Here is a 57,671-nt window from a genome sequence, read left to right as displayed (position 1 = left end):
TGGCCGTTCAGCTATATAAGATTCCGGTAAGCTCACATATTCAGCAAAAGTTCCGTGTTGAATTTTTGGGCGGCGAGCATAGGCATAAACCTCGTCACCAGGGCTAAAACGACTAACGGAATGGCCGACTTCTTCCACTACACCTGCTACATCCCATCCGGGTATTAAAGGAAACTTTCCGAGGATGGCATCTTTTAGCATTCCTCGAGCTATGGCAGCATCAACAGGATTTACACCGGCTGATCTTACCCGAATTAAAACCTCTCCTTCTTTAGCTTCCGGTTTATCAAGTTCTCCTGTTTTAATGTTTGCCAGATCACCATATTCTTCAATATAAGTGGCTTTCATTTGTTCACTCATGTTATGAAATAATTTATTTTATGATTACTTATTCTGAGTGTACAACAAGTCTGCAAGAGGATGGGTTCGGGGAGATTATTTGATATACCCTATGAGACGGATGTACAGAATTGAGGAAAAAATGTTGTAATCAAAGAGGTTCAATGGTGCTTACATCTTCAGCCGAATACCAGTCCTTTTTCATAAAAAAGAAGGAGCATAGGACAAATATTCCTGCAGCTATGGCTGAGGCATAAAAAGTAGCATCAAGACTGATGAAGGCGTAGACCAAGCCCAACAAGTATGGACCGAGGGCCTGCCCCGTTCTCATTACCACCCAGTTCACGGAGAGAAAAGCCGCTCGATATTCTTTATCGGCGTAGCCGGTAAGTAAGTTTAGAATGCTGGGGATATTTATTCCTTGTGCAGCTCCAAAAACGGCGACGGGCAGGGCAAACCACCAGATGTTTTCAATTTGGGGAATGAATAAGAATATGGAGAGGTAAAGAACAGCGGCCGTTCGGATTAAATTAACTTCAGAAAAACGCTGTGTCAGTTTGCCAAGCTGTGAAGAAGCATAGGCGGTCATAAAAGAAGAGCCCGAAAGGATGATGCCAATCCAAAACGAGTTCTGACTGAATTTTTCATCCAGTAAAATGGTGAAGTAGGTGATATATCCTCCATATAGCATAATAAAGGTGAGAAAAATACCAACAAATAATGGAATCACTTTTTTGGAGACGAGCGAGGAGGCAACACTAGAAAAAATTTCTGAAATGTTAAGTCCGCCGGAGGAACCTGTTTTTTCAAGCGAGGTTAATACAAAAAGTCCGACCGGAATAGCCAACAAGCTCAGGAAAAATGGATAATGCCAACCCAACAGAGCAACCGCTCCACCCACAGCAGGATAAAAAGCTGTTCCTATACTCAACACACTGCCATTATATCCCATAGCAGTAGCACGGTCATTTCCCGAATACAGATCCCCGATCAGGGTTAGATTTAGCGCTCCCAGTGAGGCACTGCCCATCCCCTGTAATGCACGAAAGAAAAGCATGGTTTCGAAGTCGGTAGTAAAAGCACAAGCCGTTCCGGCAATTCCAAAGAGAAATAGAGATGGAACCAATACAATTTTACGGCCATATCGGTCGGCCAAAAGCCCAAGTATAGGGGTTATAAAAATGCCGGGAAGGGTGAAGAAAGTAATTAAGAGGCCAATTCTCTGCGCTGAAACATCCAGGGCATCAGAGATAACGGGAAAAGCTGGAGCGATGGATGAGACTCCCATAACAGCCGTTAAGGTAATTCCAAAAATGATGTAGAGGTTAACATCACTGAGTAGAGAGTTATTAGCTTTTTTAACGGGAGTGCTCAAAATATGGATTTGTTAGCAGTAAGAAGGTTTTAAACCATGCAGATCAAGTCACGCCAATGATACTGATATTTAAAAGGGAGTACCACTTTTAAACACCAAAGATATTTTTTTGAAATGATGATCGGATTTAATGATATTTTCAACGTTAAATTTCAAAGGACGCTGGGCGGTAATTGGATGAGGTCAAGAAAAATTATGATCTGATCTGTAATTAAAGCACTCTCACTATTTTGAAATCGGTTGGGTTGCCAATTGGGAATTTTTACATATGTAAAAGACGTTGTGAATTCTGTAACTTAACACAGTTAACCTAAATAAATGTGAAGTAAACATTGAAAGCTGAAAAACAGATTTTACCGGATATTTCAAATCATCGCTATCGTGTGAGTATTGCACGAACGGACAAAGAAATTGAACAGGCTTTAAAACTCAGGTACGAAGTATTTTATAAAGAACTGGAACGAGAATTTGATTCGTCAAAAACTATAGATGAAGACAAGTACGATGCACAGTGTCATCATTTAATTGTTAAGGAAATTAAAAAAGACAGAGTAATAGGTACCTATCGACTTCAAACCTATGAACAGGCTGTAAGTGGAGAAGGTTTCTATTCGGATAGCCTTTTTAACTTACAAGAATTACCGCAGGAGGTGCTTTCAAAAAGTTTTGAAGTAGGCCGTGCTTGTATTAAAGAAGAACACCGAAGTGGACGAGTGTTATTCTTATTGTGGAAAGGATTTGCCGGATATCTTAAAGCTTTGGATAAAAGATATTTATTGGGAAGTTTAGGTATTCCTGCCAGTAATGATAAAGATGCATTGGCTATTTATAAAGAACTCAAAGATCGGGGAGTCATTCACAGTGAATATCAGGTATCAGGGAAGGAGCCGTACAAAAAAAATGTTGATGATTATGAGATCGCCAAAAAAGAAAATTTTGATGCTCCGGGCCTTCTTCAAAACTATTTAAGTGTCGGTTGCAGTCTCATCAGCAAGCCGGCCTATCATAATGAGTTAGAGTTGCTCTATGTGATGATATTCATGGATACGGAGAAAATTTCTGATCGTACCCGTAAAATGTTTTTCGGTTAAGTCGTTCAGATAAATTAAATTCTTAAGGTATGAGTAAGATCCGCGGATATTTTAAGCTTGTCCTTCTGTTGGTCTATACCCTTACCACATTTGGTATTTATTGGGTTGGATTATTGATTCCTAAATTATTAAGCCGGCCCTATGAACCATGGCGAAATCTTTTTATGCAAACATGGGCAGAGGGTGTGGCTTTTATTTTTAATATGGAAGTTGAGGTGGAGGGAAGACCTCCCGAAGCCCCTTTTTTCTTAGTTTCTAATCACTTAAGCTACCTTGATATAGTTCCGCTCTATTTAAGCCTAAAATGTACTTTTGTGGCCAAAAAGGCTGTTCGGAGCTGGCCTCTTATAGGGTATATGGTTTACGCAGTTGGGGTTATTTTTGTGGATCGAAAACGGAAGACCGATGTAAAAAGGGTAAACGAGCTGCTTTCTACTTCCATGAACGAATACCAGGGATTGATTTTTTTCCCGGAGGCCACTTCATCAGGAGGAGAAGGTATTTTACCTTTTCATGCTTCTTTACTCCAGTTTCCGGCCGATAAAGAACTTCCGGTTCACACCGCATCCATTTCATATGCAACAGCTGAGGGAGATGAACCGGCCCGGGACAGCGTTTGTTTTTTTGGTGCTCGCCACGGGTTTCTCGAGCATTTGATGAAGTCATCCCAAACCCATAAAATTTATTGTAAAATCAAGTTTGGGGAGCGTACCGAGCAATCTTCCGACCGCAAAGAATTGGCAGCCAAACTGAAAGAAAATATTGAAGAGTATTTTGAACCAACTTCCTGAAAATTACTTTTAAAAAACGGACATGATATTTTTTGTAATCTCAACATGTGATTTAGAACATTTCAATTTTTGAGGATAAAGCCATGCGACCACTAATTATTATACTTTTATCATTTTTTTGCTGTATTTCAGTGAGTGCCCAAACCTCGATTTCGGGTGATTGGGAAGGAGCGATCAACATTCAGGGACAACAGCTTAAAGTAATATTTGATATAGAGGGAGAGCCCCAAAATTATTCCGGAACCCTGGATATCCCTCAGCAGGGCGCAATGGAGTTAAATCTGACAAGAGTTGAACAGAAATCAGATTCTGTATTTTTTACTTTTTTTACCGGGCAGGGCAATGGAGAATTTAAAGGGGTATTGGAAACAGATAGCTTAATTACCGGAATGTATCATCAGGGTATGTCCTCTTTTCCTTTTGAAATCAAAAAACAAAAATCAGTAGTTGAACCAGAAGAGGTTTTAGGTGAAGGGCGGGAATTAATTATATCCACGGAAACAGTGAACATCGGAGGCACTTTAGTTACTCCGGAAAATAGTGAGTACTCTCCACTTGTAATTATGATCTCAGGGAGCGGAGCTCAGGACCGTAATTCAAATATATTTGGCTTCAAGGTGTTTGCGGAAATAGCCGAATATCTTGAACAGCAGGGCATATCCAGCTTCAGATATGATGATCGACAGATTGGAGAATCAACGGGCACCTTTTCTGAGGCAACACTTGATATGTTGGCCGGTGATGTCAATAGAATTATTGAATACCTCAACAATCTTGAAGACGAATATTTTTCAGAAATCATTCTTTTAGGGCATAGTCAGGGAGGTGTTGTGGCGGGAAAGGTTGCCGATGAAAATCCCGAGGTAGATCAGTTGATTCTGATGGCATCAACAGGGGTAAGCTTGAAAGAAATTTTGAGTTTCCAGGTTGAGCAGGCATATGGAGAGGAAATTCATTCAGAAGAAGATGTTGAAAAAGAGATATCACTGCGAGAAGAATTAATGATGGCAATTCGGGATGATGGAGATATTGAAGCGGCGAAACAAAATTATGTTGATCACTACTATAGTATGATTGAAGCTTTACCGGCAAGCCAAAAAGCTGGCATCGCCGATATTGATGCTTTTGTGAACCGGCAGGCAGACCAATTGGCGGCCGTTTATGGTTCTCCCCAGACAAAATCGTTATTGTTTTACGACCCTAAAGATGATTTAAGAGAGTTGGACATCCCGGTACTTGTTTTATTTGGAGGAAAGGATACGCAGGTTACAATAGAGCAAAATAGTGCACCTATCGAAAAGGCACTCACGGAAGCAGATACAGAGTTTGAGGTCGAGGCTTTTCCGGAAGCCAATCACCTGTTTCAGAAAGCAGAAAGTGGACAAGTAGCTGAATATTCTATGTTAGAAAAAGAATTTGTTGATGGATTTTTGGATTCTATCGCCGGTTGGGTTTCAAAAAATGTGGACAATTAATGAGTATAAAGGAAGTAAAATTCTACGTTGAATTTATCCTGAATTAACCTCAAACTACTGACCTAATTCAGCAGGAGTTTATTTGATTCAACAAGACCTTCTTACCCGTCAATTATATGCACAGGATGCATCCCTGTATGAGGAACTGCCCCAGGGAGTAGCCTTTCCCAAAAACATCAGCGAAATACAATCGCTCGTTAAAAAAGCCAATCGAGAAAATTTAACGATTACTGCACGCAGCGCAGGCACAAGCTTAGCCGGACAAACCACAGGCGGGGGAGTCATCATGGATGTGTCTCGCCACATGAACCGTATTCTCAGTATTGATTCGGAAAGAAGGGTAGCTCATGTTCAACCGGGAGTCATTAGAGATACTTTGAATCGTGAGGCCGGTAAATTTCAGCTCCTTTTTGGCCCTGATACAGCTACTACCAACCGCTGTATGATTGGAGGAATGATTGGAAATAATTCTTCGGGTTCTTTTTCTATCAAATACAAAACCACGCGCGAGCATACCCTGGAAGTTGAAGCCATTTTAAGTGATGGTTCCAAAGCAATATTTAAGCCACTTACTACCGAAGAACTCGAGAGCAAAAAGAGTCTGGATAATCTCGAAGGACATATTTACCGTACCATGCTGAAGTTGCTTGAACGAAATCGAGCGCTTATTGAAAAGAGCTATCCGCATCCGGATATCATTCGCAGAAATACCGGCTATGCACTTGATAAAATGCTGGAAATGCAGCCCTTTAATCCCGATGGCAGAAAGTTTAATATGTGTGAATTACTTTGTGGTAGTGAAGGCACATTGGCCATGACGGCCTCCGCAAAAGTAAACCTGGTTGCAAAAGATGAACATCAGCTGATAGTAGTTCCCCAGTTCAAAACACTCGAAGAGACGATGAGGGCTGCTGTAGAAATCGTGGAATTTGATCCTGCGGCTGTTGAGCTGGTTGATCATATCATTTTGGATGCCACAAAAGGAAATATTGAACAGCGAAGAAATAGATTTTTCATAGAAGGTGAGCCCGGTTTTATCCTGATCACACAGTTTGAAGGAAACGAGAAAGATGTCCTTCAAGAAAAAGCAGCAAAACTGACCGCCCGTTTAAAAGAAAAGAATTTGGGATATGCTTTTCCCGTGATTAAAGAGTCAGATAAAATGAAACGGGTTTGGGATCTTCGAAAAGCCGGATTAGGTTTGCTAATGGGATTGGGAGAAGATGGCCGCTCGCCTTCCTTTTGTGAAGACACAGCCGTGAGAGTTCAGGACCTTCCCGAGTATGTGAAAGAATTTCGAGCTATCCTGGAAAAACATGATACCAATTGTGTGTTTTATGCGCATGCTTCAGTAGGCGAACTCCATCTTCGTCCACAAATTGATATCAGCACTGAAGCCGGTTTAGCCAAGATGAAAACAATGGCTGAGGAAATAGCTGACCTGGTGAAGAAATATAACGGGTCCCTTTCCGGGGAACATGGTGACGGAAGGGTGCGGGCTCCCTATATCCCAAAAATTTTAGGGGAAGAGATGATTCCCGTCTTGCAGCTGGTTAAAGAAATCTGGGATCCCGAATATATTTTTAATCCAGGAAAAATCGTAAAACCAAAGCCGGTAGATGCTGATCTTCGATTCTCTCCTTCTTATAAAAAACCGGAACCGGAGACTGTTTTCTCATGGAGAAAAGAAGGAGATTTCGGCAGTGCCATGGAGCTCTGCAACGGAGCCGGTGTCTGTAGAAAATTGGCAGAAAGTGGTGGGACGATGTGTCCTTCGTACATGGCAACCAAAGATGAAAAAGACTCAACCCGGGGACGAGCAAATGTATTCCGGCAGGTATTTGCAGGGGATGATCCCAAAGCATATGAATCTGAAGAGTTGAAAGAGGCATTGGATCTATGTTTGAGCTGTAAGGCGTGTAAAAGTGAATGTCCTGCCAATGTCGATATGGGCAAGATGAAGGCGGAGTTTATGTCCGGCTGGCACAAGAAGAAGGGCTCCAAGTTAAAAGAGCGGTTTTTTGCGGAGGCGGGAAAAGTATTTCCACTGGCTTCTCTGACTCCGAACTTGGCAAATAAAGTAGCTGCATCTAAACCGGGAAAATGGTTGTTTGAGAATGTATTTGGGATTGATGCTCGTCGGGATTTACCGGAGTTTGCGCCAGAGACATTTAGAAATCTATTCAGGATGCATAAACAAAATGGAGCTCTATCATCTGCTGATAAAGTGTTGTTGTTTCCGGATCTGTTTACGAATTACAACGAGCCGGAAATAGGGATGGATGCGGTGAAAGTGTTGGAGAAGATGGGGTATGAAGTCATGATCTCAAAAAGCATGGAAACCGGACGCCCACAATTATCGAAAGGGTTTTTGGAGGAAGCGAAAGTGATTACAAAGAAAGTGATTGCTGAACTTAAGGAAACAGTGGAGGCCGGTATTCCGGTTGTTGGCTTAGAACCGTCGGAAATTTTAACTATGAGAGATGAATTTCTTGAACTTTGTGATGAAGATGAGCTGGAGCTTGCCCAAAAGGTTGCCTCCTTATCCTTCACGTTTGAAGAATTTATTGCTAAAAATAAAGATCGGCTTAAGGCCAAGAGCTCAAATCAGAAAGTCTTGCTGCACGGACATTGTCATGCAAAAGCATTAATTGGGAATGAGCCGACGGTGGAAGCCCTTGAAGCTGCCGGATATAAAGTAGAAGTGCTGGAAACGGGCTGTTGTGGAATGGCCGGTAGCTTTGGGTATGAGAAAGACCATTATGAAGTCTCGCAGGATATTGGAGAACTCGTGCTGTTCCCGGCGCTTAGAAAAAATAAAGAGACATTGGTATGTGCTCCGGGATTTTCATGCCGGCACCAGATTAAAGATGGGGTGGATCATAAGAGTTATCATCCTGCTGAATTAATATTTCAACTTATGAAGTAGTGTAAAATTTTTAATGAAACCTGAATAGCTAACATTACCATTCAGTTTGTACTTAAATAGATATGAAAAAAACAATATGGTTCATCGCTCTTATCTCAATATTCCCATGCCTCTGCAATGATGCTAAAGCCCAAGGTAATTTACCGAAATTAGAAAACATTCTATTTGACAATACCTTTTTCTACGCAACAGTAGATGGAGAAAGTAAAGTTGTCAAAATTGATTCTTTGGGATCTATTGTTGCAGAGTTTGAGGCACAAGGAAGAGGGCCGGGAGAATTTTCATCATCATTCATTTCTATAACTTTATCTGATGACATCCTCTACGTTTTGGATAAAAGAGGGTATAAGATTGTTGAAATCAACAAGGATGATTTTTCCTTTAAAACGGAGACGGTATTAGAAGGAAACCCTATGAATCTATTTGGATATAACAATAAGCTTTTGGGATTAAGAATCAAGCCAAAAACAATATCACCAGATGGAGAGAAAAGTTTATTTGATGTATACTATACGGGTGAAGACGTATTTGGTAAAGAAAATGATGAGAGGGGATTATTTTTCCAAATCGAAGAAGAAATAAGGCTGAACCCTTTTTATGATAAAAAAATAGCTAAACGGGCAAATCAAGCTTCAGTGATTTATTACCCAAATAAAAACAACTTTTATGTTTTTTATCGTGACTCCCTTTATTCAATTGAAATACCTGGTATTGAAACTAAATCATTGGGAAAGAAGATTGAGAATGAAATGCCCAATGAAATAGTAGATAATGTGTTAAAATATAAGTTTACGCCTGCTTATAAATTGGTACAATCAATTGTTAAAGGGAACCAACCAAACACGTTTTTAATTCAGATCAAGTCATATAAAAAAGGGAGTGCACTATTAGAATACAATTATGAGCATCAAGAGTTCGAACAGATAGGGAATTTTAGTTTGGGGGAGGTGATAGGAGTGAATAAGGGGTCTATCTTCTATTATTCAAATAATGAAATTTTAAAAGCCCCAATTAATTCAATAGGGAAATGTTCTGATTATAGCTTAGATGTCTATCTCTCATCGATAGAGGATATTTGTGAGTCTTGTGAAAGCGGAATGATGGATTTCTATGAACAAGCGAAGCAAAAACTGATTCCTGTCAATATTTATGTAAAAGAAGATAGCTGGTTCTTTAAGGCTGATGAGGGTGATTACAAGGAAGTATCAGATTTTTTGATAGATCATAAAATGTGGGGCAGAATTCAAATTATTGATGATTGTGACAATTGTTTTGATTCACAGGTTCATTTGAGACTTAAAAAAAGCAGGAAAGTACAACAAAGCATCTCATTACCTTCTGATACTCAAAATGTTGAAGCATTCAATTTTTGCAATTAATGCGTAAGTTTTTTTAAACAAAAAAGATAACCATCCCGGCATATGTTATAGCCGCAAGTGTTCCGGCTAAAATAGCTAAAGGAAACTGAGTTTGTACGTGATCCATTAAGTCACAACCGGTAGCCAGCGAGGAAAGTATGGTGGTATCGGAAATGGGGGAGCACTGATCACCAAATACAGATCCTCCAATTACAGCTGAGAAGCAAAGAGTAAGGAAAAACGGATCCGGTACCACAGCCCAGGCCAATGGAATTGCTACAGGAAATACCACCGCATAAGTTCCCCAGGAAGTTCCCGTTGAAAAGGCAATTAGCATGCAAAGCACCATTAATAGACCCGGCAGCAAGAATGGGGGAATCACGTCTCCAACTAAGTCAACTACATAAGGTGCTGTTCCAACTGCATCAGCAACTTCTTTGAGGGTAACGGCCAGGGCCAAAATTATGGCCCCAATGGTTACGCCTTTACATCCATCAATAAATCCGTCGATGGCTACCTGTAGTTTCATTCCTTTGGCAAGCGCAATTCCAAAGCCAACCAACACAGCCAGGATGAAAGCTTCGGCAATCAGCAGGATAGCATTTTCACCCATGTCCATAAAAAACCGGGTAACTATATAAGGGATGATGGCGACTCCCAACAACGTGCCAATAGGCCCAAAAAAGTCAATTAAACCCGGATTATAATCTTTGGGAATTTCCCTTTTGGTGAGTTCATCTGCAGCCATGGGGGTCGCACCTTCCCGATCAAGTCCCTGACCGGCACGTGCTCTTTTAATCGCTAATCTCATTTTTTTACCAGGCACAAAAGGAAATTTATCCCATGCAAAAAGTAACGTGAGCAGAATCGCGAAAATGGCATAAAAATTATAAGGCAAAGCCGTAAAGAAAAAGGCAATACTTTCCTGGGTGGTTTCAAAAAGGGGAAGGGTGCCAATAATCAATCCGCCTACATAAAAAGGCCAAACATTGAAAGGAATAAGTGTAGCTGCGGGCGATGCCGTGGAATCTACCATGTAAGCCAGTTCTTCATGAGACACTTTGTGTTTGTCGGCAATGGGACGAACGGTAGCTCCGGTAAGCACGGTACTGATGGTTCCTCCCTGGTGAAAGATGAGTCCCATCATCCAGGTGAAGAATTTGGCAGTTTGAGGGCCCCGAACCATTTTCTCACTGGCCCAAATTGCAAACTTTTCAGCTCCTCCGGTTCGGGTCCAGATTCCTATCAAACCACCTAAAGCCCAGAGGTACACAATGATTATCAAAGCAAAACTTTCGGTTCCCACGGAGGGGATCAAAAAATCCTGTACGATATTAATCTTTCCGGAAATAACACCTCCCAAAGCCACCCCGATAAAAAGAGAGCTGACAACTTCACGCGTATAAAAAGCCAAAACAATAGCTACAAGTGGCGGCATAATGGACCAAATGCCATAGTGACCGTCTTGCTCAGGAAAAACTTCATTAACTCCCGCATAAACTCCGGCAATAACTAAAGCGAGTACAACTCCCACTCCAATTCGCCGGCGGGTTTTGGGGTCTTTCCATTTTTGTGTAGTACCTGCAAAGTCGTTACTCATAATGTAATCAATTGGTTAAGGCTTGGCGGTTGGATGGTAGCAATTGAACGCTTTAATGACAAGTTACTGGTGGGAATATAAACTGCGAGATGGTAAAAGCAATAAATCTGAGCTTAGTTAACATTTTTTGTATATTTAAAAGTCTTTGTTACAAAGACAAGATCTTTGAAAATTGAACTATAACGCCAAAAATGAAAGAGGTGTAACCATTGTCTTTTGAAGAATTTGGCCTGAGTCCTGACTTAATAAGTGGACTGGCCGACGTACGAATTGAAAAACCAACACCTCTCCAAAATGAAGTTATCCCATCGGCACTGCAAGGCAAATATATGCTTGTACAACATGAAGCCGATGATGATGGAGTATTTTTGATCCCTGCATTGCAGAAGTTGATAAGTAACGGAGAGGTTTCTGGCACACGAGTTTTAATATTAACACCATCTATTGAGCGAGTTAAGGAAATAGACGAAACGGTTTGGGCTATGGGCTACCATGCACAAATCAGCAGTGCTGCGCTTTCAATGAAAGGAATTCGCACTGAGCAAGAACAAGCGATAAAAGATGGCGCACCGGTTGTGGTAGCTAATCCCGGCCGGCTAATTGAAATACTGGATAATCATGAGCTAACGCTTTCTAACGTGGATCTCGTTATTGTAGACGAGGCTCACGGCATGGAGAACTATAACTTGGTGAGCCGGGTTAAGGACATCATGCAGAATGTGGAAAGTGATCCACAAGTGCTCATTTTTTCTAAATCAAATAACAAAGCCACGCAGCAATTATCGGAGATGTTATTAAAAGATCCGGTTGTTGTTGGTTTTGATGATACTGCTATAGCTGACAATTCTTCTGAAAGTGAGCAAAGCTCAACGGAAGAAAGTAAGGATGAGCAAGAGGAATTTGTGCTCGATCAGGAGGAAGTAGAACGTAAGCTTGCTGAAGCAAGTGTGGACGTGGTGCTGAATCCTGAAGAAAAAGAGGAAGAACCACAACAGCAGAGTCATTCTTCTAACGGTAGCCCCGAAGAAGAACCAACGGTTCCGGAAGATCTTACCCAGGCATATATTTATGTTCCGCCCCGGGCTAAAATTTCAACCTTACTTGCTCACCTGGAAGATACACTGACTGATAAGATCGTAGTGTTTGCTGCTTCTAAACGCACTACAGATCGATTATTCCGCATTATTCGCAAAAAAGGATGGGGTGTGGTAAGCATCAACAAAGGGTTGAAGCAGGAATATTACGATGAGCGCTTCGGGAAATTTGTTTCCGGCGATATGAAAATTTTGTTGGTAGGCGGATTGTCTGCGACTGAAGTAGAGCTGGATGAAGTGAAGCAGGTCATTAATTATGATGTTCCTAATGAAGTAGAAGAGTATAAATACCGTGCTGAATTGATTGGGAGGGGGAAAGCCGCTCGTATGGTTTCATTGGTGTCTAAAATGGATAAAGATGATATTGATGAGATTGTTAAGAAAGTTGGATATGCTCCTACCGAAATTCCTCTTCCCGAAGAAGTGAAAGAGAAGAAAAGCCGCGGTAAAAAATCAGATAAAAAATCTGACAAAGAGAAGAGCAAGCAGGATAGAAAACGACGTAAGCCTAAAAAAGAGAAGAAATCGAATGGATTGCCAAGACCTACTTATGACGGATTAACCGGCGGTAAGAAAGGTAAGAAAGATGGTAAGCGTCCCTCTCCAAGCAGTTCCGATGGGGCTTTTGGGTGGATCAAAAAATTGTTTAACAACTAATTTTGGTTTAATCTGCCAAACAATTCTTGAATCTATAAAGGCATCTCACTTTTGAGATGCCTTTTTTGTTGAACAACCATTTCAATTATCAACGTTCGTCTTTTGAACTTCCTGATCAGCATTTTTTAGTTTTTTATAAGGTGATGAGAATACTTTGTTCAGATTGAGTTGAACGCCGGTGAACTTAAGGTAGCCCACACTCATGATGATTATGAGTAGAATCCCAAGAATGCCAATGACGCCGGCTTCAGGGCCAAAGGCGCCTCCGGTCCACCAGTCGGGCCCGCCCTGCTGTACTTGGATGATTGAACTTCGAATTTCCATCCCGCTTACCCGAAACCCAAAGACTCCTCCCTGGAAGAAATTCCATGAGAAATGAAGTCCTATTGATAAGGCCAATCTGCCTGTGACTACAAAGGGAATGGCGAGCATAACTCCGGCCAGAATAATGTTTGAAACTGCTGTTAAAGTCGCATTGGGATTGCCGGCATGCAAAATTCCAAAAAAAGAAGAACTGATTAAAATGGCAAACACAGTGGCTTTCCGCGCACTAAAGTTATCGAAGGTAAATCCTTCAGTAATATTTGGGATCAAATATCCGCGTGCCATCACTTCTTCGTAAAAACCAACCGACATCATTTGTACTAAAAATATCAGAAGGGGGATAAGCCAGCTTCTCTCTGTATTACGCTCCCATCCAAAACCCGTTATTTCAAGTCCCCCGGTGCCCCAAACTCCCAAAAAAATCAATCCCATGACAAATGCTGCAATTGCAATTCCGGCAATACATTCTTTTGCCCAGGTTGAGTTTAGCTGAAGCCCCGAAAATTGCCAGGGGCGTTTATCCGTGAACCGTATCATCAGGTAGAAAACACCGAAACTTAAAACCGATTGTAAAAGGTAGCTGATTGGTTCAATTGGGATTAGGAGGGGTAAACCTGAAGCAAGAAAGAATAGAATGATAAACAAAAGAACCCTGAACAAGGCTCGCATTCTGTTTTCTTCAGCATTATAAAATAGGTTTTGCATAGAATATTTTTTTTTGATGAGAAGGTAAAAAATCTGCTGTATAAGTTTATTATACAAATAGCTTTCATATAAAAGGAACAATAATAACCTTACATCTCGTTAATACAAGAAAGGAAATAACGGAACGGAGTTACTATGGAAAGATATGTTTTAGAGGCCGATAAATATATAATCGAAGATGCTTTTGGGGTCAGTTCGGATTCGGAGGCCATGTATCAACCAAACTATAATGTGATGCCCGGTCACACGATGCCCATTATTTTACAGGAAGGAGATAATCGAAATTTGGTTAAGTCAATTTGGGGGCTGAAACCGAAAAGTCAAGATGAGGAGTTAGTTGAGATCCCCCAAGAGGATGTTTTGGAGGACGATTTATTGGCAGGATTCGTTAAATCCGGTCCATGTATTATTCCGGCTTCAGGATTTTATAAATGGAAAGAAACGGTGAAAGATCCGTTGCCTTTTTACTTACGTGTACTTACAAACGAAGTGGCAGGATTTGCCGGGATCTATACTGAATATGAAGATGATGAGGGTAAGCCGATTCACGCTTTTGCAGTTTTAACTATGAAAGCCAATGCGTTAGTAGAACCGTTAGATGACCGAATGCCTGTCATTTTACAAGAAAAAGAATATGATGTCTGGCTAAATGGAGACGGTGAGAAGCTGTTGAAGAAAGGATTTTCAGGGGATATGCTGCTCCCTGAAATGTCGGTATTTAGAGTTCCAGAGTTGGTGAATGATCCGTCAAACAATTCAAAAGAACTCATTCAACCTATTCCAAAACTAAGAAACTATGATGGGGCGGAAGAGGATGAGTGAATTAAAAATTCAAAATTTAAAATGGTCTGAATTTAATTTTTAATTCCCTGAGGGAGTGGTGCCGGGCTTTCCTTCGGCAGGATTATCGTAGTAGCGAATGGTTGGGTAGGCGAAGTCAATATCGTCGTGCTCTGCAAAACGTTCGAGAATGTTTTCCCAGAGGTTTTGAGAGATACTCCGCCGGGTTCTGGGATTTGAGAGGTAGCGTATGGTTAGGTTAATTCCACTGTCTTTTACATTGGTGTAAACAATCGGGGTAAGATATCGATACTGAATTAAGTAAGACTTTTCTGCTTTTTTAACCTCTTCCCTCGCTTGTTCTACAAATTCTTTGCACACCTTATCTGCTATATTCTGAAGGATCGTTTTAGCCTTTTTCCAGTCACTTTCAAAAGTGACTAAAACACCCATTTCATTCCAAACAAATTCAAAATCGCTGGTGTAATTGCCGATATCATCGGTAAAAATTTTATGGTTTGGGATGTGTATAACCCGTCCCGTACTTTGATCAGCATCGACCCAGTTCCCGATTTCAAGTAAAGTAAATTTAAAAACCCGGATGTCAATAACATCTCCCTTCACATTTCCCACCTGAATGCGGTCTCCAATATCAAATGGTTTTCTCCATATCAGGAATAACCAACCGGCTAAATCTGTAACCGGGTCCTTTAGTGCAATGGCAATACCGGCTGACAACAATCCAAGGAACGTACCCAATTGCCCAAGCGCCGCAAACCAAACTTGTACCAATACCATCACCGCAATCAGGAAAGTGATGTAGGTAATATTTTTCTTCCACTTATAGACTGCTTTCTTGTTCTCAACATTCTTCTGCAATATGCGGACAGCAAAAATTCGTACGATCCACAGTAAAAATAAAATGATGAGCGTCTCTGTAATTTGTACAGCTATAGTTGGAGAATCAGCTATAAACTGCTCAATACGGTTGATAAGTTCTTCCATCTTACTATTTATTTTTTTGATGGTCAGGTGCTTGGGATAGTATACAAAATTGGGTATCTTTTTGCCCTTTGAAAAGATAAGAATCTAATTACATGCTTTATAATATAATTGTTGGAGTTATTGCTGTCATTTGCTTCCTGCTAATCGTGGTTGTTTTACTGCAACCGGGACAAGGACAGGGAATTTCCGGAATGGGTGGAGCCGGTGCCATCGGTGGTGGCGGTGGACTTGGAGCCCGAAGGACAGCTGATTTACTCTCAAAATCAACCTCAATACTTGCCGCTTTATTTTTATCATTGTGCGTATTGGCGAACTTTGCTATTGAAAGAGAAGGTGCAAGTCGAAGTATTCTGCAGGAAGGAGCACCCGGTTTAGAAACACCGATTGAGAATCCTTCTGAATCGCAGCCTGCTATTCCTCAAACTCAAGGTCAGCAAGATCAAGGTGGTTCTGAAGAAGATTCAGACAGCGACAACTAAGTTTATATAAGAACTTCAAAGTAAGATTGTAAGCTCAGCATCAACCGGTGCTGAGCTTTTTTTGTTGATCACTATTTAGTTATCCCTCAAAGAGCGGAGAGCTTAAATACCGGTCACCACGGTCACAAGTGATACAGACGATGGTCCCCTTCTCTAAATTATCCGCAACCTTAAGTGCTGCTGCTAAAGCTCCGCCACTGCTCATTCCGGCAAATATGCCTTCTTCTTTGGCCATGCGTCGTGCCATTTCGGTGGCCTCATCTTGACTCACATCAACAGTTTGATCTACCCGCTCAGCCTCAAAAATCTTTGGAAGAAACTCCGGTGACCATCTTCGAATTCCCGGAATTGAAGAACCTTCAGTGGGTTGTGTACCAACAATTTGAATATCTGGATTTTTGCTTTTCAAATATCGCGATACCCCCATAATGGTACCGGTAGTTCCCATAGCGGAGACAAAATGTGTGATCTTTCCTTCAGTATCCCGCCAAATTTCTGGTCCGGTAGTTTTTTCGTGCATTTTGTAATTATCAGGGTTGGCGAATTGATTGAGTTGAAAGTATCCGTGTTCCTCTGCCATTTCTTCGGCGAGCTCTCGTGAGTACTCAATGGTTTTATCGGCGGGAGTTAAAATAACTTCAGCTCCATAGGCCTTCATAGATTTGATGCGCTCTTCGTTAGCACTTTCCGGCATAAGCAGTTTGATGTTGAGGCCTTTCATTGCCGCAATCATTGCCAGAGCAATGCCGGTGTTTCCGCTGGTTGCCTCAACCAAGGTATCGCCGGGCTTTATGTTTCCACGCTCCAGGGCACCATTTATCATGCCCAAGGCTGCCCTATCTTTTACGCTGCCACCGGGATTTTGCCCCTCCAGTTTACAGTAGATGGTTACATTTTTATTGGTTGGTATATTCTGTAATTCAATAAGCGGTGTATTGCCGATAAGTTCTTCGATTTTCATGGTTTTTTTATTTTGCCTCGCAATCTCCAAAACAGTATTAGTAAAACGTAGGACGGACAGCTTGTCCGTTTAGCTGCCAGTCGGGCAATCTGCCCGACCTACGGGAGTTATTTTCTGAGATTTGTGGCTTATAAATTGAAATTCTATTTATAGGTGATGGTATCCGTCTCACCTTCGGAGTTCGTCATTTTGGCTTGGTAGTAAATTTTAGAATTTGGTGGGACACTCTTAGTCAGCCAAACATTTCCACCGATAATACTTCCGTTGCCCACTACTGTATCTCCACCTAAAATAGTAGCTCCGGCATATATCACTACATTATCCTCAATCGTTGGATGGCGCTTTTTGCGAGCATCTTCCTTTTTAACGCTTAATCCTCCCAAGGTAACACCCTGGTATATTTTGACATTTGAGCCAATCTTGGTGGTCTCACCGATTACAACTCCGGTACCATGGTCAATACAAAAATGATCCCCAATTTCAGCTCCGGGATGGATGTCAATTCCGGTTTGCCGGTGGGCGTATTCTGAGATGATACGAGGGATTAAATTCACCCCAAGTTTCAATAACTCATGTGCAATTCGATGAGCTGCCATTGCAAAAAAGCCGGGATACGTGCGAATAATTTCGCCTTTACTTTTTGCGGCTGGGTCACCGGCGTAGATGGCTTCAACATCCTGCAGTAGGGCTTTTCTAATAGCAGGAAGTTGTTCAAAAAAAGCATCTTCAAGTCCAATCCGGCTGCTTTGCACACATTCTTCGTTTTGGTCGAGGATATGCCTGAGTTCGGCTTTGCAATTTTCAAGCATTTCCCGGATTCCGGACTCTTCAGATTCTCTTTCACTGGAGAATTCAGGAAAGAGCATACTAACCAAATCCTCAAAAAAGGTAATAACCATTTCCGGCGGAGGACACTTTGAAACCTCCCGGTGTGCTTTGGCCAATTCACCGATAAATAATTTCAGGTTTTTCAATAGACTAAATTTTGAATTTCATTTCCTTATCTAACATCTATGGTAGGTATATCAGTTCATAAAATCGACCTCTAAATATCACTTAATACGTGTTAGGTAAAGAATTTCAATCAGTTGAAAAAAATTGAAAAAGAATTAGAAACAATAGTGGGGGGACCCTCGTAAAGGCTGTCAAAATCAATTCACTTTCATTAAAAATATTATGGCAAAGCAAAAGAGAAAAAAACTGATTTGGATAGTAACCTTACTCATCGTGGTATTAGGCGGAGGTGGGTTTTACTACAGTTACAGTAATAATTCGGAAGAAGGAACAGGCCAAGAGCAGCCACATGTAACTGCAGAAATAGGAACAATAGTTGAGAAGGCGTTGGCAGTGGGCACCATTGAGCCTGAAAATGAAATTGCAGTTAAATCAAAACTCTCCGGTGTGGTAAGTAAGCTATATGCTGAAGCCGGTGATTATGTGAAAAAAGGAGATCCGCTGATTGAAGTAAGTCCTGATCCTACACCCCTTGAGCTGGCAGAAGCCAAAAGAAGCCTTGAGCGAATAGAGATCGAGGAAAAAAATATCAAGAAAGAGCTGAACCGAATGGATCAGCTGATGAAGCAAAACTTAGTGGCAGAGCAGGAATACGATCAGCTTAAAGAACGTCACAGTGATGTATTAGTGCGAAAGCAAATAGCCCAAGAGCGTTTGCAATTGCTCGAATCAGGGCGAATTATGATGGGGGATGTTTTAATTGAATCGGTAATACGAGCTCCCATAGATGGATATATTTTAGAAGAATTAGTAGATGTTGGAGAGCCTGTGGTTCCTTTGACATCTTACCAGGCAGGGACTCCTTTGATGACTATCGCTGCCATGGAAAACCTGCTTTTCAAAGGTACGGTAGATGAAATTGACATTGGAAAAGTTGAATTGGGGATGCCGGTAGATATTAAAATCGGTGCCTTGCCTTCCGACACTATTCGGGGTGAAGTAGCTCATATATCACTAAAAGCACAAGAGCAGGATAATGCCACTGTATTTCCTGTAGAGATTAAAATTACTGACACAAAAGGTGCTGTACTTAGAGCCGGTTACTCAGCCAATGCAGATATCATCATTGAGAAAATGGAAAACACCATCACTATTCCGGAGCGGGTAGTAGAAATGAGAGACGGTAAGGCATTCGTAGATGTACCGGGAACTGAGCCCGGCAGCCGCAAAGAAATGGAAATTAAGATTGGGATGAGTGATGCAATTACCGTGGCCGTTTTAGAAGGACTTCGTGAGGGCGATAAAGTGCTGGAACGATCTGTTAAGACACTTACTGTAAGATAACAGAAGCTATTAGAAAGGACTGAAGATGTCAGTATCGGCTTTATTTAAAGAACTATTTCAAAACCTGAACCAGCAACGGCTGCGAAGTTTCCTTACTATTTTTGGAATTATGTGGGGAACCGCTACCCTGATTTTACTGCTGGCTTTTGGGATGGGATTCCGGGATCAAACGGTTCTTAATATGAGAGGTATGGGAGATCAGTTGGCCATTATGTTCGGAGGCCAAACAACCAAACCCTTTGAAGGCTACGGAATCGGGCGCCCCATTAGATACCGAGAAGCTGATGCCCAGGTACTGGAAGATCAAATCCCGGCTATTGATGTAGCAACCCCTGAATACATGAGAAGCCTTGTTGTTAAGAACGGTGAAAAGCGCCGAAATTCATCAATTGGTGGCGTATATCCAGTATATCAAGAACTAAGAAATACCTTTGAACAAAAGGGAGGAAGATGGCTCAACCAGCGCGACCTCGACGAACGAAGACGGGTAATTTTCTTGGGAAATAACCTGGCTGCAAATCTATTTGGAGAAGAAGATCCGGTGGGAAAAAGAGTAATGGTTTCAAATACGCCTTTCGTTGTAATCGGAGTGATGCAGGAAAAGGTTCAGAATTCATCCTATAACCAACGGGATGAAGACCGGGCCTTTATACCTGCCACTACTTTCTCTGCCATGATGGGTAAGGATATCGTCAATAATATTCTGTACGTCCCCAAGAACCCTGATATTGCTCCCTCAATTCAGGATGAAGTGTATAAAGTGATGGGAAAAAAACATCGCTTTGATCCGGCTGATAAAGATGCCATTGGTATTTGGGATACCAACGAGTTTTGGTCTTTTATCAATATTATGTTTTTAGGTATCAATGGGTTTTTAGGCTTGATAGGCTTCTTTACTCTGGCTGTGGGAGGCATTGGAGTGGCAAACATTATGTTTGTAGTGGTTCAGGAGCGCATGAAAGAAATTGGAATCCGAAGGGCTGCCGGTGCACGCCGACATCATATTATGATTCAGTTTTTCCTGGAAACGTTTATGATTGTAGGAATAGGCGCTGCCGCCGGGTATTTAATTGGCTGGGGTTTAGTTCTGTCTATGCAAAACATTCCCATTAAAGAATTTGTAGGCACTCCGTATTTCTCTCCCGAAGTTGGGCTCATTGCCTTTGCTGTACTTGGTATCGTAGGATTGGCTTCAGGATTTCTGCCGGCCTGGCGTGCTTCTCGACTGGATGTAGTTGAGTGTTTAAGAAAATAACAGAAATTATCTAATTAGAACGTATGTGGCGCACATTATTCACTGAATTTTTCAACGATTTACGCAAGCAAAAGCTGCGTTCATTTCTAACGTTGACTGCCATCGCATGGGGCACATTGTCAGTAGTACTACTGTTAGCATTTGGGCGAGGACTTGGCACCAGCATGATGAAGGGAATGCTTGGAGCGGGGAACCAGGTGATTATGGTATATGGTGGCCAGACAAGTATGAATTATGAAGGGCTTGGAGTAGGTCGCAGAATTTCTTTCACGGAAGAAGATGTGGAATTACTTCAAAAAGCGGTGCCCAGCATTCAGTACTCCAGTCCACAATATGGTCGGTGGGGAGCACAGCTTAAAACGGACGACGTGACGACCAATACCTACATGGAAGGAGTAAACCCCGATTTTGAGATTATGCGTACCATGTATCCCGCAGCAGGTGGACGTTTTATAAACGAGCGGGATGTGGACGAAATGCGGAGGGTGTTATTTTTGGGAGATGAAATAGCCGTGCAACTGTTTGGGCAGGAAAACCCAATAGGCCAACAAGTGATGTTGGACAACACACCATTTACTGTGGTTGGGGTGATGAAGCCCAAAATGCAAACATCTATGAATAACGGTCCGGACGCCAACCGGGCCATCATTCCCTACACTACATTTCGGAATATGTATGGAAATAGAAATATCGGTTCTATGCTCATTCGGCCGGAAGACCCTTCCCTTCAGGAGGATATTAAAGCCGGTATAACAAACATCATGTCTTCAAAATACAATTTTGACCCTGCCGATGAACAAGCCATGCCTATGTGGGACTTCATAGAGCAGGAAGAAATGAACCGAAAAGTTTCTCTCGGTTTGGAAATATTTTTATTCACCGTAGGCTTTTTCACGCTGATGATTGCAGGTGTAGGAGTAGCCAATATTATGTTTGTTGTAGTGAAAGAACGTACTCGTGAAATTGGGCTGAAAATTGCTGTGGGAGCCAGAAGAATTCACATAATCACACAATTTATTTTTGAATCACTGTTCATTTCATTTTTGGGGGGAGGATTGGGAATACTGATTTCCTCAGGTATAGTTTATGGAGTACAGGCGATGAACTTGCAAGGTGGGGCAGCTGACTTTTTAGGGAACCCGGAAATATCACAAGTGGCTGTTGCCGTAACTGTGGGTGTATTGGGCTTGATTGGATTGATAGCAGGAATATTCCCGGCCATAAAAGCAGCTAAAGTAGATCCGGTAGAATCGCTTAGGTATGAATAACTCCTGAGAAAATGGATGGTACTTAGAAATTAAAATCCATTTCAATGAGCCACCGCCCATTTTCCTGCAGGTTCCAAACGATGACATATAACCCACCCGGGCCTCTTCTTTCAGTCCCCGTAAAATACCGGCCTACCTCAAGAACTTATTCCTCCGAAACCTGCCAAAGCTGCTCTGATTCCAGGTCAACTTGGTAATTCGGGTTTTCCATGTACACATATCGATCTATGATTTCCTGATGTCCATCAGACTTTTGGCCGTTGGAAATATAGCTGGCGTCTTCCAAATAGGTCGCCGTAATGTGTGCTTCCGGGTTATGCTGATTGGCCAGTTCCACCCATTTTTCACGTTCCTCATTAAGCTTGTCAAGCACACCGGAACGTACTTTCATTGAAGGGAGCTGCTGTGATAGGATGACATCCATTTCCTTTTTCCATTCACCTTCAACATCACGCCAGGGAGAAATTACCAAAAGTGAATCGGTATCAGTGCGTAAGGTGCCCGCAGTCAGGAAGCGAAAACGGTCATGCCTGAAAGATTGGATGTGTTTGTAAGAAGTCAGCCCGGCTATGGGTTTTGAGGTCAGCATCTGTATCACACTTTCAGCATCAGATGTATTGATTTTAGAAAAGATGAGTTGGTTTTCATTCCAATAATAATTGGCCTTAGGTGCTCCTTCCTTTAAAGATTGAACCCAATCTTGTTGTAGCGAATCTAAGTTTGGTTGGGCTTGTAACTGTACCAGAAAAGGAAGAAAGATCAGAGGGAGTACGTAAATAAATTTCATAAGCAGAGTAATTCGTCTGGTTGACAGTGATTCGCATAGAATATATAAAACCCGAGGAATATTACAGTAATTACTGAAAAGTGGACTATAAAAAAATTGAAATTATATGGGAACCAAACTCAAAAGACGTAGTACAAACTAATAATTAAGGTCAGGGCCTGCATGTTAGCGCATGTGGGCTTTTTTATTTGGTTGGGTTTTTGTGTTGAACGGATATACTTCACTTCCCAATACAAAACCGGGAGAATATGCTATCCAATACATCCTCATTCGTAATCTCCCCGGTAATAGTTCCCAACTCATTTAATGCGGCACGGAGATCAATAGACAAAAAATCGCCGGTCATATTTTGGCCCAGGGCACGGAGGGCAGACCGGACATGCTCTTGGGTTTTTTGAAGGGCATCACGGTGGCGGGTTGAAGTGACGAGCAGGCTGGAGGCATCATAATGCTTATTCTCCAACGCACGATCTTTGAGGAGCTTTTTTAATTCTTTGATCTTTTCACCTTCCAGTGCAGAAATTTTCAGGTCAAACTCCGTTCTCCATTCCTGATCCAGTTCAATATCCGCTTTGGTGCCAATCAAAATAAACGGCGTGTCTTTGGCTCGTGATTGAAAATCCGCAATTTCCTTACGCTCTTCTTCTATAAAAGGCTGGGACAGATCTTTTAGATAAATAACCAAGTCAGCTTGTTCAAAAGCTTTTTGAGATCGTTTTACGCCTTCCGCTTCCACAATATCTTCCGTCTCTCGAAGTCCGGCTGTATCTATTAGTTTAAAAAGCAAACCATCATAGCTCCAGTCGGCATCAATAGTATCGCGGGTGGTTCCGGCAATTTCTGTTACTATGGCACGATCGCTTCCAACCAAGGTATTCAATAAGGTTGATTTCCCTGCGTTTGGCCGGCCGATAAGTACCGTTTTTACCCCATCCTTAACCAAACGGCCCGTTTCATAGGTTTCCAACAACTCAGTGATCTCCGAATCCAGGTTTTCCAACAATTTCTGAAGCTGTTCCTTGTTGGCGAACTCCACATCCTCTTCAATGAAATCGAGTTCCAATTCTACCATGGCTGTTGCATCAATGATCTGTTGCCGAAAGTCTTTGATGTGTTCTCCCAAGCGACCTTCCAATTGTTGATGGGCCGCATCTACGGCTTTCGAGCTTTTGGCGTGAATGAGGTCAGCTACGGCTTCGGCTTGATCCAAATCCAGTTTGCCATTCAAGAAAGCACGTTGCGTAAATTCTCCGGGCTCGGCTGATTTCACCCCAAGAGCCAATATAGTTTCCAGTACTGATTGAGTAACTAACACTCCGCCATGGCATGAAATCTCCACTGTTTCCTCCCCGGTATAAGATCTGGGAGAATGAAAAAGAGTAACCAAAACTTCATCCACCGGAAAGCCGTCTTTGTTTACTATCTTCCCAAAGTGAACGGTGTGCGATGATTCTTTGGTTAAGTCTTTGCCGGTAAATGAGTTATTAACGATTGAAATAGACTCTTTTCCGGAAACACGGATTACAGCAATACCACCTTCCCCAACGGGAGTAGCAATTGCAGCAATGGGTGACTTCTGAGTAATTTCTGTCATGCAACAAAGATAACCAGATTGCTCTGAAATACGTAGTTGTAAATCCAGCTAAAATGCCCGTACGGAATAATTAAAACATATCATTATAAATCATATATCCTATGAAAAGACTACTATCTGTTGCCACACTATTACTATTTGGAATAAACTTAATACACGCCCAATCTTTTTCACCTGATCGGCCGGGGATAGGAAATGGCTCTTATATAACACCCAAAAGTATGCTGGGAGTGGAATTAGGAGCTCAATACTCCACAAATGATTTCAGTGATCAAATAGATATTGGTCAGCTTGTTTTGCGATATGGGTTGGCTGAAAAGTTGGAACTTCGCGCTCTTCTGAATTCGTATACATCGGTAACTTTTGATGGTCAGGCCGGTTCTAATTCCGGATTTCAGGATATGTCTATTGGTGCTAAGTACAACTTGATTTAAGAAAATGATAAACCACGATTATCCGCCTTGGCAGAACTGAGTTTACCGGTAGGATCAGATGCGTTTACTAATGATGATGCCATCCCGAGTGTGGGCTTGCTTGCAGATCATAGCTTGAATGAGACTTGGGGCATTTCATCGAATTTGGGATATAGTTTTGAATCCGGGAATAATCTGGATAGTTGGTTATTTACACTTACCCCGGGATTTTCATTTCCCAACAGCGAAAACCTTGGCGGGTACTTCGGATATGCAGGAATGTACTACGGAAGTGGCTTTAATGAACACTGGATTGAAGGTGGTTTAGCATATAATCTTGATAGTGGAGCACAATTAGATTTTAATTTAGGGTATGATACCGAGGGCGAAGTCTTCTTTATAGGGGCCGGATTTGCTAAAGGGTTTTAGAAGTTAAAATTCATGAGTAACAATATTGAAGGGACGATTTTTATCTCGTCCCTTTTTTTATAGGTCTAAAAAGTGTATTTAAGGGCTGTTATGAAGTTTATAAAGAATAATCATCATAGTAGTTGACAGTAATCTCAATAGTAATAATTCTAAATCTGCAACAGACAAAAAGCAGCTATGGAACAGTTTATTTTAGCATTAGATCAGGGCACCACGAGTTCACGAGCTATGCTCTTCAATAAAAAAGGGGGGATTGTTTCGGTAGCTCAAAAAGAATTTAGGCAGATCTATCCTGAGCCGGGTTGGGTTGAACATGATGCGCAGGAAATATGGTCGTCGCAGGCCGGGGTTGCGGCTGAAGCGGTAGCATCTGCAGGTATTAACGGGAAGGCGTTGGCGGGAATCGGTATCACCAATCAGCGGGAAACAACCGTGGTGTGGGATCGAAAATCCGGGAAGCCAATTTATAATGCTATTGTGTGGCAAGACCGGCGCACTTCAGATTATTGTGATCAGTTGAAAGAAGAAGGTCATGCCGAAACCATCAAACAGAAAACAGGCTTGATGGTTGACTCTTATTTTTCGGGAACAAAAATAAAATGGATTCTTGATAATGTAGAAGGTGCCCGAGAAAAAGCCGAAAAGGGTGAACTTGCTTTTGGAACCATAGACACATGGATCATTTGGAATTTCACACAAGGGGAGCTGCATATTACCGATGTCACCAACGCCTCTCGAACCATGCTTTTTAACATTAACAAGATGGAGTGGGATGAAGAGTTGTTGGAACTGATGGATATTCCCAAAAGCATGCTCCCGGAAGTAAAGCAATCAAGTGAAAAATACGGACGGACTAAAACCACATTATTTGCAAGTAAGGTGCCTATAGCGGGAATTGCCGGAGATCAGCAGGCAGCTTTATTTGGGCAGATGTGTACCGAGCCTGGAATGGTCAAAAATACCTATGGAACCGGATGCTTCATGTTAATGAATGTTGGGGATGAGCCGGTTAAATCAGAAAACAATTTATTGACAACCGTTGCCTGGAAAGTGAATGGTGAAACTAAATATGCTTTAGAAGGATCAGTTTTTATCGGTGGAGCCGTGGTGCAATGGCTGCGAGATGAAATGAGTATTATCCAGGAATCAAAAGACATTGAATACTTTGCCAATAAAGTAGAAGACTCTGATGGAGTGTATTTGGTGCCGGCTTTTGCAGGTCTTGGTGCCCCACATTGGAGGCAGCATGCTCGTGGTATTATGGTTGGAATTACGCGGGGAACAAATCGGGCTCATTTAGCACGAGCCGCCCAAGATTCAATCGCCTACCAAGTGATGGATTTACTCAATGCAATGAAAGCCGATGCGGGTATTGAAGTAAAAGAATTACGGGTTGATGGCGGTGCAACCGTAAATAATACACTTATGCAGTTTCAAAGTGATTTGCTTGGAGAAGTGCCGGTTATTCGTCCTGTTGTAACCGAAACCACCGCTTTGGGTGCGGCCTATCTTGCAGGGTTGGCCGTAGGGTATTGGGATGATATTGAAGAGCTTAAAAAGCTTTGGAAAACCGACAAAATTTTTGAGCAAAACATGGAGCCGCAAAAAGTTCAAAAACTAACCAAAGGATGGCAGAGAGCCGTTAATGCAGCCATCACCTGGGCGGATGATCGCTGATAAATAACACATCACTTAAAAATTCAATTTTATGAGTCCTTTATTAGCTGAGTTTATTGGAACGGCAATACTTCTCTTGTTCGGCTGTGGTGTGGTAGCAAACGTTATTCTAAATAAAACCAAAGGCAATGGCAGCGGTTGGATTGTCATTACCTGGGGATGGGGCATGGGGGTTTTTATTGCCGTTTATACGATGGGGCAATTCAGTGGAGCTCATATCAACCCCGCGGTCACGTTAGGTTTGGCAACAGCCGGATTATTTGAATGGGTAATGGTGGTTCCTTATATCCTGGCACAAATTTTGGGAGGCTTTTTTGGTGGGTTTTTGACTTGGCTTACTTATAAAGATCACTTTGAGGCCACCGATGACGGTCCGACTAAATTGGCGGTATTTTCAACTGCCCCTGAAATTCGAAATTATACTTCAAATTTTGTCACGGAAACCATTGGTACTTTTATTCTTATTTTTGGCGTGCTCTATTTGAACGAACCGGGTTTTATTGATATTGATGGAGAGCTTTTATCTTCTGTAATTATTGACGGGAAAGAAGTTGGTCTGGGATTAGGATCATTGGCTGCGCTGCCGGTAGCCTTGCTTGTTTTTGGAATTGGATTGGCTTTAGGTGGGCCTACCGGTTATGCTATTAACCCGGCTCGGGATTTGGATCCGAGGATAGCCCATGCCGTTCTCCCATTTTCAAATAAAGGAAGCAGTGATTGGGCCTATTCCTGGGTGCCTATAGTCGGTCCATCTACCGGGGCCGTTTTAGCCGGATTAACGTATTTATTGCTTTGAGATAAACGTTGGGCGGATTGTTAATCCGCCCATGTTGAAAAAAGCTTGGTTGCTCGAATTCGGCACCCCTCTTTGTTTCTACCCTATAAATAGGGGAGAAGACGCTTTAGTAGATTTGGGAAATCGGGAATCCATCTTTCCGCACAGTGTGAATAGGACAAAATTGAATTATTTGATGAGAGCGGGGTGATGGATGGGTATTGGTGTTGATATATTTTGTTGGGCAGTAAATAATTAATTGTGTTCAAGGGTTTTCCCTTTCTTTTGTGCTGACAAAAGAAACAAAAGCGCCCGGCTACGAAAAAAGCGCTAAAGCTGCCTCCACTCCGCTAAAAGAAATCAATGCTCCATCGCGGGGCATGCATGAAATCGAAGCGTCATGCGGTTTGATTTCTTTCTTAACGCTCCATTCCGTCATCTTCTATACGCTCTTTTTTCTAAGGCCGAAGGTAAGATTCTATGTCAAACAGTGGTATAAAGCTTTGAAAAAAGAAAGGCTGGAATCCATCTTTCCGCTCGGTGTGAATAGGACTAAATAAATTGATTTGATGAGAGCGGGGTGAAGGATGTATTTGGGGCTTGTTTTATATCTTTTTCTGAGACCATCCGTCTGATCCGGGACATCAGCATTCTAATTGTCTGTTTTATTCGGACGAATATGGGAGGTGTGAAGGAGTAATATTCACATAAAATTTGTTCTATTCGTTGTCTTATGCTTTATTGTTTTTGGAATGTTAATTAGGTAACAGACTATATATAGATTAAAGCAAAAAGATGACCCTTCATGAAAGATAAAACGGAAGAGACTTTACAAGAGAAGGTTGATCAAAGGGATTCTACCGTACAAACTAAGTACGGAACGTTTGCCGGCGTTTTTGTGCCAACACTATTGACTATTTTGGGAGTTATTCTATTTGTTCGGCACGGCTGGGTAGTTGGTAATGCCGGGCTCCTTGGCGGTATGGGAATTGTTACGCTCGCCTTTGTTATCGTGACTTTTACTGCACTTTCAATGTCCTGTATCACAACGAATATCCGTATTAAAGCAGGAGGGGCATATTCAATTATTTCACAATCGCTGGGACTGGAGGTGGGCGGAAGTGTTGGCATTCCGCTGTACCTTGCACAGACTTTTGCTATCACCATGTACATTTTTGGTTTCAGGGAAGGTTGGCTGTATATCTTTCCGGAGCACTCTGCCCTTTTGGTTGACGCATCTGTGTTCGCGATTTTATTTATAGTTGCTTTTTTAAGTGCGAGTCTCGCGTTTAGGATTCAATACTTGATTTTAGCGGTAATAATTGGAGCTCTGCTCTCGGTGGCCGGAAGTGCGTTTACCGATGTAATGCAGTACGATGTACAATGGATAGGTGAATTTCCCGGCGCTCCTGAAAATGATTTTGAGGGGGTGAGTTTCTGGGTTGTATTTGCTGTATTTTTTCCAGCTGCCACGGGGATCATGGCAGGGGCAAATATGTCGGGAGAACTGAAAAATCCTAAAAAAAGTATCCCCGTAGGAACTATTTCTGCTATACTGATCAGTTTTGTAATCTATATGCTGGCAGCTTATTGGTTATCGAGAGTGGCTACACCGGAGGAGCTTGTTTCCAACTACAATATCATGATTGACAAAGCGCTATGGCCACCGGCCGTGCTTGGTGGTTTGTTAGGGGCTACATTTTCATCGGCCTTGGCTTCCATTGTAGGGGCACCACGAATATTACAGGCGCTCGGAGACCATAGAATTTTTCCCGGAGGCGAATTATTTTCAAAATTATCAACCAATGGCGAGCCCCGTAACGCTATTTTACTTACCGGTGGTATCGTAATATTTACACTTTTACTCCGAGACCTAAATACCATTGCTCCATTAATAACCATGTTTTTCCTCATCACCTATATGATGATCAACCTGGTGGTGCTTATAGTACAAAGGATGGATATGGTCAGCTTCAGGCCCACTTTTGCGATCCCCAAGTATGTACCATTTATAGGAACGGTCGGGTGTTTGTTTACGATGTTTATTATCAACGCCACCTTTGGGTTGATCTCCATTGTGTTTGTGGTGGCTGCTTATCTCTATCTAACAAATCGAAAACTAAAAGTGCCTTACGGGGATATGAGAAGTGGCCTATTTGTATCGGTGGCAGAGTGGGCGGCCAAGCGTGTTTCCCAGCTTCCAAAAGAAAATGAGCGGGCATGGAAAGCCAATTTATTAGTGCCGGTTCGAAACACCAGGGAACTTAGGGGTAGTTTTAGTCTGATTAGAAACCTTGTTTACCCTAAAGGTTCTATTAAACTGATTGGGATTACAGACCGCTCTCAATTGGAAAACATGAGAGATGATTTGTTTGAAATGGCTTCCGCTTTCAGCCGTGAAAATGTGTATACTCGCTGGTCGATGATAGAGTCAGACAACTTTAAAAATGCCCTTATCAGTTCACTTCAAACTTTGCAGGGAACATTTTTCACCCCAAATATTTTATTTTTGAGACTGCTCCATGACAGTCGTTATGATGAAGAAATGAAGTCAATGATCAAGGCAGCACAAATCAATAACATGGGAGTTCAGTTATATGTGGAAGATAATGTTGCACAGCTTGGCCGTAGTGCTTCCATCAATGTGTGGTTGCGGGAAAAAAGTCCGCACTGGGATGTGAGCATGGATCTGGGAAATGTGGATCTGGCTTTGTTATCGGCATACAAATTGAAGAAAAATTGGGATGCCAAAATGAGGGTTATTGTTGTGGTAAATGAAGATGAAGTTGAAGATGCGTATAAATACCTGGAAACCCTGCTTGACCTGGCCCGCCTTAAAGATGTAGAAGCACATGTAGAAATTGGGGCTTTTGAGGAAACATTAAAAACTGCTCCCCAAGCCGACGTCGATTTCTTTGGCCTACCCGAAGAACCCGATCTTGACCGATTGCGCTCCTATGTAGAGTTGACATCCTCGGCTTGTGTGTTTGTATCCGATTCAGGTAACGAAAATATTTTAGCATAATTCATTGATGATAAAAGTAAGCTGGCAAAACAAAATAGTCTTATTTATAGCAGCAGTAGTTGCTATAATATTGACATATGCTGAAATATTTCGTTGGTCAATGCTGTATTTTGAAGGACAGCAAGTTACGTTAGCCCAATCCATTCAAGTAGTGGTAGAATCTTTGACTACAAGCGGGTATGGAGGCTTTGCTCCCTGGCAAAGTGATTTCATGAATTACTTCATTTTATGGATGAATTTTACGGGACTCGCTTTGCTTTTTATAGCTTTTCCGGTCTTTTTTATTCCCGCACTTAAAGATGTGATGGGAAAGGTTGTTCCCAGAAATATTACCAAAACCAATCATGTTATTATTTGCGATTACTCCTCATACACTGAAGCTCTTATTCGTGAGTTAGATTCAAGAAATAAGGATTATGTGATCATCGAAGATGAAGAGGAAAAGGCAAAAGAATTGATGGAAACCGGGTTTAAAGTGATGCTTGGAGATCCCGAACAAAAAGAAGTTTTAGAAGCAGCTCGTATTAAAGAGGCGACAGCAGTTGTCATTCATACAGATATCTATAAAAACATAAGTACCATTTTTACGGTCAAAAATATTGACACTGAGGCGAAGGTGATTGCCATTTTAAGGGACGAAAATATGCAGGTATATTACGATCTTGCAGGAGCTGACATGTCCATTGCACCCCGGCAGTTGGTAGGACAGAGCTTGGCAGCTCAGGTTCCGGCAGTTTCTATAAACGACAGTGTGGAAATTGACAACAATATTGAGATTGTAGAGATCGATATTGAGGAAGGAAGTGAGTTGTGTAATCAGATTATAGGCAGAACAAATCTGTTACAGGAATATAACATAAATATCATCGGGGCATGGGTGAAAGGAGATTTTCAAAGTCCTGTACATGTAGATTTGGAGTTAAGCTCAGACACCCGTCTTTTGGTAGCCGGTATTTCGGAAGATCTCGAGAATTTGACCAAAAAAGCAGAAGCGAAGACAAGAGACTTCATCCGAAACAAGGTATTAATTTTGGGATACGGGCAGTCTGGGAAAGCAGTGGCTGAAGTGCTTAGAGATACGAGTGTTTCAGTGAAAGTTGTGGATATCGAAGATAAAGAAGGGGTTGATATAGTAGGAGATGTGAGGGATCCGGAGACGCTTAATGAAATCGGGATAGAAGAAGCTTCGGCTATCATTATCACTATCCGGGATGACACAGCTGCCCTGTTTGCTACGCTGATGTCACGAAATATGAATAACAGAGCTAACATAATTGTAAGAGCCAATGATGTGGATGATGTTCAAAAGCTGTACCAGGCCGGGGCAGATTATGTGCAATCTTTGGCTACGGTAAGCGGGCGTATGCTGGCCTCCTGTATCTTTGAGGATGAAACTTCCATTGCAGCCAGCAAGCAAATTAATCTTATTCAGCTTCCTGTTGGTTCGTTAGCCGGATCAACATTAGCCCGAAGTGATGTAAGAGCTGAAACAGGTTGTACTGTTTTAGTTGTTGTTCGTGATGGTGAAAAAATACTAAACGTAGATCCGGAGGAATTTGAGTTTAAGAAAGGGGATGAAGTGATCTTGGCGGGTACCGATAAGAGTACCTAAGAATTTGAAAAGCGATATTTGAATTAGTCAGAGATCAGCTTTAAATATACGTTGTGTAATTACAGCAATATCAAGTATTTTAGATAAATATTTAGTGCAAATTATTGCTGAATCATGAAATATCTTTTCAAGATTTTTGGTCTTTTGTTATGTGCTTTTTTAGTTCAATCGGATATTAATGCTCAAGCTGTACAGCAGCCCGATTCTAATGAAGACACTATCTACATAGCACGATCAACGTGGGATACCGGGTGGTTTCAAACAGAGGTTTTTCGGTTATTAATTGAGGAAATGGGATACACGGTAGCCCCTGCCGAAACAATGACTGCCGATGAGTTTTATAAGGCCCTGGCAAATGGTAATATGGATTTGTGGGTCAATGGATGGTTTCCTCTGCATGAGCCTGTAATTCAACGTTATAACCAAAATAAAAACATAATACCGGTAGGATATGAAGTGGAGAGTGGGGCTTTACAAGGGTATTTGGTGGATGCAGTATCGGCTCAAAGATATAATCTGCAATCCCTCGATCAGCTTCAAGACCCGGCGGTGGCAGAGCATTTTGATACGGATGGAAATGGCAAAGCTGACCTGATAGGATGTAATACGGACTGGAGTTGTCACGACCGGATTGATGAACATCTGCAAGCTCTTGAACTTACCGAGACGGTGGAACAGATAAGCGGTGATTATAATCCTTTAGCCCGTGAAGCTATTGAGGCACTTGGGCGAGATCAGCCATTACTGTTATATACATGGACACCAAATTGGACGTTGGGACAAATCACCCCGGGAGAAGATGTTTTTTGGCTACATGTGCCGGTTGAAGATCAGGAAGCTATAAGCGGTCTTGCAGGCTCAACTAAAGATGAAATTAAACTTGGGTACGATTTGAATGACATCAGGGTAGTATCGAACCGGATGTTTCTTAACAAATACCCTGACCTCAGGATTTTATTTGAAGAATTACAAATTCCACTGGCTGATATCCAGGAACAAAATGCGAGAATGGCCGGAGGCGAAGGCAGTTTGAGTGATATACGTAATCATGCCAGGGAGTGGATAGCGGATAATAAAAGCCGTGTTACTGATATTCTAATGGAAGCGGGAGTTGAAAATCCATTCTCAGAGGGAACGCCTTCTGGTAGTTCACCCCATTCAGAACTACAGGTTGGTAGTGATTATGCGGATCAAACTATAAGGGTGGTGACGCAACAAGTAGAGCCGTTAGTGAGTTATCAAAACAGGGAGTACAGTGGATTCAGCATTGAAGTATTTGATGCGGTGGCTGAAGAAATAGGGATAGATTATACAATTTACAGCGTAAATAGCATCGCCAAAATGCTGGATGACTTGAAACGAGGGGAGGCCGATATTGCCACAGCAGCCTTGGGTATAACGTCGGATAGAGAAGAAAATCTCGATTTTTCCCATCCCTATTACGAAACGGGTTTGCAGATTATGATTCCCAAAAAGGAAAGTACAATCAGTACGATTCCAAGAGCCATACTATCCATTATATTCTCAAAAGAAGTGCTATTTATATTTTTGTTTTTCTTTGGAGTGTTATTGATGTCTGCTCACATTATCTGGTTTACGGAGCGCAAAGAGAATGAAGATTTCCCGGAGAACTATTGGACTGGAATTGGCGTAGCGATATGGTGGGCCGCGGTGACGGTGACCACTGTTGGTTACGGTGATAAAACCCCTAAAGGTGTCCCCGGCCGGGTGTTTGGCTTGATATGGATTTTTGCAGGATATTTTGCCTTTTCATACTTCACTGCTACCGTCACAAGTACCGTTACTTTGCAAGAAATTGAAAGCAGTATCACCAACATGGATGATCTTTACGGAAAAGAAGTAGCTACCGTTAGTAACAGTGCAGCCGAATTTTATTTAGAAGATAACGGTCTTAATGCGAATACCTTTAATACCATTGATGAAGCCATAGCCCAATTAATGGAAGGTGAAACAGATGCTGTAGTTTATGATGCTCCTGTGTTACAGCATTTTGCCTCGCAAGAGGGATATGGGGAAGTTGATGTAACCGGAAGCATATTTCAGCAACAGTCTTATGGATTCGCGATGCCAAAAGGAAGTGGTCTGCGTAAAGATATTAACTTGGGATACCTGAAGTTGGTGGAAGATGGCACATATCGGCAGATACAAAATCGGTGGTTTGGGAATTGAATTTACCTTATCTCTGGAGCGCAATTAGAATAGACGAGATCAAAGCATATCTGTTAGAAAAATTCATGACCCCATAAGACACTCACCCAAAGAAAGGGTATCTTTTAGTTATGAAAAAAGAAGATCTACAAGTAGCAGTTATAGGTGGTGGGGCAGCGGGATTTTTTGCGGCCATTTCTGCTAAAAAACATTATCCCGAAGCTAAAGTCACAATCTACGAAAAATCAAATAAGCTGCTTTCCAAAGTACGCATATCCGGCGGTGGGCGATGCAATGTAACACACCATTGTTTTGATATACGGGAGTTAGTAAAATATTATCCCAGAGGTGAACGGCCACTGAAGAAAGCATTCGGGATATTTTCCCCGACGGATACGGTAGAATGGTTTGAAAGTCGTGGCGTAAAGTTGAAAACCGAATCGGATGGACGCATGTTCCCCGTCACCGATGATTCTGAAACAATCATCAACTGCCTGATGGATGAAATTCGTAAGCTTGGAATTGGCATCCAGATGAAGGTGAATATAAAATCCCTGCATAAAAAAGATTCCGGCTATGAAATGGGTTTACATCGAGGCGGAAGGATTAAGGCTGATAAAGTGATTGTCGCTACAGGAGGAAGTCCGCGGCCAAGTGGCTTCGACTGGCTCCGAGAATTAGGCCATGATGCAGAAGAACCGGTGCCTTCACTCTTCACTTTTAATATGCCGGATGAACCGATTAAAAAACTAATGGGCGTGGTAGCTGATCCTGTTTCGGTAAAGATTATGGGCTCAAAACTGCAAAGCAGTGGGCCATTATTGATCACACATTGGGGTATGAGCGGACCGGCTATTTTAAAGCTTTCAGCATTTGGTGCGCGTGAGTTACACGAGATGGATTATAATTTTAAAGTGCTGGTAAACTGGACCGGAGATCACACTGAGCAGGAGGTCCGTGATATTTTGAAATCTATTGAAGACGATCACGGTAAAAAGAAAATTACGAATGTAAATCCATTTGGGCTTGCCGGGAGGTTATGGGATTTTCTGATCGATAAGCTGGCATTAGGTGATGATATGATATGGCAGAATATGGGAAAGAAGAACATAAATCGTCTGGTGCATCTGTTGACCAATGATGAGTATCAGGTTGAAGGGAAGACGACGTTCAAGGAAGAGTTTGTGACTTGTGGGGGCATCATTTTACAGGATGTGGATATGAAAACGATGGAAAGCCGGAAATCACCCGGACTCTATTTTGCAGGAGAGGTCTTGGATATAGATGGAGTAACTGGAGGCTTTAACTTTCAGGCAGCATGGACGACGGGATTTATTGCAGGGAAGTTGAAGTAGTTTTTTTAGTTCGTTTAAAATATGTTCGCTACGAATCCATCTTTCCGCTCGTTTTTAAGGGATGATAATAAACTCGATGAGAGCGGGGTGATGGATGGGTATTGGCGTTGATAACTTGTTGGCCTTTAAAGGTTAATTGCTTTTAATGGGTTTCTTTTTCTTTTGTGCTGACAAAAGAAACAAAAGCGCCCGGCTCGAAAAAAGAGCTAAAGCTAACTGCATTGCGCTAAAAGAAATCAATGCTCCTTAACGTTCATGGTTCGCTTCTTAATTTATCAGCGGTATGATTTCTTTATTAACGCTTCATTTCGTCATCTTTTATACGCTCTTTTTTCTAAGGCCGATGGAATTTGCACTCGCACCCGAGCCCCTCGTTGCTCAGCTCCGCTGTGCAATGCCTACCGGAAGTTCCGCTTCCAAGAGGTTGAATAATGATTGGTTGCTTGAATTCGGCATCCCTCCTTGTTTCTCCCCTATAAATAAGGGAGAAGACGCTTTGGTAGATTTGGGAAACAGTTAATCCATCTTTCCACTCGGTGTGAATAGGATGAAATGAGTTTTTGCCTTGATTGTTTTCTCTCCATTGTGCCTTTATCAAAAAACCATTTTAACATATGTTATTATAATTGCTACTTTAAAAGCTCTTAATTAGAAAAGTATTCTTTAGCTAGATTATATGTAGAGTAAACCTGCAAAAACGCCGCAAATTCACTCCTCACAGGTAAGAAAACAAATATTTTTTCTGTCCGCTCTTTTTACATTCAGTTTTGTATTTACTACGTCTATAGTTTGGGTTTGGGAGCCCGGTCATGGGGATATTCAAAATTATGCCGATGCCGTTTGGTGGTGGTTTGTTACCTCATCTACAGTAGGATATGGGGATCTTGTTCCTGTTACCACTCCGGGCCGGATAGCCGGTGTACTGGCAATAGTGATTGGTATTTTTGGATACACCCATATTATATCAGTAATCCTTAACTACCTTCAGGCTAAGTTTGAAGAAGAAGAGCGGGGTCTCGGTGAGGTGGATTATAAAAATCATATCGTTATATGCGAATACACAGCCTTTGCGGATGAATTGATAAAAGAAATTCAAAAGCATCCCGATTTTGTTGAACGGAAACTCGTTATTGCCGGCGCGTTGGTAGAGCGTGCTCCTTATTCCCAGTATGATTTTATTTATGGTGTACCCATCAGTCCGCAGGTGTTATTAAGGACAAATATTTCGGAAGCATCCGATGTTTTTGTATTTGCTAATATTAGATTTTCCGATCCGGACTTAAAGACTCTGCATGTGGTAAGCCGTATTATGGAGCATAATACCACGGGTACTGTTTATGTGGAGCTGAATAACGAAGAACATCCAATGCTTGAAACCCTACCACGTAAGGCAGTAATCATGAAAAGTAATGACTTGCTAAAGAATGCACTGAAGCATCACAATTTTGATCTTGAACGATATTGGGATTCGAAATTAAGCAGCTAAGTGCTCACCTTTATACGCCTTCACTTTTAATTTTTTTTAAGGCCGAAGGAAGATAAATTTTATTAATGGGAGTTTGGGATATTAGGAATCCATCTTTCCGCTCGCTGTGAATAAGATGAAATGAGTTAATTCAATGAGAGCGGGGTGATGGATGGGGTTATGGCAAATGCTCCGGAATAGCTTTTAATCATAAAAAAGGCCGGACAAATCTGTCCGACCTACGATAATTATCCTCAAAATTATCGGATTAAGATATTACCTCACGTTACCCATCAACTTGCGAATGGGCTTACTGAATAGCAGCATCACAATACCACCTCCAACAGTTGTAAGTACAATGATCCAGAACAGATCAGGCAATAAACCGGGATCATTTGCTATGGACTCTTGATCAAACTGACCGGCAACACGTCCGGCAATCAAGTTTCCGAAAGCTATTGACATAAACCAGATTCCCATCATTTGTCCCACCAGTTTTTTTGGTGCAAGTTTGGTTACCGCACTTAATCCAACCGGACTCAAGCAAAGTTCCCCGATGGTGTGGAACAAATAGGTCATGATCAACCATGTTGGTAACACCTCATTTCCATCCACTACATAATAGGAAGCAAACATCATCACTAAGAAACCGACTCCGAGAAAAATCAAACCCAATGCAAATTTTACAGGTGTAGAAGGTTCAAGACTTCTTTTTGCCAACCATACCCACAACCATCCAAAAACAGGTGCAAGGGTAATAATGAAAAAGGCATTAACGGATTGAAGCCAACTTGCCGGCATCAACCAGCCAAACATTTCGCGGTCGGTATACCTTTCTGCGAAGAGATTCAAGGATGAACCGGCTTGCTCAAAACCTGACCAAAAGATGGCTGAAAAAACAAATAAAGCAGCGATAACACCAATTTTCTTTTTCTGATCAGTAGTGAGCTCTTCGGCTATAAATACATAGACGAAATAAGCGATCACCAATCCAAAAATAATAACTCCGGAAGCATCAGCAATAGCAACAGGATCTATGGTAATAACACCACCCATAACCAATCCTACAAAAATGGTAAGCGCAGCACCAATTCCCCAAAGTGCATTTTTAATCCGTTCATGCCGCTTAGTTTGTTTTATAGGATCATCGAGCTGTTCCGGTTCTGCTCCAATATCGCCAAGATAGTGTTCGGTGAGTTTGTATTGAATCAAACCAAGTACCATTCCGACTCCGGCAAGCCCGAATCCATAATGCCAGTTAATCCCTTCACCTAACCACCCGGTAGCAATAGGGGCAATAAATGCTCCGATGTTAATCCCCATATAAAAAATGGAAAAACCGGCATCACGACGAGCCGGTTCATCGTCAGAATACAAGCCACCAACAATACTGCTAATGTTCGGTTTCAAAAATCCGGTTCCAATAACAATAAGTACTAATCCAAGGTAAAATGTTTGATCGGTGGGGATTGCCATGGAAAAGTGTCCGGCAGCAATGATGATTCCACCGTACCAAATGGCGTTTCGTAAACCCATAAATTTATCAGCAAGCCAGCCGCCGGGCAGGGCCAACAGGTACACAAACATGGTGTAAAGACCGTAAATGGCGGTGGCAGTTTTATCATCGAGGCCTAATCCGCCGGTGTTTATAGCATCAACCATAAAAAGAACGAGGATGCCGCGCATCCCGTAATAACTGAAACGCTCCCACATTTCAGTGAAAAATAAGGTAGCCAATCCCCTGGGGTGGCCAAAAAAGGAGGTGCTTGAATCTTTTGTATTCTCTGCCATAAAATCGAAGTTTTGGTTAAGATGAAATCTGCAAATTGTTCGATGATACCTAAACAGACCGTCGGTTGCAAGAAGGGATTGAATTCAATGGATGTTCTGACGACCTTAGGCCATCAAAGGATTGGTAAATTATCATCAAAAATTGATATAAATAACGAGATGATAGCTGAAATAAATTGGGAGATATGCATAAAATAAAGATCAGCAACTTATACGAGGATATCGAGAAATCGATAACACAACTAAAGAAAGATCCGTCGCCTGTTTTGAAGTCAAGAGCCGTGGTAGAGGATGCGCTTACTAAAAATGAAGCCTTTTATGGAATAAACACCGGTTTTGGGGTTTTAGCCAATAAAAGGGTGAGCGAAGATCAACTTAAACAATTGCAGCGGAATTTAATTTTATCACATGCTGTGGGAACCGGGGATTTGATTCCCAAAGAAATCTCCCGTCTAATGTTGCAGCTGAAAATTCATGCACTGGGAATTGGCTATTCAGGAATTTCAAAAGAGACTTTTGAGCGGCTTATATATTTCGAAGAACATGATTTGGTACCTGCAGTTCCCGAAAAGGGAAGTGTTGGAGCTTCCGGAGATTTAGCTCCGCTTGCCCACATGTCGTTGCCCTTGTTGGGATTTGGATCATTTTGGAATGAGGACGGAACAGATACCATCCCTGCCGAAGAAGTATTGAAAAAGCATAACCTGGAGCCTATTGAGCTTCAGCCCAAAGACGGTCTTTCCCTGATCAATGGAACACAGCTAATGAGTTCGTACGAGGCGTACGTGTTGGAAAAGACATTACACCTGCTAAAAGTAGCAGATCTTTTGGGGGCCATGAGTTTGGAAGCATTACAGGGAAGCATAAAACCTTTTGATAAACGGATCCATGAAATTCGGCCGCATTCGGGACAGCAAACAGTTGCTGAGAATGTGAGAAATTTACTGGTGGAAAGTGAGATTCTGGAATCGCATCGAAATTGTGGTAAGGTGCAAGATCCGTATTCTCTGCGATGCATTCCTCAAGTTCACGGAGCCAGTCGCGATGCGATTGCTCACTGTGTGAATACCGCAGAAACGGAGATTAATTCTGTAACGGATAATCCTCTCGTATTTCCCAATGGAGATATAATTTCAGGTGGAAATTTCCATGGCCAGCCGCTGGCACTTGTTTTAGACTATGCTGCCATTGCACTGGCAGAATTGGCGAGTATTTCAGAGCGACGTACTTACTTAATGTTGGAAGGGCACGACGGATTACCCCAATTGCTCATGGAAGAAACCGGCATTAATTCCGGGTTTATGATTCCTCAGTACACAGCTGCCGCCCTGGTTTCGGAAAATAAGGTACTCTGCCACCCGGCTTCAGTAGATTCCATACCAACCAGTTTGGGGCAGGAAGATCACGTAAGCATGGGAAGTATCGGCGCTTTGAAATTGCTAAATGTATTAAAGAATGTGGAGCAAGTATTGGCCATCGAAATGTTTACGGCTGCACAAGCTTTAGATTTCAGAAAGCCACTTAAACCCGGAAAGGGAGTTGAGGAAGCTCATCGGTATATCAGGGAACAAATTCCTCATGCCCGGGAAGATCATTATTTCAAGGATGAAATTAATATGGCAGTTAGGTTACTTAACGAGTTTGATTTGATAAGCGAATTACCTTTGAAGTAACTGACATGCCCTTAAATAAACCAACGATTCCAAAATATATTCTCCCTGTAATTGTATTCTCTCAATTTGCGGGAACTTCACTTTGGTTTGCCGGCAATGCGGTTGTCCCCGATCTTATTTTTGAATTGGGTTTGGGAGAGTCGGCCGTGGGCCATATCACTATGGCCGTACAAGCCGGTTTTATTATTGGTACGCTTATCTTTGCTATACTGAATGTTGCCGATCGCATTTCTCCCGTAAAAGTCTTCTTAGCTTGTTCTTTTTTGGGAGCCCTTTTCAATATTCTTATAATTTATGGGGATAGTTTTTTTGAGGTACTTTCAGCTCGAATATTGACAGGATTTTTCTTGGCCGGGATTTATCCGGTAGGAATGAAAATAGCTTCAGACTGGCACAAAAAAGGATTAGGAAAAGCACTGGGATACCTGGTTGGAGCCTTGGTTGTAGGGACCGCATTTCCTCATTTTCTGAAATATGCCGGGGGAGATTTGCCTTGGCGTTTTGTATTGATTAGTACTTCAATTCTCAGTTTTTCAGGGGGATTGTTACTTTACTTGATGGTAGAAGATGGACCTTTTAAAGGAAAGGCAGGGGCATTTAAACCTTCGGCTTTATTTACTCTGTTCAGGGATAAAAATTTCAGATCAGCAGCTTTTGGGTATTTTGGCCATATGTGGGAGCTCTATGCTTTCTGGGCTTTCGTCCCGGTGATGCTGGCTTATCATAATAATATAACTTCCGGGTCTTTGAATGTGCCTTTATGGTCCTTTATCATAATTGGGATTGGCGGAGTCAGTTGTGCCATTGGCGGACATTTTTCCATTAAAGTAGGAAGTAAAAAAGTGGCATTTTTCTCCTTGTCCATGTCAGGGTTATCCTGTTTGTTGATTCCCTTCTTATTTGAATCTGCCACATGGTTATTTATTCTCTTTTTAGTAATGTGGGGATTTTTTGTGGTCTCTGATTCTCCTCAATTTTCGGCATTAGTAGCCGGTTCTGCAGACCGTTCCTATGTAGCTACTGGTTTGACTATCGTAAATAGCATTGGCTTTGCAATCACAATTTTAAGTATTCAATTGGTAACTTTATCGTGGGTAAGCGTAGAAAACCCATATGTATTCTGGATGTTGCTGTTTGGCCCCTTGTTTGGTTTGATAACCCTCAACAGATTTGATAAAAAAGTTTTAACGTAACATTTTCATCACTTAAATCGTGTAGGTAAACATGGAAACAATACTTCTCATACTTGGCGCTTTGTGCATTATTGCAGGTTTTATTGGAGCATTTTTGCCTGTTTTACCGGGGCTCCCCATAAGCTATACAGGTCTGCTCATACTTCAACTTTTATACGCTCCCTTCACAGTATCTTTTATGCTGATATGGTTGGGCTTGGTTATTCTTTTCGGTTTTGTGCTGGATAATGTGATACCGGCTTGGGCCACTAAAAAATCAGGGGGCTCGCCTTTTGCAGTTACGGGAAGTGTTGTTGGTTTGATTGTAGGATTATTTTTTCCACCCATTGGGTTTGTTGTTGGACCACTTTTAGGAGCGTTTGTCGGTGAAATTATAGCGGGGCAGAAATCTGATCGCGCATTGAAGTCAGCCTTGGGCACTTTTGTTGGATTTATGGTTGCAACCGGATTAAAAGTTGTTGCTGCAGGAATGATGGGCTGGTATTACTTTACAAATATCTGATACACTTTTATTTGAAGTAGAAGAACAAAAAGCCCCGATGGATTTAACCCATCGGGGCTTAGTATTAAATCCTATTGTTATTTAGTTTTCTATGCGTACCTCTTCAATATCCAACTCAGTATCAGGTCGTTCTTTCTCACCTTTTAGATACTGGTTAAACCATCGCATAGACCTTAGGTTATAATCATACTGAGCAGTGGCATTTCTGTTACCATGACCTTCACCCGGATAAAGAACTAAACGAACCGGAGTATCTGTTCTGGTTTTAATATGCCGATAGAGTTCATACGATTGGCCGGGATCAACCCGCGTATCTTCTTTCCCATGCATTATAAGCAAAGGGGTTTCCGCATTATCAACATGATAAATTGGGCTTCGCTCCAGGTAATCTTGGTAGTCTTCCCAAATGCGTTTGCGGGCATGCACGTGATAGAGCTCTTCCGGGATATCAGAAGTTCCCCATTTTGAGAGGTTGTTACTGATTCCCACAAACATCACACCGGCAGCAAATCGATCGCTGTATTTTGTGCTCATCCAGGCCGTGGCATATCCTCCGTAAGAACCTCCGGTTACACCAACTTTGTCTTCATCAGCAACACCTTGGTCAATCAGGTAGTCAACGCCTTCTACAATATCATCGAATTCAGCTCCGGCTAAATCACCTTGACTGCTCATAGCAAAATCAATTCCGCGCCCGGTACTTCCCCGGTAATTGGGATAGAAGACGACATAGCCCTGAGCGGCTCCAACCTGACCGGCATCAGAATAATCAGTTAGCCAGCCATTGTCATAATGAGCTTCAGGTCCACCGTGCACGATCGTGATTACCGGATATCGACTGTTTTCCTGATAATCAAGCGGATAGATAAGGACGCCTTCGATTTCAAAACCATCGTCTGTGGTATAAGTGATGGCTTCCTGTTCACCCATTTCAATATCATCCAACCATGGATTGCTGTTTGTGATGCGTTGAGGACTGTCATCACCTTGTTTCATCAAGTACAACTCATCAGGGTGTGAGGGGGTGTTTACATCAAAAACATGTGTTCCATCAGTCGAATGAGCAAATCCATTTATAATAGGTCCGCCGGTAGGGACAATGGCATCCATTTGGCTTCCGTCACTTCGGATACTTCCAAATTCTGACCAAACCCCTTTACTTGCCAGGTAATGCAATGTGTTATTGTCAGCCCACTCAATTTGCTCAAACTTCCCTTTGAAATCTTCTCTGAGTAGCGTAGTTGAGCCGTCTTCCGGGTTCACTATTTTGAGTCGGCCGTCAATGGGATCGTTGATATTTGCTGCTGCAATCATAGCAATTTTACTTCCATCGGGACTCCATGTAAACTGTCCGAGTTTCCCGGTATGATCCACTTCTGCTAAAACATCACGACTCATATGATCGATGACGAACACCTTCTGCGCCATATAGAAATCATCCACTAACGGGGTTGGTGCAACCGCCACCGCCAGTTTTGATTGATCCGGGCTCCAGTGCGCGGTATAAACGCTGCCTTCTAATGGGATGCGGTGTGGCATATGGCCATCTCGCGATACATTTTGAATATAGGCCCAGGTGTTGGTGAGGTTTTCCTCATATATTTCGGGCTGATATGGTAGCGGAGAGTCTTTACTCTCTTTAGGTTCTGTAGCCCTGAAAACAATATGATTTCCATCCGGTGCCCATTCATATCCTACAATATTAGTTTTGAAGGAGTAAAGTTTTTGTGCTTCACCGCCATTCAGCGAAATTTCGTAGATGGAACGAGTATTGTCTCCGTCCTGACGATCTAAATAGGTTATGCTGTTATGATTTGGGCGAAAGGCAATTCCACTTACACTTCTACCTGTGATAAATGGTTTTGTGTCTCCTGTTTCAACATCCATTAAGTAAAGATGAGAGCTGGCCGGTGCATTATTTTTGAAAGGGTCAGCCGGTACCGATACGGTGTATGCAGCAGTAGAACCATCCGGAGACAGATACACCGAGCCTACACTTTTCATTTTGGCAACCTGTTCAGGTGTCAAGCCATTTTGTGCATAACACATCGATCCGAATCCCGCAAAAATGGCAACAAAGAAAACCATAGCCACTTTTGAAAGTACTCTATTTGATAGAATCATAGATTCCTCCTTAACTGAAATTGATAGTTTTTGTGCAAAATCCTGAAAATAAACTGAAAGTAATCACCGAATATTATGTGAATTCAATATGAACTTAAAAAAACAAGGATTAAATAAACATCAGTGAGTTTGAAATGATAGGTATTATGGCTTTATTCTGAACTCAATCCAACCCAAAATAATGTTATGCGATATTTGATTCTAATCCTGGGATTATCATCACTTCTATTCTCCTGTTCCGGAAATGAAGGCGAAACTGAATATACGGTCATCAAAGGAGCTACGGTGTATGACGGTACCGGGGATGCTCCAATTGAAAACAGTGAAATCATTATCCGAAATGATAAAATTGATTGTATAGGTTCTGCAGGAGACTGTTCTATCCCAATGGGCAGTGAAGTAATTGATGCCTCCGGGAAATTTATCACACCGGGTATGATAGACGCACATATGCACTTTTTCCAAACCGGCTTTTTTGATAGCCGTCCCGATGCCATGGATTTAAATGAAACCTACCCGTTTCCTCAAGTCGCAGCTTATCAAGAGAAGAATCCACAACGCTATTACGATACGTATCTTTGTTCCGGTGTGACTGGCGTTTACGATGTAGGGGGAATGAGTTGGTCGGTAGGGCTTCAGGAAGAAGCCGAGCAAAACCCAAAAGCTCCCCATGTTGCAGCGGCAGGACCATTGCTTACTCCCGTTCCCGGCGCTCCTTTTGACCTTCCATCAGACCGTGTTTTAGTTCAGCTCGATTCCGAAGAGACCGGGGTGGAAATGGTTCAGTATATGTCTGCTTTGGGAAGCACAGGTATAAAGTTTTGGATGCTGCGTGCAGATAGCGAGGAATATATGAATCGTGTTGAGACAGCTGCCCGGGAAATTGAAAAACATGGAAACCAGATGATTGCACATGCCACAACCCTTGAGCAGGCTAAGGCGGCTATAAGAAATGGAGCCAAATTATTAGTACACAGCGTGGAGGATCAGGAAGTTGATGAAGAATTTATTGAATTGGCGAAAGAGGAGGGGACAATTTACAATCCTACGCTAATTGTGGGAGCCGGATATATGGTTGCCTATAGAGGCGCTGCTGATATTGCCCCTATTCCCATTGACGACCCTAATGGATGTGTGGATCAGAAAACGAGAGAATTGATAACTACCTCCTCTCAGTTTCAGGATCATCCAAGGATAACTGATGGTTTTAAGGAAAGGCTCCGGGATTTTGATCCTGAGACCGATATGACATCTGATTTAATGCTTCAAAATTTGAAGACTTTATATGAAGCGGGAATTCCTATTGTGGTTGGAACCGATGCAGGGAATCCGGGTACACTTCACGGAATATCGATTTTTGATGAAATGGAAATGATGCAGAAAGTGGGTATTACTCCCGAAGATCTGATTGTTATGGCGACTAAAAATGGAGCCATGGCCATGCGCCGCTTAGATGATTTTGGTACGCTTGAACGCGGTAAATTTGGGAACCTGATTATGATGGACGAAAATCCCTCCGAAGATATTTCTAATATGCGAAGCCTTACCCACGTCATGATAAAAGGGGAGATGATGGAAGTTGGGGAATAGTTTGGAAAGCTAAATCCAACCCTTCCAGGGTTAAGGCAATAAAGGTTGAATCAAGCTGGATACTCAAAACCCTGGAAGGGTTTATTTTGGGGCAGTGCAATGAATTCCAATCCTTATTCCACTTCAATTTTACTCATCAATTTTGTATATCATTAGAGTAGCCAAAAACCAATAAATTTCAGTCTTATGAAATTACTTTCTGTTACCTTCGTCTCTCTATTTATCTCTATTGGATTAGTTTTTTCCAGTCAGGTATTCGCTCAGGATAATCTACTCGGAACTATCGATTTCCCAAATTCCGGTGATGAAGCAGCGCAAGCTGATTTCATTGAAGGAATGAAGTTTCTTCACAATTTCGAATATGAAGACGCCGCTCGTGCCTTTCAACGGGCAAGGGAAATTGATCCGGACTTTGTGATGGCGCATTATGGTGAGGCAAAATCACATAATCATCCCATTTGGTTTCAGCAAGATCGAGACGCCGCTATGGAAGTGCTGACAAATTTAGGCGACACTGTTGAAGAACGACAGGCTAAAGCTGCTACACAGCGGGAAAAAGATTTATTGATGTCTCTCGAAATACTATATGGAAATACAGCTGAAAGTGAAGGGAAAAAAAAGAAGGAAAGAGATGATTTATATAGAGAATTCATGGCTGAACTTCACGAGAAATACCCGGATGATCACGAAATTACGGCGTTTTATGGCTTGTCAATTTTAGGAAGTGCCCACGAAGGTCGCGACTACGGCACGTACATGAAAGCAGCAGCTGAGTTATTTGATGTGTGGAATGAAAACGATGACCACCCCGGTGCAGCACATTATCTAATCCATTCCTTTGATGATCCCGTGCATGCTCCCTTGGGACTGCCTATGGGGAAAGCGTATTCAGAAATTGCACCCTCTGCTGCTCATGCTCAACATATGACTTCTCATATATTTTTGGCCTTGGGCATGTGGGAAGAAACCATCGATGCCAATATTGTAGCCCGTGACGTACAACAAAATCGACAACAGGAATTGGGGGAGCCGCCGACTGTATGTGGGCACTATACCTGGTGGCTGGAATACGGTTACCTTCAAACCGGAGAATATAATGAAGCCGAGGAAGTACTAAGCACATGCATGGAAAGAGTTGAAGGAAATCCAACGGGGAGCGAAATATGGCATTTTTCAATTATGAGAGGGCATTATATCGTAGATACTGAAAATTGGGATGCATCAGAAGAATGGTCACTTGAAAGTAATCCGACCAATTTAAATTATTTATTTACTTCGGCCTATTCTGCGGTTCAGCAGGGTGAAACGGAGCAAGCCCGTGAAAGTCTTAATGCAATAATGGATATTCCCGAAAGCGAGGAACGTAATATCCAGATGAATCAAATTAAAAGTTTGTTGCTTATTGAGGAAGGAAATGAGGAAGAAGGATTAGCGCTGCTTGAGGAAGCAGTAGCGGCAGAATCTGCACTTCCGGTAGATTTCGGACCACCTACAATTGTGAAGCCATCACACGAATTACTCGGAGATGTGCTTTTGGATTTAGGCCAATACCACGAAGCTCATGATGCATATGAAAAACAATTGGCCCGCACACCGGATCGAAGAAGATCATTATTGGGTATGGAAGAAGCCCTTGGTATGATATCTTCGAATTAATTAAGCGCATTTATCGATAAAATACGTTGGCATTGGTTTAACGTTTAAAAGTATCAAAAGATGACACAATCAGAAAAAGAAAAGCTGATCGAAATCATACATACGAGGATTGAGAGTACAAAAGCAGATATTGAGGAACTAACTGAGCTTGTAAAACCCATTCCTTTGGATGCCTCCATAGGTCGTGTATCACGAATGGATGCCATCAATAATAAATCGATCAATGAATCTTCCCTGAGAGAAAAAAAGAAAGAGCTGAAAAAACTGGAGCGAGCCCTCGAAAACTCTGAGTCTGACAAGTTTGGGATCTGTACAAAATGCGGGGATGTGATCCCTTTTGGTCGGCTTGAATATATGCCGCATACTACTCGTTGTGTAATATGTGTGGGATAGAATGGAAACTTCTTAATAGCTCACGCTAAACCCAATGCTTAAATCCAACTCTTCCAGGGATTGCAACCGCTGGAAGAGTTTCCTGAATGTGTATAGAATAAAAAGTGAGGAAATAGGAAAATTGGTAAACTCATCCAGCGGTTAAATACTCTGGATGGGTTGGCTTTAGGAAAGAAGTAGAAGTAAAATTCCGTTCTCACAACATCAATATTGCAGGTCTAATACAATAAAAGTAGATTATTGTATGTCAGTGTCGCTATTATCAAATAGATATTATCACATTTATAATAGGGGAAACAACAGGGAGAGTCTTTTTTACAAGGAAGAAAACTACGATTACTTTCTTCAAAAATATTTTTACTACTGTTACCCGGTATTTGAGACCTATGCGTTTTGCCTTTTAAATAATCACTTTCATATGATTATAAGTGTCAGGCCTGAGTCCCAACAGCAGGAAATTATCATATCTCAACAATTAGATTTTAAATTCCCGCTATCTCCATCAAAACAGCTTTCTCATTTATTTAATGGATATGCACAGGCAATAAACCATCAAGAGGATAGGGTTGGAAGTCTCTTCCAAAAGAACTTCAAACGAAAGATTGTTGAAAGCGAAGAATATTTTAGACGGGTGATAATTTATGTTCATCAAAATCCGGATAAGCATGGGTATTCAATTTCCTATAAGCAATATCCCTTCTCATCTTATCCCTGTTATATCGGAAAAAAGGAGTCTCATGATTTTTTGAATATGGAAAAGACACTCGATTTATTTGGGGGAAAGGAGAATTTTTTGGCAGCACATGATGAATTTGAGGCTTCGGGTCAGGATATATTCGGATTGGAGTAAATGGGGATGCTTAAATTCAACTCTTCCAGGGTGTGCAACCGCTGGAAGAGTTTCCTGAATGCGTAGAATAAAAAAGTAAGAAAATAGGGAAACCGGTAAACCCATCCAGCGGTTAAATACCCTGGATGGGTTGGTTATAAGGGTTTGGAATCTTTCTGTTTGAACATTAATGTTTAGACATTATATTTGGGACAATTAAATCATCTACAAAATAGGCGAATTATGAGTATTTCTGAAATACAGGAAGCAGTCGAAAGTGTGAGTGTTTGGGAAGAACTCCGAAATAACATTTACGAAACGGAGGTATGGCTGAGGACTACTATAAAAGAATTTCTGAGCGAATTTGATATTACTCAGAAACAGTTATCTATTTTAAAGATCCTTAAAGAAGCTAAAAATGAGCCGATGTCAACTAAGCAAATACTGGCAAAAATGGTTGATAAGAGTTCCGATACATCAAGGCTCGTAGATCGGCTCATAGATAAAGGATACGTGCGAAAAAGAAAAGATCCGGATGATGGAAGGCTTATTCAGGTTTTTATAAAGTATGAGGGGCTGCGATTGATAGCTCAAATTGAAGATCGAATGGATGAGCTTGACCGGCAGTTTACTTTACTTGGTGAAGAAGAGGCTGAGCAGCTTAATATGCTTCTTGAAAAAGCCCGGGCTTGATACCCTCTATACGGTTTTGCCTTATTAATCAGGACTAAAAAATCGGTTGCATTTTAAATTGCATCCAAGTACTATTTTCTTCTTTGAATAAATAGAGGATGGCTGATGATAAATGCAATTAATTGGTTTGAAATTCCCGTCAAAAATATCGCTCGGGCAAAAACATTTTATGAGCATATTTTTAACATTGAAATGCATGAATTAGACATCGGGGATGGCTTAAAAATGGTTTTATTTCCCGCTGAAAGTGGTACTGTTGGAGGGGCGTTAATAGAAAATGAAGACTGGTATAGGCCAAGTGATACTGAAGGCCCGTTGCTTTATCTGAATGCCAATCCGGATGTGCAGGAAGTTTTAGACAGAGTAGAAGAGTCGGGTGGGTTAATTAAAATTCCGAAGCGTTTAATTACAGAAGACAATGGCTACATGGCCGTTATTACAGATAGCGAAGGAAACAGGGTTGCCCTACACTCTAATCAATAGTGAAAGGGGTTAACGGTAAAATTCTTTGTTTTTAATTTGTACGGATGCCGCATAATAGGCAGCTCCCACAATGCTGGCATTATTAAGAAGGCTTGCAGCTTTAAACTTGGTTTTAATTTTGATGTACGGAAAGGTCTTATCTGCTTTTTTACTGAGTTGTCCTCCCAAAATAAACAGATCAGGATGGAAAAGCTTTTCGTATTGTTCTAATACCAATTGAAGTCTTTTTCCCCAGGTTTTTTTTCGGATACCTTCTTCTTTTCTAACCTTATTTGATGCCCGCTCTTCAATACTAATACCCTTTATCTCTATTTGTCCCAGTTCAGTGTTTGGAACCAAAATGCCGTCTATAAAAACCGATGAACCAATTCCGGTTCCAACGGTTAGCACGATGATCGTTCCGCGCTGACCTTTACCTACCCCAAATTTCATTTCAGCCAATCCTGTTGCATCGGTATCATTGATGGTACTGACATTACAGCCTGTAATTTCGGAGAAAAGATGATCAGCGTCAGCATCAACCCAGCCTTGGTCAATGCGGGTAGTGGAAAGCACTACTCCTTTGCTGGTTGCTGCAGGGAAAGCACACCCTATTGGGCCTTCCCAGTCAAACTTTTTTACAACTTTATGAAGTTTTGAAATGAGCTTATGGGGACGGGTATCCTCAATTTTGTCAGTCGTTTTCTTTTTGGATACAATTTCTCCCTTCTCCGTATCTACGATAGCTCCTTTAATCCCATAACTTCCTATGTCGATCCCTAAAACTTCCATGGTCGTATTTAATTAATTCGGGCTAAACATAGTGAAAAAAATCTACATTTAGGATTAGACAGAAAAAAGGAAATGGGGGTAAAATACCGCAACTGATTATTTCTCAACCAATATCCAGCCTTCTTCATCAACCATTCTTTTGGCGTACTTCCATTTTATCTCTTTGTTTTCGCCCGTATTCATATTCTGAATGGTTACATAATCGTTACGCCCGGGTTCGTCAGCCACTTCTACCGGTTGTGGTTTAGCATTACCGCCTTGTGGTTTTTGTCCACCTTGTTGCTGAGGAGCCGGTGCTTGTAGGCCCATCCCGGTTGAATCGGCATGTTGTGTTTCCATGGCCGAAGTATCAAACCTGGATTTTTGTTTTTGAGCTTTCTGAAGTTTGGAATCTTCTGCCTGCACTTCAGGAACGGCTTTCCAGATCAGCGATATAGCTTCTTTATTAATATCATCGAGCAACATCTTAAACATATCAAATGCTTCGCGCTTATACTCAAGTAATGGATCTTTCTGTGCGAATGACCGCAAGCCAATTCCTTCTTTAACAGAATCAAGCTCTCGGAGATGCTCCATCCATTTTTGATCGATGATGGAAAGGATGGCACTTTTTTCGAGTGAACGGGCGACTTCTTTACCTTCATTTTCTAAGGCCGCTTCTACATCAACAACAATGCGCATTCGTCGAATTCCATCCGTAAAAATTACCTGTACTTTATCTGGCCGGTTATCGGGATTCGCTTCATTAATACGCTGCATAACCTGGTACAGTGGTTTGGCCATGCGCTCTTCTTTTTGGCGATATACCTCAAGTGCTCGCTTAATAATAAACTCAACCAGCTCATCTTCATCCTTTTTAGCCCATTCTTCACGATCATATTCCACATCAACAGCGAGGTAGCGAAGAATTTCTTTATGCAGGCCTTCATAATCTCCGGCGGCCACATGATCTACCACCAAGGACTCAACAAGGTCATCAAGCATATCGAGAATATCGGTACGCAGTTGTTCTCCGGAGAGAGCATGTTTACGTCGTGCGTAAATTACATTACGCTGATTGTTGAGCACATCATCATATTCAAGCTGTTTTTTTCGAATACTGAAGTTGTTTTGCTCTACTTTAGATTGGGCACGTTCAAGGGATTTGGTAATCCATGAGTGGGTAATAACTTCTCCTTCTTCAAAGCTCAGTTTATCCATTACATTAGCCACTCGATCACTCATGAACATGGCCATTAAGTCATCCTCAAGTGATACGTAAAATTGGGATTCACCGGGATCACCCTGACGACCTGCACGACCACGAAGCTGTAAGTCAATTCGGCGGGATTCGTGTCGCTCCGTACCAAGAATGGCCAATCCGCCTTTTTCTTTAACGCCTTTAGCTAATTTAATATCGGTACCACGACCAGCCATGTTGGTTGCAACCGTTACGGCTCCAATTTCACCGGCTTGTTTTACAATTTCACTTTCGCGGGCGTGCTTCTTGGCATTCAATACGTTGTGTGGTATGCCGGCGCGCTTCAGCATTCGGCTCATAGTTTCAGACACATCTACACTGGTGGTACCTACTAATACCGGCTGACCTTTATCATGGTATTCCTGAATTTTCTGGATTGCAGCATTGAATTTCTCGCGCTTGGTTTTAAATACGAGATCCTCTTTGTCATCCCGGGCAATTGGTTTATTGGTTGGGATAACCACTACATCGAGTTCATAAATTTCGTTGAATTCACCCTCTTCCGTCTCAGCGGTACCGGTCATACCGGCCAGTTTGTTGTACATACGGAAGTAATTTTGCAAAGTGATGGTAGCGTAAGTCTGCGTTGAAGCTTCTACTTTTACTTCCTCTTTAGCTTCAATAGCCTGATGGAGTCCATCAGAATAACGGCGCCCGGAAAGTACACGTCCGGTATGCTCATCCACAATGTTTACTTTTCCATCCTGAACAATGTACTCTTCTTCACGCTCAAAATTGGTATATGCCTTCAGCAGCTGATTAACGGTATGAATTCGATCGCCCCGCTCAGCAAAAAGACGGTGCAACTCATTAAACTTGCGCTCCCTCTCTTGGCTTATTTCCTGATTAGCTTCTTTAATTTTTCGCTCTTTGTACTCCTCACTGAAATCGTCATTATTTTTGATTTCCTCGATCTTTTGCTTCTCGAGTTCTTCAATTTCTTTCTCAATAATGGCTGTTTCCTCACCCAAATCTGGAATTACGAAAAACTCTTCATCTTCCCCCTTTTTGGTAATGAATTCCCGTCCCTGTTCGGTCATTTCAATGGAATTCATTTTAGGATCTACAGCATAATAGAGGTATTCATCTACCACCGGCATATTCTTGGCATTATCTTGCAGGTAGAATGATTCAGTTCTTTGAATCAGTTTCTGAACTTTAGGATCTTGCAGAAGCTTGCGCAGCTGTGTGTTTTTGGGGAATCCGCGAACGGCACGGAACAGGGCCAATCCGGCATCTTCCTCATTGCCCTCTTCCAGCAGTTGTTTCCCTTCTTTTACCAGATTTGCCACTAATTTTTTCTGGGCATTCACCAGAGACTCTACCCGGGGCTTCATTTCTACATACTTATCTGATTTATTATCCTGGGGAACGGGACCGGATATAATGAGCGGGGTTCGTGCCTCATCAATTAAAATAGAGTCAACCTCATCAATAATGGTATAATGATGATCTCGCTGGACGAGCTGTTCTTGTTCAACCACCATATTGTCACGAAGATAATCGAAGCCAAATTCATTATTTGTACCGTAGGTAATATCGGCTTTGTATGCTTTTCTTCTCTCTTCAGTACTTGGCTTGTAATGATCAATACAGTCAACGTGCATGTCATGAAAGTTGAAAATCGGTTCGTTCCATTCGGCGTCACGTTTAGCCAGGTAGTCGTTTACGGTAATAATGTGAACTCCTTTTCCGGCAAGGGCATTTAAGTATGCGGGGAATATGGCAACCAGTGTTTTACCTTCCCCGGTTTTCATTTCAGCTACTTTACCTTGATGCAGCACAACGGCTCCAATTAGCTGAACGTCGTAGGGAATCATTTCCCAGGTCGTTTCATTACCACCAACTTTCCAGGTCTTGCCTACAAAACGACGACAGGTATCTTTGAGTACGGCAAAAGCTTCAGGCAGGATTTCGTTGAGCACGTCTTCAATAATGTCGAGTTCCTTCTGTTCAAGTTCTTCCAGGTATTCGGCCATTTCACGGTGCTCGGCAGGAGAGAGTCCCTCAATATCGTCAAGTTGCTCTTTGATCTCTTTAATTTCGGCAACTGTTTCTGACGTAGCGTCTTTTATTTTTTTCTTAAACTCTTGGGTCTTGGCCTTTAGCTCCTCATCACTGAGTTGCTTCATTTCATCTTCATAGCTCTTGATCTCATCTATGATAGGCTGAATTTTTTTGATGTCCTTTTCGCTTTTGGAACCAAATATCTTGGTAATGGCCTTACCAACGCTATCTAATATATCCATAATGGGTTATCGTGCTCTGAGAATATTTTTTGTGAAGGTTGAAGTTAACCTTATATAAAGGGCGGTTCAACTGTTTGGAGGTTAATGTTTACAAATATCCTGCCATAAATTAATATGACAGAAAATTGACATAAATAAAGACAGCTTGTCTGCCTGTAATAAAGGCATAGATCGTATAATGTTGACGTATATACTTCGAAATAGACTAAATGGCTCTATTTTTTAACAGTTCAAAAAAGGATGGATTTTAATTTATTAATATCCGTAGGATAAAATAGAGAAATGTTAGCCCGAAAAACGCTTCCAATTATTATATTATTAGGTGAATATTAATTCTAAATAAAATATTTAATAAATAAGCATTATATACTGTAATTAGTTATTTAATAAATTGTTTTGAACGAAAATAATAAATACTTTTGATCTCACTCACTCATCGAAATAAAATTTGATCATTATGATTTCAAAAGAATTCACTCCAAAAAGAACGGTATGTAAAGTTACTTTAAGCCTGCCTGCAGAATGGGCAGAAAAGGAAGTAGCCGTAGCCGGAGATTTCAACGATTGGGATGTTGAATCAGAAAAGCTGGAAAAAAAGGAAGGCAGCTGGACAACAACGCTTCGCCTGAAACCCGAAAACGAGTATAATTTTAAATATTTCGTGGATAGAAAGCGTTGGGAAAATGACGATGCCGCTGATAAATATGTATCCAATAGTTTTGGAACGGAGAATTCGGTGGTAGTTGTAGGTAAGTAATTATTTGCTGAAATTAATGTTGAAGCTATTGAGCATTAATTAAATCAGCTGTTTTGTTTAGTACATCGCTTTTTGAAAAGCATTTAGCTACGTCTTGGTTAGGGCGTAGCTTTTATTTTTTTGAGGAATTGCCTTCCACAAATTCCCATGCAAAAAAAATGGAAAGAAAATCATCTTTGCACGGGGTTTTGGTATTGACGGACTTTCAGAGTGGTGGGAGGGGACAGCATAATCGAAAATGGGTAGTTGAGCCGGAACAAAATCTCACCTTTTCTCTGGTATTTGAGCCAGCTAAAGCGAATCGGTTAAATTTGTTGACGCTCACCTGTGCTTTGGCTATCAAAGAGGTGCTTGAAAATGAGGCTGGCATCAACGGTATACTAAAATGGCCTAATGATGTGCTCGTAAAGGAAAAAAAGATTTGTGGCATCTTAACGGAAACCGTTTTTATTGGTAACCAATTAGATCGAATTGTGGCAGGAATTGGATTGAATATAAATCAGCTGCGGTTTTCAGATGAAATAAAACACAATGCTACCTCCGTTAGTATAGAATCTGGTGAGGAGACTGAGAGGGAAGAGTTACTTGCAAAATTATTACAGCGAATTGAGTTTCGATATCGGCAATGGGTGCAACAAAATCAGGAACTGGTTAGAGAAATTAATCAATCAATAAGGGGCGTTGGAAAATGGTGTTCTCTTCAGGTAAATGATGAAGTTCTAAAAGAAAAGTATAAGTTTTTAGGGGTGAATGAGTCCGGTGAATTGTTAGCCATGGATGAAAACCTGGATGTCCGGAAATATTCCTATGAACAAGTTCGGGTTATTGAACATCTATAAAAAAAGCTCGTTCAGTATTTACCAAACGAGCTTAAATAAATTATTAGAGTTGCTATAAAATTAAGCACTCAATTTTTCAGCAGCCTCAAATACATAATCTTTTATGGCTTCAAAGGCATTTAATGTTTTCTCGATGTGAGCATCTGTGTGGGCTGCAGTTGGGATGAGGCGGATTAATACGGTGCCTCTTGGTACTACCGGATATGCTACTCCACTTACAAATACACCGTGCTCTTCACGAAGCTTGCGCATAATATCCTGACAAAGATCCGTGCTGCCTTTTGTAAGAACCGGGGTTACAGGACTCTCAGATGGAAGTACCGTATAACCGATTTCACGTAATCCTTCCCGAAGTTTAAGCGTGTTGTTCCAAAGTGTTTCTCTCCACTGCGGATTATCCTTAATCATCTGCAGGCGTTTGCGAGCTGTGACAACCATAGGCAATGGCAATGATTTGGCAAAAACCTGGCTCCTTGAATTTGCTTTCAGGAATTCAATAACACGCGAATCGGAAGCAATAAAGGCTCCTATAAGTGCAAAAGATTTAGCAAAAGTACCGAAGTAAATATCAATTCCATCCTGAACCCCTAAATGAGTTCCGGTTCCGGACCCATCTTCACCCATGGTTCCAATACCGTGGGCATCATCTACCATCAAGCGGAAAGGAACTTCTTTTTTGAGTTCAATTATTTCTTCAAGAATTCCAAGATCGCCGGTCATTCCAAAAACACCTTCTGTAACCACGAGGATGGATGTGTTTTCTTTCATTTTCTTTTTGGCACGAAATAGCTGCTTTTTGAAGCTTTCAATATCATTGTGTTTGAACACAAATTTTTCTGCCATCGCAAGTTGTTTTCCATCAACGATGCAAGCGTGACTAAGTTCATCATAAATAAGAATATCATTACGATCTACTAAAGCATGGATGGCACTCATGATACCCTGATATCCATAGTTAAGTAATTGGGCTTCATCTTTATGGACGAATTCGGCTAATTCCTCTTCCAGTTTTTCATGTTCGGTAGAGTTACCGGTCATAAGTCGGGCACCCATAGGAGCACTGAGGCTATACTTTTCAGTAGCTTCTATATCTACTTTTTTAATTTCGGGGTTACTTCCAACGCCGAGGTAGTCGTTGATACTCCACACGACCATGTCTTTGCCATTAAATTCCATTTCAGGTCCTAATGGGCCTTCAAGTTTTGGAAATGTATAATACCCGTAACCATCGGAAGTAAACGGACCAAGAGGACTTGGCCGGCTTTCAAGCTTGTCAAATAAATCCATAAAGATGTGCTGTAATTATAGCTAATTAGTTGAGATTAGAAAGAGAATTAATGCCCTTTTTAAACGTGCTTAATGTACGCAAATATCGTTTTATCTCAAAAGGAAGGGATGTTATGGGGAGGCAGTGAAAAACTCTCTCCAAACGCATAAAGTATATTGGCTTAGTTTAAGCAGAGTCTTAACACTGCATATTAAGAAAGCATAAAATATATAATTAATCTAAGTTTGGTTTTACTATGAAAAGGCCTGAGTTCATATCACTAAGAATAACTAATCCACTTTCAAAGTATGGATAGTTGCTCCACGTACCCTGAAATTCTGCAGCATCATTTTGGGGTTGAGTGTCGAAATAAGCTACACGCTGAAGATTGGCATTTTCAATATCTGAAAGATCTAAAATTTGCAAACCGGCATTATAGTTGGTCTCAAAAACATAGTTTCCAAGGATGTATAGATTGTGGTCAATAGAATTTGAAGCATGTTCGTAGTAGCCGATGAATTTTGGGTTCTCGAGAT

44 protein-coding genes and 1 pseudogene (1 of these 45 running past the window's edge) are annotated in these 57,671 nt (G+C 41.6%); 30 read left to right on the top strand and 15 right to left on the bottom strand.

Annotated features, from left to right (window positions below):
- Window positions 1-360, bottom strand: the 5' end (the start) of a protein-coding gene (locus RI561_RS04845; protein ID WP_395079097.1) for an NADP-dependent oxidoreductase. Its footprint begins 597 nt before the window's first position; only the first 360 of its 957 coding nucleotides appear in the window; it begins with the start codon at window positions 358-360; its stop codon lies beyond the left edge, outside the window.
- Between the two features lie 130 nt (window positions 361-490).
- Window positions 491-1,714 carry an MFS transporter gene (locus RI561_RS04840; protein ID WP_395079096.1) on the bottom strand — a complete coding sequence of 408 codons (1,224 nt, stop codon included), beginning with the start codon at window positions 1,712-1,714 and terminating at the stop codon, window positions 491-493.
- A 332-nt stretch (window positions 1,715-2,046) separates the two neighbouring features.
- Between RI561_RS04840 and RI561_RS04835 the strand changes: the two genes are divergently transcribed.
- The 5 genes from RI561_RS04835 to RI561_RS04815 all read left to right on the top strand — a co-directional run bounded on the left by RI561_RS04835 (window position 2,047) and on the right by RI561_RS04815 (window position 9,379).
- On the top strand, window positions 2,047-2,805 hold the full coding sequence (locus RI561_RS04835) for a GNAT family N-acetyltransferase (RefSeq protein WP_395079095.1): 759 nt from the start codon (window positions 2,047-2,049) through the stop codon (window positions 2,803-2,805).
- A gap of 29 nt (window positions 2,806-2,834) precedes the next feature.
- Window positions 2,835-3,596: a lysophospholipid acyltransferase family protein gene (locus RI561_RS04830; RefSeq protein ID WP_395079094.1), complete on the top strand. Its 762-nt coding sequence runs from the start codon at window positions 2,835-2,837 to the stop codon at window positions 3,594-3,596.
- An 83-nt stretch (window positions 3,597-3,679) separates the two neighbouring features.
- Entirely contained in the window at window positions 3,680-5,071 is a 1,392-nt protein-coding gene (locus RI561_RS04825) for an alpha/beta fold hydrolase (protein WP_395079093.1), read from the top strand.
- 82 nt (window positions 5,072-5,153) lie between these two features.
- Window positions 5,154-8,000 (top strand): FAD-binding and (Fe-S)-binding domain-containing protein, encoded by a 2,847-nt coding sequence (locus RI561_RS04820; protein ID WP_395079092.1) that lies wholly within the window; start codon window positions 5,154-5,156, stop codon window positions 7,998-8,000.
- A gap of 62 nt (window positions 8,001-8,062) precedes the next feature.
- Window positions 8,063-9,379 carry a hypothetical protein gene (locus RI561_RS04815; RefSeq protein WP_395079091.1) on the top strand — a complete coding sequence of 439 codons (1,317 nt, stop codon included), beginning with the start codon at window positions 8,063-8,065 and terminating at the stop codon, window positions 9,377-9,379.
- 13 nt (window positions 9,380-9,392) lie between these two features.
- Here RI561_RS04815 and RI561_RS04810 read toward each other — a convergent pair whose 3' ends face one another.
- Window positions 9,393-10,958: a Na+/H+ antiporter NhaC family protein gene (locus tag RI561_RS04810; protein WP_395079090.1), complete on the bottom strand. Its 1,566-nt coding sequence runs from the start codon at window positions 10,956-10,958 to the stop codon at window positions 9,393-9,395.
- Window positions 10,959-11,167: 209 nt separating this feature from the next.
- On the opposite strand from RI561_RS04810, the gene RI561_RS04805 reads away from it, so the two are divergent.
- Window positions 11,168-12,709 (top strand): DEAD/DEAH box helicase, encoded by a 1,542-nt coding sequence (locus RI561_RS04805; protein WP_395079089.1) that lies wholly within the window; start codon window positions 11,168-11,170, stop codon window positions 12,707-12,709.
- An 81-nt stretch (window positions 12,710-12,790) separates the two neighbouring features.
- Here the strand turns inward: RI561_RS04805 and RI561_RS04800 are convergent, their stop codons facing one another.
- Complete coding sequence (locus tag RI561_RS04800; protein WP_395079088.1) at window positions 12,791-13,738, bottom strand: CPBP family intramembrane glutamic endopeptidase; 948 nt, start codon at window positions 13,736-13,738, stop codon at window positions 12,791-12,793.
- A 135-nt stretch (window positions 13,739-13,873) separates the two neighbouring features.
- Here RI561_RS04800 and RI561_RS04795 point away from each other — a divergent pair, with 135 nt between their 5' ends.
- Window positions 13,874-14,560 carry an SOS response-associated peptidase gene (locus RI561_RS04795; RefSeq protein ID WP_395079087.1) on the top strand — a complete coding sequence of 229 codons (687 nt, stop codon included), beginning with the start codon at window positions 13,874-13,876 and terminating at the stop codon, window positions 14,558-14,560.
- A gap of 39 nt (window positions 14,561-14,599) precedes the next feature.
- Here RI561_RS04795 and RI561_RS04790 read toward each other — a convergent pair whose 3' ends face one another.
- Complete coding sequence (locus RI561_RS04790; protein WP_395079086.1) at window positions 14,600-15,523, bottom strand: mechanosensitive ion channel family protein; 924 nt, start codon at window positions 15,521-15,523, stop codon at window positions 14,600-14,602.
- 92 nt (window positions 15,524-15,615) lie between these two features.
- On the opposite strand from RI561_RS04790, the gene secG reads away from it, so the two are divergent.
- Entirely contained in the window at window positions 15,616-16,002 is a 387-nt protein-coding gene (gene secG / locus RI561_RS04785) for a preprotein translocase subunit SecG (protein ID WP_395079085.1), read from the top strand.
- A gap of 79 nt (window positions 16,003-16,081) precedes the next feature.
- Here the strand turns inward: secG and cysM are convergent, their stop codons facing one another.
- Together cysM and epsC are read right to left on the bottom strand one after the other, a co-directional pair.
- Window positions 16,082-16,963 carry a cysteine synthase CysM gene (gene cysM, locus RI561_RS04780; RefSeq protein ID WP_395079084.1) on the bottom strand — a complete coding sequence of 294 codons (882 nt, stop codon included), beginning with the start codon at window positions 16,961-16,963 and terminating at the stop codon, window positions 16,082-16,084.
- Between the two features lie 143 nt (window positions 16,964-17,106).
- On the bottom strand, window positions 17,107-17,928 hold the full coding sequence (epsC, locus tag RI561_RS04775) for a serine O-acetyltransferase EpsC (RefSeq protein ID WP_395079131.1): 822 nt from the start codon (window positions 17,926-17,928) through the stop codon (window positions 17,107-17,109).
- Window positions 17,929-18,139: 211 nt separating this feature from the next.
- Between epsC and RI561_RS04770 the strand changes: the two genes are divergently transcribed.
- The 3 genes from RI561_RS04770 to RI561_RS04760 are packed head-to-tail and all read left to right on the top strand — an operon-like array spanning window position 18,140 to window position 21,784.
- On the top strand, window positions 18,140-19,261 hold the full coding sequence (locus tag RI561_RS04770) for an efflux RND transporter periplasmic adaptor subunit (protein ID WP_395079083.1): 1,122 nt from the start codon (window positions 18,140-18,142) through the stop codon (window positions 19,259-19,261).
- 25 nt (window positions 19,262-19,286) lie between these two features.
- Window positions 19,287-20,516: an ABC transporter permease gene (locus tag RI561_RS04765; RefSeq protein WP_395079082.1), complete on the top strand. Its 1,230-nt coding sequence runs from the start codon at window positions 19,287-19,289 to the stop codon at window positions 20,514-20,516.
- A 23-nt stretch (window positions 20,517-20,539) separates the two neighbouring features.
- A complete protein-coding gene (locus tag RI561_RS04760) occupies window positions 20,540-21,784 on the top strand; it encodes an ABC transporter permease (RefSeq protein ID WP_395079081.1) in 1,245 nt (414 codons plus the stop codon).
- Between the two features lie 145 nt (window positions 21,785-21,929).
- On the opposite strand, the gene RI561_RS04755 is transcribed toward RI561_RS04760, so the two are convergent.
- Both RI561_RS04755 and mnmE read right to left on the bottom strand, forming a co-directional pair.
- Complete coding sequence (locus tag RI561_RS04755; RefSeq protein WP_395079080.1) at window positions 21,930-22,571, bottom strand: hypothetical protein; 642 nt, start codon at window positions 22,569-22,571, stop codon at window positions 21,930-21,932.
- Window positions 22,572-22,791: 220 nt separating this feature from the next.
- Entirely contained in the window at window positions 22,792-24,165 is a 1,374-nt protein-coding gene (mnmE, locus tag RI561_RS04750; RefSeq protein WP_395079079.1) for a tRNA uridine-5-carboxymethylaminomethyl(34) synthesis GTPase MnmE, read from the bottom strand.
- 101 nt (window positions 24,166-24,266) lie between these two features.
- On the opposite strand from mnmE, the pseudogene RI561_RS04745 reads away from it, so the two are divergent.
- The 8 genes and pseudogenes from RI561_RS04745 to RI561_RS04710 all read left to right on the top strand — a co-directional run bounded on the left by RI561_RS04745 (window position 24,267) and on the right by RI561_RS04710 (window position 37,106).
- A pseudogene (locus RI561_RS04745) lies at window positions 24,267-25,007 on the top strand (transporter).
- 177 nt (window positions 25,008-25,184) lie between these two features.
- Entirely contained in the window at window positions 25,185-26,684 is a 1,500-nt protein-coding gene (gene glpK / locus RI561_RS04740; protein ID WP_395079078.1) for a glycerol kinase GlpK, read from the top strand.
- Window positions 26,685-26,715: 31 nt separating this feature from the next.
- On the top strand, window positions 26,716-27,480 hold the full coding sequence (locus tag RI561_RS04735; protein WP_395079077.1) for an MIP/aquaporin family protein: 765 nt from the start codon (window positions 26,716-26,718) through the stop codon (window positions 27,478-27,480).
- Between the two features lie 784 nt (window positions 27,481-28,264).
- Window positions 28,265-30,484, top strand: a complete 2,220-nt coding sequence (locus RI561_RS04730) for an amino acid permease (protein WP_395079076.1) — start codon at window positions 28,265-28,267, stop codon at window positions 30,482-30,484.
- A 100-nt stretch (window positions 30,485-30,584) separates the two neighbouring features.
- On the top strand, window positions 30,585-32,096 hold the full coding sequence (locus tag RI561_RS04725) for a potassium channel family protein (RefSeq protein WP_395079075.1): 1,512 nt from the start codon (window positions 30,585-30,587) through the stop codon (window positions 32,094-32,096).
- A gap of 114 nt (window positions 32,097-32,210) precedes the next feature.
- Complete coding sequence (gene proX / locus RI561_RS04720) at window positions 32,211-34,286, top strand: glycine betaine/L-proline ABC transporter substrate-binding protein ProX (RefSeq protein WP_395079074.1); 2,076 nt, start codon at window positions 32,211-32,213, stop codon at window positions 34,284-34,286.
- A 110-nt stretch (window positions 34,287-34,396) separates the two neighbouring features.
- Window positions 34,397-35,620: an NAD(P)/FAD-dependent oxidoreductase gene (locus tag RI561_RS04715; RefSeq protein WP_395079073.1), complete on the top strand. Its 1,224-nt coding sequence runs from the start codon at window positions 34,397-34,399 to the stop codon at window positions 35,618-35,620.
- A gap of 706 nt (window positions 35,621-36,326) precedes the next feature.
- Window positions 36,327-37,106, top strand: coding sequence for an ion channel (locus RI561_RS04710; protein WP_395079130.1), 780 nt, complete (start codon window positions 36,327-36,329; stop codon window positions 37,104-37,106).
- A 255-nt stretch (window positions 37,107-37,361) separates the two neighbouring features.
- Here the strand turns inward: RI561_RS04710 and RI561_RS04705 are convergent, their stop codons facing one another.
- Window positions 37,362-38,876, bottom strand: a complete 1,515-nt coding sequence (locus tag RI561_RS04705; protein ID WP_395079072.1) for a peptide MFS transporter — start codon at window positions 38,874-38,876, stop codon at window positions 37,362-37,364.
- Between the two features lie 185 nt (window positions 38,877-39,061).
- On the opposite strand from RI561_RS04705, the gene hutH reads away from it, so the two are divergent.
- From hutH to RI561_RS04690, 3 genes are read left to right on the top strand one after another with little or no spacing between them, the layout of a single operon-like run.
- On the top strand, window positions 39,062-40,549 hold the full coding sequence (hutH, locus tag RI561_RS04700) for a histidine ammonia-lyase (protein ID WP_395079071.1): 1,488 nt from the start codon (window positions 39,062-39,064) through the stop codon (window positions 40,547-40,549).
- 5 nt (window positions 40,550-40,554) lie between these two features.
- Window positions 40,555-41,742, top strand: coding sequence for a nitrate/nitrite transporter (locus tag RI561_RS04695; RefSeq protein ID WP_395079070.1), 1,188 nt, complete (start codon window positions 40,555-40,557; stop codon window positions 41,740-41,742).
- Between the two features lie 31 nt (window positions 41,743-41,773).
- On the top strand, window positions 41,774-42,244 hold the full coding sequence (locus RI561_RS04690; RefSeq protein WP_395079069.1) for a DUF456 domain-containing protein: 471 nt from the start codon (window positions 41,774-41,776) through the stop codon (window positions 42,242-42,244).
- Between the two features lie 81 nt (window positions 42,245-42,325).
- On the opposite strand, the gene RI561_RS04685 is transcribed toward RI561_RS04690, so the two are convergent.
- Complete coding sequence (locus RI561_RS04685; RefSeq protein ID WP_395079068.1) at window positions 42,326-44,368, bottom strand: S9 family peptidase; 2,043 nt, start codon at window positions 44,366-44,368, stop codon at window positions 42,326-42,328.
- Window positions 44,369-44,554: 186 nt separating this feature from the next.
- Here RI561_RS04685 and RI561_RS04680 point away from each other — a divergent pair, with 186 nt between their 5' ends.
- The 6 genes from RI561_RS04680 (at window position 44,555) to RI561_RS04655 (ending at window position 50,012) form a co-directional block, all read left to right on the top strand.
- Window positions 44,555-45,958 (top strand): amidohydrolase family protein, encoded by a 1,404-nt coding sequence (locus tag RI561_RS04680; protein ID WP_395079067.1) that lies wholly within the window; start codon window positions 44,555-44,557, stop codon window positions 45,956-45,958.
- A gap of 186 nt (window positions 45,959-46,144) precedes the next feature.
- Window positions 46,145-47,614: a tetratricopeptide repeat protein gene (locus RI561_RS04675; protein WP_395079066.1), complete on the top strand. Its 1,470-nt coding sequence runs from the start codon at window positions 46,145-46,147 to the stop codon at window positions 47,612-47,614.
- A gap of 60 nt (window positions 47,615-47,674) precedes the next feature.
- The gene (locus RI561_RS04670) at window positions 47,675-48,007 is read left to right on the top strand and encodes a TraR/DksA family transcriptional regulator (protein WP_395079065.1); all 333 of its coding nucleotides are present in this window, start codon (window positions 47,675-47,677) and stop codon (window positions 48,005-48,007) included.
- Between the two features lie 418 nt (window positions 48,008-48,425).
- Window positions 48,426-48,857, top strand: coding sequence for a hypothetical protein (locus tag RI561_RS04665; RefSeq protein WP_395079064.1), 432 nt, complete (start codon window positions 48,426-48,428; stop codon window positions 48,855-48,857).
- A 222-nt stretch (window positions 48,858-49,079) separates the two neighbouring features.
- Window positions 49,080-49,529, top strand: a complete 450-nt coding sequence (locus RI561_RS04660) for a MarR family winged helix-turn-helix transcriptional regulator (RefSeq protein ID WP_395079063.1) — start codon at window positions 49,080-49,082, stop codon at window positions 49,527-49,529.
- Between the two features lie 105 nt (window positions 49,530-49,634).
- Window positions 49,635-50,012 carry a VOC family protein gene (locus RI561_RS04655; RefSeq protein ID WP_395079062.1) on the top strand — a complete coding sequence of 126 codons (378 nt, stop codon included), beginning with the start codon at window positions 49,635-49,637 and terminating at the stop codon, window positions 50,010-50,012.
- Window positions 50,013-50,021: 9 nt separating this feature from the next.
- Here the strand turns inward: RI561_RS04655 and ppgK are convergent, their stop codons facing one another.
- Window positions 50,022-50,783, bottom strand: coding sequence for a polyphosphate--glucose phosphotransferase (gene ppgK / locus RI561_RS04650; protein WP_395079061.1), 762 nt, complete (start codon window positions 50,781-50,783; stop codon window positions 50,022-50,024).
- A 96-nt stretch (window positions 50,784-50,879) separates the two neighbouring features.
- The gene (gene secA / locus RI561_RS04645) at window positions 50,880-54,272 is read right to left on the bottom strand and encodes a preprotein translocase subunit SecA (RefSeq protein WP_395079060.1); all 3,393 of its coding nucleotides are present in this window, start codon (window positions 54,270-54,272) and stop codon (window positions 50,880-50,882) included.
- A 457-nt stretch (window positions 54,273-54,729) separates the two neighbouring features.
- Here secA and RI561_RS04640 point away from each other — a divergent pair, with 457 nt between their 5' ends.
- Complete coding sequence (locus tag RI561_RS04640; protein WP_395079059.1) at window positions 54,730-55,029, top strand: isoamylase early set domain-containing protein; 300 nt, start codon at window positions 54,730-54,732, stop codon at window positions 55,027-55,029.
- Between the two features lie 53 nt (window positions 55,030-55,082).
- The gene (locus tag RI561_RS04635) at window positions 55,083-55,868 is read left to right on the top strand and encodes a biotin--[acetyl-CoA-carboxylase] ligase (protein ID WP_395079058.1); all 786 of its coding nucleotides are present in this window, start codon (window positions 55,083-55,085) and stop codon (window positions 55,866-55,868) included.
- A gap of 60 nt (window positions 55,869-55,928) precedes the next feature.
- Here the strand turns inward: RI561_RS04635 and RI561_RS04630 are convergent, their stop codons facing one another.
- Both RI561_RS04630 and RI561_RS04625 read right to left on the bottom strand, forming a co-directional pair.
- Window positions 55,929-57,155: an aminotransferase class I/II-fold pyridoxal phosphate-dependent enzyme gene (locus tag RI561_RS04630; protein ID WP_395079057.1), complete on the bottom strand. Its 1,227-nt coding sequence runs from the start codon at window positions 57,153-57,155 to the stop codon at window positions 55,929-55,931.
- A 214-nt stretch (window positions 57,156-57,369) separates the two neighbouring features.
- Window positions 57,370-57,671 (bottom strand): choice-of-anchor B family protein (locus RI561_RS04625; RefSeq protein WP_395079056.1); only part of this gene is annotated, 302 nt, incomplete at its 5' end.

The sequence above is a fragment of the Gracilimonas sp. genome (assembly GCF_031581265.1).
In the GTDB taxonomy this organism is placed as follows: domain Bacteria; phylum Bacteroidota; class Rhodothermia; order Balneolales; family Balneolaceae; genus Gracilimonas.
Note: the sequence above shows the minus strand (reverse complement) of the source record. Positions and strands in the feature narration are given on the sequence as shown.

What these genes read in the sequence shown, in the direction of transcription:
- RI561_RS04830 (WP_395079094.1), top strand. Translation starts at nt 2,835, where the DNA reads ATGAGTAAGATCCGCGGATATTTTAAGCTTGTCCTTCTGTTGGTCTAT.
- RI561_RS04825 (WP_395079093.1), top strand. Translation starts at nt 3,680, where the DNA reads ATGCGACCACTAATTATTATACTTTTATCATTTTTTTGCTGTATTTCA.
- RI561_RS04815 (WP_395079091.1), top strand. Translation starts at nt 8,063, where the DNA reads ATGAAAAAAACAATATGGTTCATCGCTCTTATCTCAATATTCCCATGC.
- RI561_RS04810 (WP_395079090.1), bottom strand. Translation starts at nt 10,958, where the DNA reads ATGAGTAACGACTTTGCAGGTACTACACAAAAATGGAAAGACCCCAAA.
- RI561_RS04800 (WP_395079088.1), bottom strand. Translation starts at nt 13,738, where the DNA reads ATGCAAAACCTATTTTATAATGCTGAAGAAAACAGAATGCGAGCCTTG.
- RI561_RS04795 (WP_395079087.1), top strand. Translation starts at nt 13,874, where the DNA reads ATGGAAAGATATGTTTTAGAGGCCGATAAATATATAATCGAAGATGCT.
- RI561_RS04790 (WP_395079086.1), bottom strand. Translation starts at nt 15,523, where the DNA reads ATGGAAGAACTTATCAACCGTATTGAGCAGTTTATAGCTGATTCTCCA.
- secG (WP_395079085.1), top strand. Translation starts at nt 15,616, where the DNA reads ATGCTTTATAATATAATTGTTGGAGTTATTGCTGTCATTTGCTTCCTG.
- cysM (WP_395079084.1), bottom strand. Translation starts at nt 16,963, where the DNA reads ATGAAAATCGAAGAACTTATCGGCAATACACCGCTTATTGAATTACAG.
- RI561_RS04770 (WP_395079083.1), top strand. Translation starts at nt 18,140, where the DNA reads ATGGCAAAGCAAAAGAGAAAAAAACTGATTTGGATAGTAACCTTACTC.
- RI561_RS04765 (WP_395079082.1), top strand. Translation starts at nt 19,287, where the DNA reads ATGTCAGTATCGGCTTTATTTAAAGAACTATTTCAAAACCTGAACCAG.
- RI561_RS04760 (WP_395079081.1), top strand. Translation starts at nt 20,540, where the DNA reads ATGTGGCGCACATTATTCACTGAATTTTTCAACGATTTACGCAAGCAA.
- RI561_RS04755 (WP_395079080.1), bottom strand. Translation starts at nt 22,571, where the DNA reads ATGAAATTTATTTACGTACTCCCTCTGATCTTTCTTCCTTTTCTGGTA.
- mnmE (WP_395079079.1), bottom strand. Translation starts at nt 24,165, where the DNA reads ATGACAGAAATTACTCAGAAGTCACCCATTGCTGCAATTGCTACTCCC.
- glpK (WP_395079078.1), top strand. Translation starts at nt 25,185, where the DNA reads ATGGAACAGTTTATTTTAGCATTAGATCAGGGCACCACGAGTTCACGA.
- RI561_RS04735 (WP_395079077.1), top strand. Translation starts at nt 26,716, where the DNA reads ATGAGTCCTTTATTAGCTGAGTTTATTGGAACGGCAATACTTCTCTTG.
- RI561_RS04730 (WP_395079076.1), top strand. Translation starts at nt 28,265, where the DNA reads ATGAAAGATAAAACGGAAGAGACTTTACAAGAGAAGGTTGATCAAAGG.
- RI561_RS04725 (WP_395079075.1), top strand. Translation starts at nt 30,585, where the DNA reads ATGCTGTATTTTGAAGGACAGCAAGTTACGTTAGCCCAATCCATTCAA.
- proX (WP_395079074.1), top strand. Translation starts at nt 32,211, where the DNA reads ATGAAATATCTTTTCAAGATTTTTGGTCTTTTGTTATGTGCTTTTTTA.
- RI561_RS04715 (WP_395079073.1), top strand. Translation starts at nt 34,397, where the DNA reads ATGAAAAAAGAAGATCTACAAGTAGCAGTTATAGGTGGTGGGGCAGCG.
- RI561_RS04705 (WP_395079072.1), bottom strand. Translation starts at nt 38,876, where the DNA reads ATGGCAGAGAATACAAAAGATTCAAGCACCTCCTTTTTTGGCCACCCC.
- hutH (WP_395079071.1), top strand. Translation starts at nt 39,062, where the DNA reads ATGCATAAAATAAAGATCAGCAACTTATACGAGGATATCGAGAAATCG.
- RI561_RS04695 (WP_395079070.1), top strand. Translation starts at nt 40,555, where the DNA reads ATGCCCTTAAATAAACCAACGATTCCAAAATATATTCTCCCTGTAATT.
- RI561_RS04690 (WP_395079069.1), top strand. Translation starts at nt 41,774, where the DNA reads ATGGAAACAATACTTCTCATACTTGGCGCTTTGTGCATTATTGCAGGT.
- RI561_RS04685 (WP_395079068.1), bottom strand. Translation starts at nt 44,368, where the DNA reads ATGATTCTATCAAATAGAGTACTTTCAAAAGTGGCTATGGTTTTCTTT.
- RI561_RS04680 (WP_395079067.1), top strand. Translation starts at nt 44,555, where the DNA reads ATGCGATATTTGATTCTAATCCTGGGATTATCATCACTTCTATTCTCC.
- RI561_RS04675 (WP_395079066.1), top strand. Translation starts at nt 46,145, where the DNA reads ATGAAATTACTTTCTGTTACCTTCGTCTCTCTATTTATCTCTATTGGA.
- RI561_RS04670 (WP_395079065.1), top strand. Translation starts at nt 47,675, where the DNA reads ATGACACAATCAGAAAAAGAAAAGCTGATCGAAATCATACATACGAGG.
- RI561_RS04665 (WP_395079064.1), top strand. Translation starts at nt 48,426, where the DNA reads ATGATTATAAGTGTCAGGCCTGAGTCCCAACAGCAGGAAATTATCATA.
- RI561_RS04660 (WP_395079063.1), top strand. Translation starts at nt 49,080, where the DNA reads ATGAGTATTTCTGAAATACAGGAAGCAGTCGAAAGTGTGAGTGTTTGG.
- RI561_RS04655 (WP_395079062.1), top strand. Translation starts at nt 49,635, where the DNA reads ATGATAAATGCAATTAATTGGTTTGAAATTCCCGTCAAAAATATCGCT.
- ppgK (WP_395079061.1), bottom strand. Translation starts at nt 50,783, where the DNA reads ATGGAAGTTTTAGGGATCGACATAGGAAGTTATGGGATTAAAGGAGCT.
- secA (WP_395079060.1), bottom strand. Translation starts at nt 54,272, where the DNA reads ATGGATATATTAGATAGCGTTGGTAAGGCCATTACCAAGATATTTGGT.
- RI561_RS04640 (WP_395079059.1), top strand. Translation starts at nt 54,730, where the DNA reads ATGATTTCAAAAGAATTCACTCCAAAAAGAACGGTATGTAAAGTTACT.
- RI561_RS04630 (WP_395079057.1), bottom strand. Translation starts at nt 57,155, where the DNA reads ATGGATTTATTTGACAAGCTTGAAAGCCGGCCAAGTCCTCTTGGTCCG.